The sequence below is a fragment of the Buchnera aphidicola (Aphis gossypii) genome, assembly GCF_013394915.1.
GTDB lineage: Bacteria > Pseudomonadota > Gammaproteobacteria > Enterobacterales > Enterobacteriaceae > Buchnera > Buchnera aphidicola_AZ.
Map to the genome: position 1 here is coordinate 519,043 of NZ_CP056771.1, position 57,671 is coordinate 576,713.

General features: G+C 25.1%; 45 protein-coding genes, 3 tRNA genes, 2 rRNA genes, 1 other RNA gene and 2 pseudogenes (2 of these 53 only partly in view). 29 read left to right on the forward strand and 24 right to left on the reverse strand.

The genetic code is table 11. The annotated features are described in order from the left end of the window. Window positions 1-1,023: the 5' portion of an aspartate-semialdehyde dehydrogenase gene (gene asd / locus HU701_RS02460; protein WP_256868554.1), read on the reverse strand. Its footprint begins 90 nt before the window's first position; only the first 1,023 of its 1,113 coding nucleotides appear in the window; the start codon lies at window positions 1,021-1,023; its stop codon lies beyond the left edge, outside the window. Window positions 1,024-1,326: 303 nt separating this feature from the next. On the opposite strand from asd, the gene HU701_RS02465 reads away from it, so the two are divergent. The 8 genes and pseudogenes from HU701_RS02465 (at window position 1,327) to recD (ending at window position 13,949) form a co-directional block, all read left to right on the forward strand. Beyond that, complete coding sequence (locus tag HU701_RS02465; protein WP_178919353.1) at window positions 1,327-1,914, forward strand: YhgN family NAAT transporter; 588 nt, start codon at window positions 1,327-1,329, stop codon at window positions 1,912-1,914. Between the two features lie 145 nt (window positions 1,915-2,059). After that, window positions 2,060-3,229 carry a phosphoglycerate kinase gene (locus HU701_RS02470; RefSeq protein ID WP_178919354.1) on the forward strand — a complete coding sequence of 390 codons (1,170 nt, stop codon included), beginning with the start codon at window positions 2,060-2,062 and terminating at the stop codon, window positions 3,227-3,229. 46 nt (window positions 3,230-3,275) lie between these two features. After that, complete coding sequence (fbaA, locus tag HU701_RS02475) at window positions 3,276-4,364, forward strand: class II fructose-bisphosphate aldolase (protein ID WP_158346627.1); 1,089 nt, start codon at window positions 3,276-3,278, stop codon at window positions 4,362-4,364. Between the two features lie 150 nt (window positions 4,365-4,514). Then, on the forward strand, window positions 4,515-5,360 hold the full coding sequence (gene mscS, locus HU701_RS02480) for a small-conductance mechanosensitive channel MscS (RefSeq protein WP_158346629.1): 846 nt from the start codon (window positions 4,515-4,517) through the stop codon (window positions 5,358-5,360). A 61-nt stretch (window positions 5,361-5,421) separates the two neighbouring features. Next, a pseudogene (locus HU701_RS03125) lies at window positions 5,422-6,293 on the forward strand (exodeoxyribonuclease V subunit gamma); the annotation flags it as partial. Between the two features lie 1,176 nt (window positions 6,294-7,469). Beyond that, the gene (locus HU701_RS03110) at window positions 7,470-8,657 is read left to right on the forward strand and encodes a hypothetical protein (RefSeq protein ID WP_349237368.1); all 1,188 of its coding nucleotides are present in this window, start codon (window positions 7,470-7,472) and stop codon (window positions 8,655-8,657) included. Continuing rightward, window positions 8,632-12,120 carry an exodeoxyribonuclease V subunit beta gene (gene recB / locus HU701_RS02490; protein ID WP_178919356.1) on the forward strand — a complete coding sequence of 1,163 codons (3,489 nt, stop codon included), beginning with the start codon at window positions 8,632-8,634 and terminating at the stop codon, window positions 12,118-12,120. Before HU701_RS03110 ends, recB begins: the two co-directional genes overlap by 26 nt. A gap of 14 nt (window positions 12,121-12,134) precedes the next feature. After that, the gene (recD, locus tag HU701_RS02495) at window positions 12,135-13,949 is read left to right on the forward strand and encodes an exodeoxyribonuclease V subunit alpha (RefSeq protein WP_178919358.1); all 1,815 of its coding nucleotides are present in this window, start codon (window positions 12,135-12,137) and stop codon (window positions 13,947-13,949) included. Here recD and argA read toward each other — a convergent pair. Continuing rightward, complete coding sequence (argA, locus tag HU701_RS02500; protein ID WP_158346636.1) at window positions 13,946-15,274, reverse strand: amino-acid N-acetyltransferase; 1,329 nt, start codon at window positions 15,272-15,274, stop codon at window positions 13,946-13,948. The two genes, recD and argA, sit on opposite strands and share 4 nt — an antisense overlap. A gap of 214 nt (window positions 15,275-15,488) precedes the next feature. Then, window positions 15,489-15,565, reverse strand: a tRNA-Met gene (locus tag HU701_RS02505). Window positions 15,566-16,305: 740 nt separating this feature from the next. Between HU701_RS02505 and ribH the strand changes: the two genes are divergently transcribed. From ribH to nusB, 4 genes and pseudogenes are all read left to right on the forward strand, one after another. After that, window positions 16,306-16,785 (forward strand): 6,7-dimethyl-8-ribityllumazine synthase, encoded by a 480-nt coding sequence (gene ribH / locus HU701_RS02510; RefSeq protein WP_158346638.1) that lies wholly within the window; start codon window positions 16,306-16,308, stop codon window positions 16,783-16,785. A gap of 3 nt (window positions 16,786-16,788) precedes the next feature. Then, complete coding sequence (gene thiL / locus HU701_RS02515; RefSeq protein ID WP_178919360.1) at window positions 16,789-17,760, forward strand: thiamine-phosphate kinase; 972 nt, start codon at window positions 16,789-16,791, stop codon at window positions 17,758-17,760. Between the two features lie 46 nt (window positions 17,761-17,806). Next, window positions 17,807-18,895: pseudogene (gene ribD, locus HU701_RS03115) on the forward strand (bifunctional diaminohydroxyphosphoribosylaminopyrimidine deaminase/5-amino-6-(5-phosphoribosylamino)uracil reductase RibD). Between the two features lie 15 nt (window positions 18,896-18,910). Beyond that, window positions 18,911-19,333, forward strand: coding sequence for a transcription antitermination factor NusB (gene nusB / locus HU701_RS02530; protein WP_178919364.1), 423 nt, complete (start codon window positions 18,911-18,913; stop codon window positions 19,331-19,333). A gap of 58 nt (window positions 19,334-19,391) precedes the next feature. Here nusB and dxs read toward each other — a convergent pair whose 3' ends face one another. From dxs to HU701_RS02545, 3 genes are all read right to left on the reverse strand, one after another. Then, window positions 19,392-21,152 carry a 1-deoxy-D-xylulose-5-phosphate synthase gene (gene dxs / locus HU701_RS02535; protein WP_178919366.1) on the reverse strand — a complete coding sequence of 587 codons (1,761 nt, stop codon included), beginning with the start codon at window positions 21,150-21,152 and terminating at the stop codon, window positions 19,392-19,394. Between the two features lie 19 nt (window positions 21,153-21,171). Further along, window positions 21,172-22,056, reverse strand: a complete 885-nt coding sequence (locus tag HU701_RS02540; RefSeq protein ID WP_178919368.1) for a polyprenyl synthetase family protein — start codon at window positions 22,054-22,056, stop codon at window positions 21,172-21,174. Window positions 22,057-22,118: 62 nt separating this feature from the next. Further along, window positions 22,119-23,324 carry an MFS transporter gene (locus tag HU701_RS02545; protein WP_256868546.1) on the reverse strand — a complete coding sequence of 402 codons (1,206 nt, stop codon included), beginning with the start codon at window positions 23,322-23,324 and terminating at the stop codon, window positions 22,119-22,121. Between the two features lie 44 nt (window positions 23,325-23,368). On the opposite strand from HU701_RS02545, the gene HU701_RS02550 reads away from it, so the two are divergent. Continuing rightward, window positions 23,369-23,716: a TusE/DsrC/DsvC family sulfur relay protein gene (locus tag HU701_RS02550; protein WP_158346650.1), complete on the forward strand. Its 348-nt coding sequence runs from the start codon at window positions 23,369-23,371 to the stop codon at window positions 23,714-23,716. Window positions 23,717-23,721: 5 nt separating this feature from the next. Here the strand turns inward: HU701_RS02550 and cyoE are convergent, their stop codons facing one another. From cyoE to cyoA, 5 genes are all read right to left on the reverse strand, one after another. After that, window positions 23,722-24,573: a heme o synthase gene (gene cyoE / locus HU701_RS02555; protein WP_158346652.1), complete on the reverse strand. Its 852-nt coding sequence runs from the start codon at window positions 24,571-24,573 to the stop codon at window positions 23,722-23,724. Window positions 24,574-24,602: 29 nt separating this feature from the next. Continuing rightward, on the reverse strand, window positions 24,603-24,974 hold the full coding sequence (cyoD, locus tag HU701_RS02560) for a cytochrome o ubiquinol oxidase subunit IV (protein ID WP_306294809.1): 372 nt from the start codon (window positions 24,972-24,974) through the stop codon (window positions 24,603-24,605). Continuing rightward, window positions 24,929-25,543 carry a cytochrome o ubiquinol oxidase subunit III gene (gene cyoC / locus HU701_RS02565; RefSeq protein ID WP_158346656.1) on the reverse strand — a complete coding sequence of 205 codons (615 nt, stop codon included), beginning with the start codon at window positions 25,541-25,543 and terminating at the stop codon, window positions 24,929-24,931. Before cyoC ends, cyoD begins: the two co-directional genes overlap by 46 nt. Next, window positions 25,540-27,519, reverse strand: coding sequence for a cytochrome o ubiquinol oxidase subunit I (gene cyoB / locus HU701_RS02570; protein WP_158346658.1), 1,980 nt, complete (start codon window positions 27,517-27,519; stop codon window positions 25,540-25,542). Before cyoB ends, cyoC begins: the two co-directional genes overlap by 4 nt. 76 nt (window positions 27,520-27,595) lie before the next feature. Further along, complete coding sequence (gene cyoA / locus HU701_RS02575) at window positions 27,596-28,408, reverse strand: ubiquinol oxidase subunit II (protein ID WP_178919517.1); 813 nt, start codon at window positions 28,406-28,408, stop codon at window positions 27,596-27,598. 256 nt (window positions 28,409-28,664) lie between these two features. On the opposite strand from cyoA, the gene HU701_RS02580 reads away from it, so the two are divergent. The 6 genes from HU701_RS02580 to HU701_RS02605 all read left to right on the forward strand — a co-directional run bounded on the left by HU701_RS02580 (window position 28,665) and on the right by HU701_RS02605 (window position 36,924). Further along, a complete protein-coding gene (locus HU701_RS02580; protein ID WP_178919370.1) occupies window positions 28,665-28,973 on the forward strand; it encodes a BolA family protein in 309 nt (102 codons plus the stop codon). 146 nt (window positions 28,974-29,119) lie between these two features. Further along, window positions 29,120-30,421: a trigger factor gene (gene tig, locus HU701_RS02585; RefSeq protein WP_178919372.1), complete on the forward strand. Its 1,302-nt coding sequence runs from the start codon at window positions 29,120-29,122 to the stop codon at window positions 30,419-30,421. 59 nt (window positions 30,422-30,480) lie between these two features. Further along, on the forward strand, window positions 30,481-31,074 hold the full coding sequence (gene clpP / locus HU701_RS02590) for an ATP-dependent Clp endopeptidase proteolytic subunit ClpP (RefSeq protein WP_158346666.1): 594 nt from the start codon (window positions 30,481-30,483) through the stop codon (window positions 31,072-31,074). Between the two features lie 89 nt (window positions 31,075-31,163). Next, on the forward strand, window positions 31,164-32,444 hold the full coding sequence (clpX, locus tag HU701_RS02595) for an ATP-dependent Clp protease ATP-binding subunit ClpX (RefSeq protein ID WP_178919374.1): 1,281 nt from the start codon (window positions 31,164-31,166) through the stop codon (window positions 32,442-32,444). Between the two features lie 173 nt (window positions 32,445-32,617). Then, complete coding sequence (gene lon / locus HU701_RS02600) at window positions 32,618-34,951, forward strand: endopeptidase La (protein ID WP_178919376.1); 2,334 nt, start codon at window positions 32,618-32,620, stop codon at window positions 34,949-34,951. A gap of 116 nt (window positions 34,952-35,067) precedes the next feature. Beyond that, the gene (locus HU701_RS02605; RefSeq protein WP_178919379.1) at window positions 35,068-36,924 is read left to right on the forward strand and encodes a SurA N-terminal domain-containing protein; all 1,857 of its coding nucleotides are present in this window, start codon (window positions 35,068-35,070) and stop codon (window positions 36,922-36,924) included. Between the two features lie 61 nt (window positions 36,925-36,985). Here HU701_RS02605 and queC read toward each other — a convergent pair whose 3' ends face one another. Next, complete coding sequence (gene queC / locus HU701_RS02610) at window positions 36,986-37,696, reverse strand: 7-cyano-7-deazaguanine synthase QueC (protein WP_178919388.1); 711 nt, start codon at window positions 37,694-37,696, stop codon at window positions 36,986-36,988. Window positions 37,697-37,854: 158 nt separating this feature from the next. On the opposite strand from queC, the gene HU701_RS02615 reads away from it, so the two are divergent. After that, complete coding sequence (locus HU701_RS02615; protein WP_178919391.1) at window positions 37,855-39,594, forward strand: SmdA family multidrug ABC transporter permease/ATP-binding protein; 1,740 nt, start codon at window positions 37,855-37,857, stop codon at window positions 39,592-39,594. A 22-nt stretch (window positions 39,595-39,616) separates the two neighbouring features. Then, window positions 39,617-41,359: a SmdB family multidrug efflux ABC transporter permease/ATP-binding protein gene (locus HU701_RS02620; protein WP_178919393.1), complete on the forward strand. Its 1,743-nt coding sequence runs from the start codon at window positions 39,617-39,619 to the stop codon at window positions 41,357-41,359. A 25-nt stretch (window positions 41,360-41,384) separates the two neighbouring features. Here the strand turns inward: HU701_RS02620 and ffs are convergent. Continuing rightward, an RNA gene (gene ffs / locus HU701_RS02625) (signal recognition particle sRNA small type) lies at window positions 41,385-41,469 on the reverse strand. Between the two features lie 140 nt (window positions 41,470-41,609). Here ffs and dnaX point away from each other — a divergent pair. The 4 genes from dnaX (at window position 41,610) to adk (ending at window position 45,733) form a co-directional block, all read left to right on the forward strand. Further along, window positions 41,610-42,704: a DNA polymerase III subunit gamma/tau gene (gene dnaX / locus HU701_RS02630; protein ID WP_178919395.1), complete on the forward strand. Its 1,095-nt coding sequence runs from the start codon at window positions 41,610-41,612 to the stop codon at window positions 42,702-42,704. Window positions 42,705-42,755: 51 nt separating this feature from the next. After that, window positions 42,756-43,088 carry a YbaB/EbfC family nucleoid-associated protein gene (locus tag HU701_RS02635; RefSeq protein WP_158346681.1) on the forward strand — a complete coding sequence of 111 codons (333 nt, stop codon included), beginning with the start codon at window positions 42,756-42,758 and terminating at the stop codon, window positions 43,086-43,088. 53 nt (window positions 43,089-43,141) lie between these two features. After that, the gene (gene htpG / locus HU701_RS02640) at window positions 43,142-45,016 is read left to right on the forward strand and encodes a molecular chaperone HtpG (RefSeq protein WP_178919397.1); all 1,875 of its coding nucleotides are present in this window, start codon (window positions 43,142-43,144) and stop codon (window positions 45,014-45,016) included. A gap of 63 nt (window positions 45,017-45,079) precedes the next feature. Then, a complete protein-coding gene (gene adk, locus HU701_RS02645; protein ID WP_178919399.1) occupies window positions 45,080-45,733 on the forward strand; it encodes an adenylate kinase in 654 nt (217 codons plus the stop codon). Window positions 45,734-45,741: 8 nt separating this feature from the next. Here the strand turns inward: adk and HU701_RS02650 are convergent. Beyond that, window positions 45,742-45,815, reverse strand: a tRNA-Arg gene (locus HU701_RS02650). A 132-nt stretch (window positions 45,816-45,947) separates the two neighbouring features. On the opposite strand from HU701_RS02650, the gene folD reads away from it, so the two are divergent. Beyond that, window positions 45,948-46,805 (forward strand): bifunctional methylenetetrahydrofolate dehydrogenase/methenyltetrahydrofolate cyclohydrolase FolD, encoded by an 858-nt coding sequence (folD, locus tag HU701_RS02655; protein ID WP_178919401.1) that lies wholly within the window; start codon window positions 45,948-45,950, stop codon window positions 46,803-46,805. Between the two features lie 23 nt (window positions 46,806-46,828). On the opposite strand, the gene cysS is transcribed toward folD, so the two are convergent. After that, window positions 46,829-48,220 carry a cysteine--tRNA ligase gene (gene cysS / locus HU701_RS02660; protein ID WP_178919403.1) on the reverse strand — a complete coding sequence of 464 codons (1,392 nt, stop codon included), beginning with the start codon at window positions 48,218-48,220 and terminating at the stop codon, window positions 46,829-46,831. Window positions 48,221-48,478: 258 nt separating this feature from the next. On the opposite strand from cysS, the gene ybeD reads away from it, so the two are divergent. Next, window positions 48,479-48,742: a DUF493 family protein YbeD gene (gene ybeD, locus HU701_RS02665; protein ID WP_158346691.1), complete on the forward strand. Its 264-nt coding sequence runs from the start codon at window positions 48,479-48,481 to the stop codon at window positions 48,740-48,742. A gap of 121 nt (window positions 48,743-48,863) precedes the next feature. On the opposite strand, the gene cspE is transcribed toward ybeD, so the two are convergent. From cspE to HU701_RS02700, 7 genes are all read right to left on the reverse strand, one after another. Continuing rightward, complete coding sequence (gene cspE / locus HU701_RS02670; protein WP_009874442.1) at window positions 48,864-49,073, reverse strand: transcription antiterminator/RNA stability regulator CspE; 210 nt, start codon at window positions 49,071-49,073, stop codon at window positions 48,864-48,866. Between the two features lie 286 nt (window positions 49,074-49,359). Next, window positions 49,360-49,475 (reverse strand): 5S ribosomal RNA (gene rrf / locus HU701_RS02675). A gap of 111 nt (window positions 49,476-49,586) precedes the next feature. Further along, window positions 49,587-52,500, reverse strand: a 23S ribosomal RNA gene (locus HU701_RS02680). A 151-nt stretch (window positions 52,501-52,651) separates the two neighbouring features. Beyond that, a tRNA-Glu gene (locus tag HU701_RS02685) sits at window positions 52,652-52,723 on the reverse strand. A 129-nt stretch (window positions 52,724-52,852) separates the two neighbouring features. After that, window positions 52,853-53,683: a shikimate dehydrogenase gene (gene aroE, locus HU701_RS02690; protein ID WP_158346693.1), complete on the reverse strand. Its 831-nt coding sequence runs from the start codon at window positions 53,681-53,683 to the stop codon at window positions 52,853-52,855. Beyond that, a complete protein-coding gene (locus HU701_RS02695; RefSeq protein ID WP_248594378.1) occupies window positions 53,676-54,161 on the reverse strand; it encodes a Sua5/YciO/YrdC/YwlC family protein in 486 nt (161 codons plus the stop codon). The genes aroE and HU701_RS02695 overlap by 8 nt, the downstream gene beginning before the upstream one ends. Before the next feature lie 127 nt (window positions 54,162-54,288). Further along, a complete protein-coding gene (locus HU701_RS02700) occupies window positions 54,289-54,762 on the reverse strand; it encodes a DUF494 family protein (protein ID WP_158346887.1) in 474 nt (157 codons plus the stop codon). A 256-nt stretch (window positions 54,763-55,018) separates the two neighbouring features. Between HU701_RS02700 and def the strand changes: the two genes are divergently transcribed. Beyond that, window positions 55,019-55,528 (forward strand): peptide deformylase, encoded by a 510-nt coding sequence (gene def / locus HU701_RS02705; protein WP_158346697.1) that lies wholly within the window; start codon window positions 55,019-55,021, stop codon window positions 55,526-55,528. Window positions 55,529-55,534: 6 nt separating this feature from the next. After that, a complete protein-coding gene (gene fmt / locus HU701_RS02710) occupies window positions 55,535-56,482 on the forward strand; it encodes a methionyl-tRNA formyltransferase (protein ID WP_158346699.1) in 948 nt (315 codons plus the stop codon). A gap of 93 nt (window positions 56,483-56,575) precedes the next feature. On the opposite strand, the gene rplQ is transcribed toward fmt, so the two are convergent. Both rplQ and HU701_RS02720 read right to left on the reverse strand, forming a co-directional pair. Next, window positions 56,576-56,977, reverse strand: coding sequence for a 50S ribosomal protein L17 (gene rplQ, locus HU701_RS02715; RefSeq protein WP_158346701.1), 402 nt, complete (start codon window positions 56,975-56,977; stop codon window positions 56,576-56,578). Between the two features lie 37 nt (window positions 56,978-57,014). Beyond that, window positions 57,015-57,671, reverse strand: partial view of a DNA-directed RNA polymerase subunit alpha gene (locus HU701_RS02720; RefSeq protein WP_158346703.1) — the 3' portion only. It continues 333 nt past the right edge of the window; only the last 657 of its 990 coding nucleotides appear in the window; its start codon lies off the right edge, out of view; the stop codon is at window positions 57,015-57,017.

Here is a 57,671-nt window from a genome sequence, read left to right on the forward strand (position 1 = left end):
TTTCTCTCCTATACTAGATTTTCTTAATCTTCCTACTGGTATATTTAATGTACCAGTCACTGCAGATGGAGTTAATTTAGATATTGTTTCTTGCATATTATTTGGAATTAAATTAACCCATGTATTATGATTAGCAATGATTTCTTCTATATTTTTTAATGAAACATTTTTACTTAATTTCATTAAAATTGATTGACTGTGGCATCTTATTGAACTTATACGAACACATATTCCATCTATTTTTATTATATTCTTAGAATTTAATATTTTATTTGTTTCAAATTGCCCTTTCCACTCTTCTTTACTTTGGCCTGTTCCCATATCGCTATCTATCCATGGTATTAAACTTCCAGCTAAAGGAACAGAAAAATTTTTTAATGGAAAATTATTATCTTGAATTATTTTTGTAACTTTTTTTGTAATTTCTAAAATTGAACAAAAATTATTAGATAAATCTTCAGAGACAGCATTATATAATGAACCCATTTGTTTTAATAATTCAATTACATATTTAGCACCTGCTCCTGAAGCTGCCTGATAAGTAGATACATAAATCCATTCTATTAAGTTTTCTTTGAATAACCCACCTAGAGCTATAAGCATTAAGCTGACAGTACAATTACCACCTACGAAAGTTTTAATACCATGACTTATAGCTTGATTAATCGATTCTAAATTAATGGGATCTAGCACAATAACAGAATCATCTTTCATTCTTAAAGTAGAAGCAGCATCTATCCAATAACCATTCCAGTTATTTTTTCGCAATTTAGAATAAATAGAATCAGTATACGATCCTCCTTGGCATGTCACAATAATATCCATTTCTTCTAATAGATTAAGATTATAAGCATTTTTAAGGTTTTTAAATGTTATGTTATTTATAGTAGGTCCATTTTGACCTATTTGAGAGGTTGAAAAGAAATGAGGAATAATTTTTGAAAAATCATTTTCTTCAATCATTCGATTTAATAAAACTGAACCTACCATACCGCGCCAACCAACAAATCCAACAGATTTTATCATTAATAAACGTACGGAGTTTTTAAAAAACAAAATTTTTATTGAACTATAACAAAAAAATTTTTAGTAAAAACTTTCCGACCTCCGAAAATAAATATAGTTATTGTATAATTTTATAAGGGATAACTATTTACGAAAAGATTAAATCTTATTTGAATTTTAATATACTATAAAATTATATATTTATTAAAAATAATATTGATATATATTAAAATATTTATATAGTGTAGAAAATTTATATTATTTTTATATAGACTATATAGTTAAAAAATTCATATCTAAACAAGGATATAATAAATTAAAATGACCGAAATAATCTCTACAACTATATTATTAATATTAATAATGGATCCCTTAGGCAATCTACCTGTCTTTATGACAATACTAAAAAATTTAAATGCAAAAAGAAGAAGAATAGTAGTTATACGAGAAATGATTATAGCTTTAATTTTCATGCTATTATTTTTATTTATCGGAGAAAAAATACTTAATATTCTTAATTTAAAAACTGAGACAGTATCAATATCTGGTGGTGTCATTTTATTTTTAATTGCTATTAAAATGATTTTTCCTTCTGAAGAAAACAGTGGAATATCTTCTAACGAAGAACCGTTTTTAGTGCCATTAGCAATCCCATTGGTTGCAGGACCATCTTTATTAGCTACATTAATGTTGTTATCTCATCAATATTTACATCACATGTCATATTTAGTAGGATCTTTACTAATAGCATGGTGTTTTACTATTATAATATTATTATTGTCAGGTTTTTTTTTAAAATTATTTGGTTCTAAAGGTGTAAATGCTTTAGAACGATTGATGGGTTTAATACTAATTATGCTTGCAACTCAAATGTTTCTTGATGGAATTAGAACATGGTTTCAAAATTAAATAAATTTTTATTTTAAAAATTAATTTTTTTATTTAAAGATAAAATATTATCTATTTTATACTACCTTTTATTAAAACTAACTAATAACAGGTAGAAGTATATCATTAAAATTTTGATAAAAATTAAATTCAAAAAGAGGTTTTTGTGAAAATACAAAATATAAATGAAATAAATATAACAGAAAAAAGAGTTTTAATAAGATGCGATTTAAACGTTCCTATTCAAAATGGAGTTATTCAATCTGATGCTAGAATATTGGCTTCACTTCCTACAATTGAATTAGCTCTTCAAAAAAAAGCGAAGGTAATTGTTATGTCGCATTTAGGAAGGCCAAAAAGTGAATCTTATGAAAAAAAATATTCGTTATTTCCTGTATTTGAATATATAAAAAAAAAAATAGACTACACTAAAGTATATTTTACGGAAAATTATTCAAAAATTGACTTAATTAATCCAGGAGAACTATTAATTTTAGAAAACGTTCGTTTCAATTCAGGTGAACTTAAAAATGATAAAATTTTATCTAAAAGATATTCTAAATTATGCGATATTTTTGTCATGGATGCTTTTGGCGCAGCACACAGGAAACAAGCTTCAACATACGGTATTGGAAAATTTGCAAAAATTGCATGCGCCGGTCCTCTTTTAATATCTGAAATAAAAATGCTGAAAAAAGCGTTAAAAAACCCAAAACGCCCTATGGTGTCTATAGTAGGAGGATCTAAAGTTTCAACTAAATTTAATGTATTAAATAATTTATGTGATATTTCAGATACTGTGATAGTAGGAGGTGGAATAGCTAACACTTTTTTAGCAATTGATTACGATGTAGGTAAATCATTACACGAACCAGAATTTATATTAATAGCAAAAAAATTACGTGATAACTATAATAATATTATTACGCCAATTGATTCTCGTGTCGGAAAGAATTTTTCTGAAACAGAACAATCTATAATTAAATCACCGTCAAAAATTAAAAAAAACGAAGAAATTATGGATTTTGGTGATAAAACTATAAAAAAAGTTGTTAAAATAATTGAAAAAGCAAAAACAATTATTTGGAATGGGCCGGTAGGAGTATTTGAATTTCCGAACTTTCGTATAGGGACAGAAAAAATCGCTAAAGCGGTCGCAAACAATTCTAACTTTTCAATAGCTGGAGGCGGCGATACACTATCTGTTATTGATATGTTTTGTATCAAAGATAAAATTTCTTATATTTCAACAGGAGGTGGTGCATTTTTAGAATTTATTGAGGGAAAAAAATTACCTGCAATAGATATGTTAGAAAAAAATTTTTCTCAACAATAACCAAATAATATTTTTTAATTTAAAAATTTAAATAATAGGAAATAATTTGAATAATTTAAACTCTATTCAACCTGGTGTTGTAACAGGTGACGAATGTCAAGCGATATTTAGATTGGCTAAAAAAAAACAATTTGCAATACCAGCAGTAAATTGCATAGGCACTGATTCAATTAACGCTGTATTAGAAACAGCTTCTAAAATAAAATCTCCGGTTATTATACAATTTTCTTATGGAGGAGCTTCTTTTATTGCAGGTGGTTCTGAAAAGATATTCAGAAAAAATCAAGAACGAGCTATAAAAGGCGCTATATCAGGAGCTAGACATGTACATTTAGTTGCAAAAAACTATAATATTCCGATTATACTACACACTGATCATTGTCATAAAGAAATATTACCATGGATTGATGGGTTAATTAAAGAAGGCGAAAAACACTATGAAATTTATAAAAGACCTCTTTTTACATCACATATGATTGATCTATCGAAAGAAACACTAGAATATAACATTTCAATTTGTACTTCATATTTAAAAAAAATAAAAAAAATTAATATGATATTAGAAGTTGAATTAGGATGTACAGGTGGAGAAGAAGATGGAATAGACAATAGTAAAATTAATAAAGAGTTGCTTTATACTGAACCTAAAGATGTTAATTACGCATATGAAAAGTTGATTAAGATTAGTAAAAATTTTACTATAGCTGCTGCATTTGGAAATGTACATGGAGTTTATAAAACCGGAAATATTCATTTAAAACCTAGTATTCTCAAAGAATCACAAAAATATATTAGTTTTAAACATAATTTAGAAAAACTACCATTAAATTTAGTATTTCATGGAGGATCAGGATCAAATCTCAAAGAAATTAAACAATCTATTAAATATGGCGTAGTAAAAATGAATATTGACACTGATATACAATGGGCTGCTTGGAAAGGTGTTCTAAACTTTTACAAAAAAAACAAAGATTTTTTGCAAAGTCAAGTAGGAAATATAAAAGACAATAATCAACCAAATAAAAAATATTATGATCCAAGATCTTGGATAAATCAAGCAAAAGAATCCATGTCTATAAGGCTAGAAAAAACATTTCAAGAGCTAAATGCTTCAAATATTTTACAAACACAATAAATAATTTATTTTTAAATACGGGGAATAAATAAAAATATTCTCCGCAAATTATCGACAGGAATTAATATAATAAAATTCTTAAGAAATTAATTTAATATAATTAAGATATTTTAAACTATATATTTATTATCATAAATCAAAGAGGTGACAATGGATGAGCTTAACGTAGTAAGCGATATCAACCATGCAGGTAATTGGTTAATACGAAATCAAGAGCTATTATTTGGATACATAATTAATTTAACATCATCTATTGTTATTTTAATTTCTGGTATGTTTGTAGCAAAAATAATATCAAATGGAGTTAATAAAATTTTAATTACCCGAAATATTGATGCTACTATTGCAGGTTTTCTTTCTGCATTAATGAGATATATTATTATTACATTTACATTGATCGCTGCATTAGGGAGAATAGGTGTTCAAACAACTTCTGTTATTGCTATATTAGGCGCTGCTGGCATGGCTATCGGATTAGCATTACAAGGTTCGCTTTCGAATTTTGCAGCAGGAGTTCTATTAGTTACACTAAGACCTTTGAAGACAGGAGAATATGTAAATTTAGGAAATGTATCAGGAACGGTTTTAAATATTCATATTTTTTATACAACATTACGCACTTTAGATGGAAAAATTGTAGTTGTTCCAAATAATAAAATTATTTCTGGAAATATTATCAATTATTCAAGAGAACCTGCTCGAAGAAATGAGTTCTCTATTAGCGTTGCATACAATACAGATATTGATTTAGTTGTCAAAGTATTGAGAAAAGTTATAGAAAATGAAGATAGAGTGATAAAAGATAGGGATATTATAATTGGTTTAAGTGAGTTAGCACCGTCTTCTTTAAATTTTATTATACGATGCTGGAGTAATACAGATGAATTAAATTCTGTATATTGGGATTTAATGGCTGCATTTAAAAAAGCACTAGATAAAAATAACATTAATATTCCTTACCCACAAATAGATGTTCATCTTTATAAAAAAAAATAAAAAATTTAATTTTTTAATATTTTATTTTTTATAATTTTTTTTAGGAACAAAAGGTTTTTTTATGTTTTTTTTATATAAATTTAATCAATTAAATACATTATTTTTAAAAATATGTAAAGTTATTCAAAAAAATCCAATACCATATATCTTTGAAAAAGAAATTATTATTCATGATAACGAAGTGCTGTTTGAATACCTTAATATGTTCACAGCCAATTATACAGGTATTTCATCAGATTTTAAACTAATACATCCAAAAGTTTTTATTTTCAAGATATTTAAAAAAATTATGCCTGAAAATGAGGTAAAAAATATTTTAAAAAAAACAACTAATATTTGGAAAATAATGAAAATTATTGAAGAAAATAATTTTTTTGAATTTATTAAAAAAAATGATAACACAATCAAAAAGTTTCAATTTTCATCTTTCATACAAGATCTATTCCAAAATTATATTTTATATAGACCCCAATGGATTCAAGAATGGGAAAAAAAAGAAAAAATAGCATCAAAAATTAATTCAAAAAAATCATGGCAAGAAAAATTATGGAACGAAATTAGAAACGATAATAAAAAGTTTAATCAATCTATTGATAACTTTGCAAACCTATTTTATAAATTTAAAAGTTTGATTCAAAAAAAAAAAAAAAAAAAATAACACTTCCAAAACGCATTTTTATTATTTGGTCATTCTCTATCAATCCATCATACATAAAAGTTTTTCATGAAATAAGTATATATACTGATGTATATTTTTTATATTTGACAGCTTATAAAAACAATATAATAAACTATGAAGTTGATTTACACAAAAAATCATGTAATACAGAAACGAAAAATTGTTTTTATAATACATTGGAAGTATTGTGGGGTAAATATGAAAATATTTATTTACTTTTCATAAAAAATTTAAAAAATATTAAAGTTAATAGTTATTTTAAAAAATATTATGTAAATAATTTATTAAATAATATTAAAAACAACATTTTAAATTTCACAACAAACAAAAAAACATTAAAACAAACTTTAGATCCCAAAGATAATTCGATTTCTATAAATACTTGCTATAATAAACAACATGAAATTGAAGTTTTATATGCAATCTTAATAAAAATACTCAATAAAAATCCGAGTATAAAACCTCATGATATTGTTGTTACTTCATTTTCTTTAGAAAACTATAAAAAAAATATTAATTCTGTATTTAAATCACAATATCAAAAAGATAAAATATCTTTTTATATTCATAAAAAAAATTGTAAAAATAAACAAAAAATATTTTATCTATTTAATACAATATTAAATTTATCTCACATTCGCTTTAATAATAAAGAAGTATTAGAATTACTAGACATTCCTATTATATCAAAAAATTTTAATATTTCAGAAGAAGAAATAAAAATTTTACATAACTGGGTTGAAGTCACAAATATCAGATGGGGGATAGACAAAAAACACACAAATGATTTATTTTTTTTAGATATTGATCAAAATACTTGGTTTTATGGTATTGAAAAATTATTGATAAGTTATGCTATAAATGAAAAAGACAAAATGTGGAACAATATTCATTCAATTGTTTCTATTGATTTTGCTAAATCAGAATTGATAGGAAAATTATCTTATTTAATTAACACGTTAAACAAATGGCGTATAAAGCTATCTAAATCAAAAAAAATTAAATGTTGGCGTTCATTATTTCAATCTTTTATAAATGATTTTTTTTATGAAAACATAGAGTTAGATCAAACACTCACAGAAATTAACAAAAAATGGAAAAATATGATTGATAAAATTATATTGTCTGGGTATCAAAAAAAAATATTCATTAATGTTTTAAAAAAAAATTTTTTTCATATTATGCAATCTACAAATAATAAAAAATTTCAATTAGGATCTATAAATTTTTGTCATCCCTCTGTAATATGTTATATACCATTTAAAGTAATATATATTATAGGATTAGGTTCTAAAGAACTACCAAAACCACCAAACTTAGATCATATTAATCTTTTAAAAAAATATCCATTGGTTACTGATATTGATCATAAAAATACATTATATCATTTATTTTTAAAAAATTTTTTAGCTGCTGAGAAATATTTTTATATGAGTTATATTGGCTATTCATTAAACAATGAAACTAAAATATATCCATCAATATTAGTTGAGCAACTTGTAAATTATATAATATTAAATTTTTGTTTCAAAGGAGATGAAAAATTAAAAACAGAAGACAACACAAGGAAAATATTAGACTTTCTCTATAAAAAACATAAAAAAACACATATCTATAATTTAATAAATGTGAAAAAAATAAAAAATGTAAAACAAAATAAAATTCAAAATATTTATCAAACATTCTTTAAAGATACAATTAAATTAGAAAATTTTAAAAAAAACAATGATTTAATTGATTTAAAAAATTTAATATCTTTTTGGAGACATCCAATACGATATTTTTTTAATTATACGTTAAGCACGAACTTTTCTAAAAAAAAGATATTATCAATCACTGAACCTTTTACAATAAATCAATTAGAAAATTTCAAAATAAATAATCTTCTATTGGACGATATGGTAAATAAAAAAGATATAATAAATACATTAAAAAAAATAGAATTATCTGGAATACTACCATATAAAAATTTTGGAAAAATAACTTTAGAAAAAAAATGTCAAGAACTTAAAGAAATAGTAAAAATAATTAATCAGTATAGAACTTTTCCTCAAAAAAAAGAATTTTTTTTTCAAATAAAAAAATATTATATTAAAGGAACATTAAAGGAAATACAAGACACAGGTTTGCTGCGATGGAAAGGAAGTACAATTAATTATCCTGATCGAATATCATTATGGTTAGAACATTTAGTTTACTGTATTTTAGGGGGTGTTGGAGAAAGCAAAATTATAGGATGTGATAAAAAAATATTTTCATTTCGATCTCTATCATATAAAGAAGCGCATCATTATCTTTCAATGTATATCATAGGATATATGAAAGGTATTAATACTCCATTATTATTAACAAAATCAGGTTCAGATTGGCTTGATAAGGTATATGACGTAAAAAATCATTGTATTTGTAAAAATCATCATATTAAAAAAGAAGGATATAAAAAATTATATAAAAGATGGATAGGCAGTTCTTATATTAAAGGAGAAAAAGAAGATATTTATATACAAAAAATTACCTCAAAATTAGATGTAAAAAAAATTTGTCATATCTCTAAAAAATGGTTAATCCCCTTATTAAAATACAAAAAAAACAATGAAAAAAAAATTAGACGCTTTTAATATACCTTTAAATGGTATTAATTTGATTGAAGCTTCTGCAGGAACTGGTAAAACTACTGCAATAGTTATTATGTATTTACGATTATTACTTGGAATAGAAGATAAAAAAAAAATTAAACCATTGTTAATAAAAGAAATATTAATAGTTACTTTTACTAATTCTGCAAAAGATGAAATACATAAAAGAATTAAAAAAAATATCGAAAAATTACATTTATGCTGTATTAATAATAATACTAGTAATTTAATTTTAAAACCATTTTTAAAAAAAATAAAAAACTTAAAAGAAGCTGTATATATTTTAGATCGAGCTAAACGTGATATAAATAATGTAGCTATTTACACTATACATGGATTTTGTAAGGATATTTTGCAATTAAATTTTTTCAATATAAATGAAGAAATAATTGAAAATGAAACATCATTGCATTTACAAGCTACAGAAGACTTTTGGAGAACTCATTTCTATGGATTACCAAAAGATATAATTAAAATAATTTTACAAGATTACAAAAATCCAAAGTCTCTTTTATCTGAATTACAGCCAATATTTAATTTCAACAAAGTGTATTTCAAAAAAAAAATTAATAAAAATCAAAATTTTATTACCTGTCATGCAGAAAATATTGAAATTATAAATATTTTTAAAAAAAAGTGGTTATATTACAATCTAAGTATTATAGATATTATTAAAAAATTAAAAATTAATAAAAAAATATATAATATATCTAATATAACTAGATGGCAAAAAAGTATTACAAAATGGGCACAATCAAAGACTGAAAATTACCAAAGACCAATTACATTAAAATATTTTTCACAAGAAACAATCAAAAAAAACATAAAAAATAATCAAATTCTATGTCATACATTCTTCAAAGATATTGAAGAGATAATACAAAAAAAAATTTCTTTAAAAGATATTATTTTATTTAAAGGTATAAAAACAATAACTAGACTCTTAAAAAAAGAAAAAAAGAAAAAATGTTTATTAGGATTTAATGATTTATTAGATAATTTTTTAAAATATATTAAAGAAAACAAAAAGTTAAAAAAATTAATTATTAAAAAATATCCTGTAGCATTTATTGATGAATTTCAAGATACGAATATTCAGCAGTACCAAATTTTTAATATTTTATATAATATAAAAAACGAAAAAATAGCTTTATTTCTTATAGGAGATCCAAAACAATCAATATATAGTTTTAGAGGAGCAGATATTTTTTCTTATTTAAATGCCAAATCTAAAATTAAAAAACATTATTACCTTGATACTAATTGGAGATCTTCAATAAATATCTGTCAAGGTATAAATGATTTATTTTCACGAAATAATAATTCATTTTTTTATAAAGACATTCCATTCATAAAAATTTTTCCATCATTGCATAATAAAAATATAAAATTTCAAATACGAGGAAAAATTCAAAAAGCTATTAGCTTTTTCTTTAAAAAAAAAGAAAAGATACATGTTGAAGATTATAAAGAATGGGTTGCAAAACAATGTGCAAATGAAATTTGTTATTGGTTGATTTATGCCCGTAAGGGTGAAGCAATATTAATTAATAAAAATCAACAAAAAATTTTGAAAGAAAGCGATATTGTTGTATTAGTAAAGGATAAAAATGAAGCGGATATTATTAAAGATGCATTAGAAAAAGTTAATATTAAATCTATTTATTCTTCTTCTAATAAAAGTATATTTCAAACTAGCGATGCTTATGAATTACTTTTAATACTTCAAACTATTTTACAACCAACTCAAATAGAAATGTTAAAACAATCTATTTTTACACATATTTTTTATAAAATTTTGCTAGAAGGAAAAAAACAAAAAAATACAGAAAAATTATATTTTATAATGAATAAATTAAATAAATATCGTACAATATGGAAAAATATAGGAATTTTTTATGCTATTAAAACTATAATCTTAGATTATCAAAAATACTCTAATAATTTAGATAAATATAAACATTATCAAAAAAATATAAATTTTTTACATATAGCAGAATTATTAGAAGAACAATCAGAATATCTGTATAAAGAGTCGTCTTTACTAAGATGGTTTGAAAAAAAAATATCAGAAAAAAAAAATATATTAGAAAACGAGCACATTCGATACTTTAACCAATCTAAATTAATAAAAATTGTTACAATACATAAGTCCAAAGGATTAGAATATCCTATAGTTTGGATTCCTTTCGCAATAACTTATAAAAAATCGAAATTATACTTATATCATGATAAAAAAAATTTAAAAATGTTTTTTGATTTAGATCAAAACAAAGAAACTGAAAATATAACAGAAGAAGAACGATTATCAGAAGACTTACGTTTGTTATATGTTGCTATGACAAGAACTATTTATCATTGTAGTTTAGGAATAGGAGATATTATTAACAAAAAAAATCAAAAAAAAAACAATAATCATAAAAGCGCTTTAGGATATATCATACAACGTGGAAAATATATGGATTATGATAATTTAATCAAAGAAATTTATTCATTAAGTATGAAATCATATTTTTCAGTTAGTTTTGATACAATGAACGTTAAACTTCCTGATGAAAAAAAAGAGGTTTATTTACTATCTTCACCAAAATGTTTAATAAAAAAAATAGAAAATTGCTTTAAAATTACTAGTTTTACAAAGTTAAAAAAAGAAAATATTTCTATTAAAAAAAGCCAAGAAAATCAAAATACAAACTATATTTTTAATCAGATAAAAATTAATCAAGAAAAAATAACGTTTGAAAATTTTCCAAGAGGGGAGAAAACAGGTAGTCTTATACATTATATATTGAGTAAAATTAATTTTTCAGAAAAATTAAACATAGATTTTTTTTATAAATCTTTAAAAAAATATAAATTCTCTGAAAAATGGGCTTCAATATTAATGTCTTGGATAAACAATATTATTAATATACAATTAAAAAATATCAATTTTAATTTATCTATGTTAAAAAAACACCAACACATAAAAGAGATGCAATTTTTTTTACCTATACAAAAAATATTACATAGCAATAATTTTAACAGGGTAATCCAATCTTATGATTCAATTTCTTCTTTTGCTCCAAAAATTTATTTCAATCCAGTGACTGGAATTTTAAAAGGTTCTATTGATTTAGTATTTTTTTGGAAAGAAAGATATTACATAATAGATTATAAATCTAATTATTTAGGAGATAATAAAAATTCATATTCTTTAGAAAATATAAAAAAAGAAATAATTAAGAATCGATATGATTTACAATATCAAATATATACAGTTGCATTACATCAATATTTAAAGAAAAAAGTAAAAAAATATAAATATGAAAATAATTTTGGTGGAATATTTTATATTTTTTTGAGAGGAATAAACAAAGTAAAGAAAAATAATAGTATTTTTTATGTTATACCAGATTATTTGTTAATTAAAAAATTAATTGATTTATTTTTCGTCAAAAATTAAACAATATTATTTAAATGAAAAAATTATTAAAAAATTTAGCAAAAAAAAAAATTATACGCACAATTGATTTTATTTTTTCACAATTCATATCTAAAAAAAATAATATCATTATGCTTATAGCAGCATGTGTTAGTTTTGAGAGCAATAATGGTTATCTTTTTTTACCAATTGAGTATTTTAAAAAAAATCATTTTTTTTCTATTCAAAATAAAAAAATTATTGAAAAAATATTTTTTATTTTAAATATAAAAAAAGTAAACTGGTCATTAGAATTATCGCAGCATCATGCTTTTAGTAACGGAAAAATTACAACCCCTTTAATATTTATTAAAAACAAAATTTATCTTTATAAAATATGGAAATCTGAAAAAAATATTTTAAAATTTTTATATAAAGAAAATATAGATAATCAATACAATTTAAATAATTTTAAATTTTTAAGAGAATTATTTCCTGAAAAAGTATATAATGCTCAAAAAGTAGCTGTAACATTAAGTTTAATACATCCAGTAACTTTTATTTTAGGAGGACCAGGTACTGGAAAAACCACTACAATAATAAAAATTATTATTGCATTGATAAAATGTTCGAAAAAAAACATTATAATACAATTATCAGCTCCAACAGGAAAAGCTACATCTCGATTAATTGAAATATTAAACAATAGTAAAATATTAAATTTATATTTATCTAAAGAAGAAAAAAAACAGTTTTTATTAAACCCCATTACTGTTCATAAATTGTTGGGAATATCAAAAATATCTAACAAAACTTTTTTCAATGAAAAAAATCCTTTAAACATAGATGTTTTAATTATTGATGAAGCTTCTATGATAGATGTGTTAATGATGAACAACATTTTTTCTTCTATTAAAAAAAATACTAAGGTTATTTTTATTGGAGATCAAAATCAATTATCACCAGTAGGAACAGGTTCTATCTTAAAAAAAATTTATAGTTATGTACATGATGGCTATAGTTTAAAAAATATATCTATTTTAAAAAAAATTAAACAATACAAAAATTTATATTACAAAGAAAACAAAAATGATACTTCTTTAATCAGTGATAAAATATGCATTTTAAGAAAAAATTATAGATTCAAAAAAAATCCAGAAATTTATATGTTAGCAAATGGAATCAATCAAAACAAAAAAGAAATTTGTATTAAACTATTTAATAATTTAATAAAAAATGTTTTTTTTCATGAAATTAATTGTATTAATCAATACAAAGAAATGATAGAAAAAATTATTTCTTTTCATCAAAAGTATTGGGATGGAATAAATAAAAAAAACAAAATAAAAGAAGCTATAAAAACATTTCAAAAATATCAGATATTATGTGTTGTAAAAGATAGTATATATGGAACAAATAGCATAAATGAAATTTTAGAAAAAACAATGTATGAAAAAAAAATTATTAAAAAACATTTTTATATAAATAATGAAATATGGTATATAGGAAAACCTATTATTATAACAAAAAATAACAAATATTTAAATTTATCTAATGGTGAGATAGGAATTACTAATTTAGATTATCAAAATAAATTACAAGTATGCTTTTTAAAGAATAATGATAGTATTCAATATGTTCCAGCTGATTTATTAGAACATTATGAAACTGCTTGGTGCATTACTGTTCATAAATCCCAAGGTTCTGAATTTAATCATATAACACTTATACTTCCAGATAGACAATTAGAAATACTAAGCAAAGAGATTTTATATACAGCAATTACAAGATCTAGAGAAAAATTAAATATTTTTTCAAATAAAAAAATATTTACTACAACAATAGAAAAAGAAAAATTTTCAATATATTAAAATAAATCTATCATCAAAATTTTAGAACAACGTTGATGATTATACATCTTTTTCCTACTTTCAGGAAGCATATCAACATTAACAATAATAAACCCTCTTTCCTGAAACCAATGAATACTATGCGTTGTTAATACAAATATTTTCTTTAGATTGATTTTTTTAGCATTTAATTTAATTGTTTTAAGCAACAAATCACCTCTAGAGGAGTTTCGATACTCAGGATGAACCGCCACACACGCCATTTCCCCTAAGCCTTCTTGAAAAAAAGGATATAACGCAGCGCACGCAATAGTTAGATTATCACGCTCAATAATTGTAAACTTGTCTACTTCTATTTCTAATTGCTCTCTTGATCTACGAACTAAAATCCCCTGTTTTTCTAAAGGTCGAATTAGCTCTAAAATTCCTCTAATATCATGAATATTAGCTTGTCTAATTTTTTCGGCAGATTCCATAACCATCTGTGTTCCAATACCGTCACGAGAAAACAATTCCTGTAATAAAGCCCCATCTTTATGGTAGCTAATTAAATGACTTCTATTCACACCATTCTTACAAGCTTTTATAGATCCTTTTAAAAAACGAACTGTTGAAGAAATATAATCTCCATTTTTTTCCAATGTTTTAATTTTAATGTTTATATCATTGGGTAATAATTCTGAAATAGTTTTACCTTGATCATTAAGAACGCCTTGATTACTACAAAAACCTATCATTTTCTCTGCTTTTAATTTAATACTAACTTGTGTAGCGATATCTTCAGAAGTCAAATTAAAACTTTCTCCTGTAATAGAAACAGCAACAGGTCCAATTAAAACTATAGCGCCATTTTTTAATTGACAATCAATAGCTTTTTTGTCAATTCTTCTAATGCGACCTGTATGAATATAATCTACACCTTCATCAACACCTAAAGGTTGCGCAATAATAAAATTTCCACTTACAACATTAATATTTGCACCTTGTAAGGGAGTATTACTCAAGCCCATTGAAAGACGAGCAGTAATATCAAGTTGCAATCTTCCTGCTGCTTGTTTAACTTGTTCTAAACATAATAAATTAGTAATACGTATATATTTATGATATTTTATTTTTATCTTTTTTTCATTTAAACTTGAATTAATTTGAGGGCATGCTCCATATACTACTATTAATTTAATACCTAGGCTATACAACAAGCCAATGTCATTAATAATACCAGAAAAATTTCCATATTTAATTGCTTCACCACTTAACATAATCACAAATGTTTTTCCGCGATGAGCGTTAATGTAAGGAACACTGTGGCGAAAACCCTGAACTAATTCAGTAGTACGCTCTTTCATGATAATCCTCTTGCTTTTTAACTCGAACATATATATTATTTTTAAATACACTAAGATTTATGTTATTTAAAAAGAGAAAACTAAAATTATAGTAAAAATGAATTAAACGCATTTATAAATAAAATTTTTTAATTATTAAAAATAAAAATTTTATTATCTGAAATGATATAAAGTATTATAAATCTGGAAGATTTTTTAAAGATAGGCTTTATTTTGGTTGCGGGGGATGGATTTGAACCAACGACCTTCGGGTTATGAGCCCGACGAGCTACCAGACTGCTCCACCCCGCTTTAGTAAATAAATAATACATCTTTAATAAAAAAAATGCAACCTTTTTTAAAAAATTTTTATGTTTTTAAATATATCCATATACTAAAAACGAAAAAAATCAAATTATATTTCTATAACTAATTGAAAATATATTCAAAATTCAAAAAATAAAAAATATTTTTTATATAGTGCTTATATTTTTAATTGTGTGTAATACTTATAATTTAAATAAAAATCAATTTAATCAAACAATTAAAAATTTCACTAAAATACAAAAATAAATGTTAAAATAAATTGTTTTATCAATAAGATTTTATCATATAATTATAATAAGTAAAAAATTTTGTTTTAAAAATATTAAAAAATAATTAAAATAATAAATTTAAAATTAAAATATTAAACATAAAAAATTATATAAGTATTTAAATTTTCAGATACTATAAGTTTTCAGACAAATTAGTAGAACGAAAAAATAATTGTATTTTGATATGTTAAAATTATGTGTTTTAAAAAAATTATATTCTATAAGAAAAATTAACATTCAATATTTAAAAATATATTCTAACTTATAGTGTAATTTTTACCAAAAAATCTTATTATTTAATTTTAAAAACACTCAAATTTATTTCTATAATCATTAATTGAAAAAACGATTGATAGCTGAAAAGAATTAGAAAAAATTAAATATATTAAGAAAATTTTTATTTCTACTATAAAACACTTAGATACTAAAAAATCTAAAAAATAACTGAACAAAAAAATGAAAATTATCCAATCAGGAATTACAAGAAAAACAGCATCAATTGCAATAATTATTTCTAGATTCAATCAATTTATCAATAATAATTTATTATTTGGAGCACTAGATACTTTAAAAAGAATCGGTCAAATAAAAGAAGATAACATTTTTAAAATATATGTCCCTGGGGCTTATGAAATACCTTTAATAGCAAAATATATTGCAAAAAATAAGAAATATGATGCTATTATTACAATAGGGGCGATAATAAAAGGTAGTACAGATCATTTTAAATATATTGCAAGCGATGTATATAATAATCTTTCAAAAATTAGTATTAAATATCTTATTCCCATTACACTTGGGATATTAACTACAAATAATTTAGAACAATCTATTGAAAGATCAGGTTTAAAAATGGGAAATAAGGGATCTGAAGCTGCATTAGCAGCGTTAGAAATGATTAATATAATAAAGCAATTAAAAGAAAAAAATGATTAAATCATGAAATATGACGAATTTAAAATTATTTCTAATTTTTTCAATAAGTTTCAAAGAAAAGAAAAAAATCTCATTCAAGGAATCGGAGATGATTGTGCATTAATTAAAATACCAGAAAATAAAATTCTAGCAATTAGCACCGATACTTTAGTAGAAGGCACTCATTTTTTTAAAAATATAGATCCGAAACATTTAGCATATAAAACAATTGCTGTAAATCTGAGTGATCTAGCAGCTATGGGTGCGCTTCCTAAATGGGTCACATTATCTATTACTATGCCCAAAGTAAATTTTAAATGGTTAAAGCGTTTTAGTGACAATTTCTTTAAAATTTTAAATCAATATAAAATTACACTTATAGGTGGGGATACTAATCGTGGATCTTTAAGTGTTACATTAAGTGCTTATGGATTAATTGATGGAAAAAAAACATTACTAAGACAAAATGCCAAAGAAGGAGATTTTATATACGTTACAGGATCTCTTGGTGAAAGTGCAGCTGGTTTTTTTTTACTTCAAAAAAAAAAATATATTATCAATGTAAAAACACGAAACTTTTTAATTCAAAAACATCTTCATCCCACTCCAAGAATTTCTGAAGGTATAATAATAAAAAATTTTGCTAATTCAGCGATAGATATATCAGATGGATTAATCTCGGATTTAGGACACATACTAGAAAAAAGCCGATGCGGAGCTGATATTGAGTTAAATAAATTACCTATTTCTCATAATTTAATAAATAATTTTAAAAAAAATAATTGTTTTGATTGGGCATTATCTTTTGGAGAAGACTATGAATTATGTTTTACAATTTCTGAAAGAAATATTAAAAAATTAAACTTAGCTATTAAACAAAATCTAATTAAATGTAAACATATTGGATATATTACTAAAAGACAAAAAGGTTTTAATTTAACAAAAAATAAAAAAAAATTTGATTTTAAAAAAATAGGTTTTAATCATTTTAATTGAAAATAATTTTTAAAAAATTTAAAAAAATATGAAAAATATATTTTATATGAAAAGAGCAATACAACTTAGTAAATTAGGAGAATTTACAACTACTCCAAATCCAAATGTTGGCTGTGTAATTGTTAATCAAAATTGCATTGTTGGAGAAGGATGGCATAAAAAATATGGAAGCCATCACGCCGAAGTAAATGCATTAAATATGGCAGGAGAAAAAGCAAAAGGAGGAACTGCATACATTACATTAGAACCATGCAACCATTTTGGACAAACCCCTCCTTGCTGCGATGCACTAATTAATTCTGGGATAAAAAATGTAATAATTTCAAATTTAGATCCTAACCCAAAAGTATCCGGAAAAGGAGTTATATATCTTAGGAAAAATAATATTTCTGTAGAAATAGGATTACTGTCGAAAGAATCTAAAAAATATAATCAAGGTTTTTTTAAACGCATGAAAACTGGTTTTCCATGAATTCAAGTTAAATTAGCGATGTCATTAGATGGAAGAATTGCGATGAAAAATGGTGAAAGTAAATGGATTACTTCTAAAGATTCACGTCAAGATGTACAAAGATTTCGGGCAAAAAGCTCAGCAATTTTAAGTAGCAGTAAAACTATTTTACATGATAATGCTCAACTAACTGTCCGAAAAGAAGAATTTAACAAAAAAACATTATTTAAATTTCCTGAAGAAGATTTTAATCATCCAATAAGAGTAATTATAGATAGTAAAAACAGAATGCGAAAATCGCATCCAATAATGAACACAAAGGAAAAAATTTTACTAATAAGATTAAAACCAGATAATGAAATTTGGCCAAAAAACATAGAACAAATTATAATGAAACCATATCAAAACAAGATCAATATTATATCTACATTAAAATTCCTAGGAAATTTAGAAATTAATAATTTATGGGTAGAAGCTGGTGGAAATTTATCTGGTTCTTTATTAAAAATGAAATTAATAGACGAAATTATTATATATATTGCACCTAAAATATTAGGACATGAAGCAAAACCATTATTTTTTTTAAAAAATAATTTAAAATTATTCGAATGCATTAAATTTAATTTTCTAGATTTCAAAAAAATAGGTCAAGATATAAGATTAATATTAAAACCTCAAGAATAAAACCAGGTAAACTTTATGATAAATCGATATTTTAGGAGAAAAGCTCGTGCCTGTGCTTTACAAATGCTGTATTCCTGGGAAATTTCTAAAAACAATATTAAAGATAATATAACAGAATTTTTAAAAGAAAAAAATAAAAGAAATATTGACTTAGAATATTTTTATAATTTAATTTTCGGAATAACTCAAAACTGCGTAAAAATAGATAATTTAATGAAACCGTATTTATCTCGTTCACTCAAAAAATTAGGGCAAATAGAAAAAGCAATCCTTAGAATTTCATTCTATGAACTATATAATAGAAATGATATACCTTATAAAGTCTCTATCAACGAAGGTATTGAGCTAGCTAAATTATTTGGATCAGAAGATAGTCATAAATTTATTAATGGAGTTTTAGATAAGGCTGCATTAAAAATTTTAAAGAAAAAAAAATAATATTTTTAATTTTTAAAATCTTGAGTGAAAAAACATACATTTAAAATATATCTGTATCTTAATATGATGAAACCCAAGAAAAAATTTTTTTTTCAATTCCTTCAGCATCTAATTCATAACTATGTCTAATTTCTTTTAGACTACCTTGCGAAATAAACGCATCTGGTAATCCAATATTTAATACTGGAACTAAAATTTTTTTCAACATGATAAATTCATTAACTGAACTACCTGCCCCACCGGAAACAATTCCTTCTTCAATAGTAACTAAAAATTGACATTGAGAAGATAATTTTATAATCATTTTTTTATCTAATGGTTTAACAAATCGCATATCAACTAAAGTTGCATTTAAATTATTTGCTACTGACATAGCGTATTTTAATAAAGTACCAAAATTTAAAATAGCTATTTTATTACCTAACCTCTTCAAAACAGATTTACCTAGTGGTATCATATGCATTGGCATTAACGGTTCACCGATTCCTTTTCCTTTAGGATACCTTACAACAGTAGGACCTTTTTTATACATATATGCAGTATATAGCATTTGTTTACATTCGTTTTCGTTACTTGGAGTCATAATTACAAGATTAGGGATACATCTTAAATAAGCTAAATCAAATACACCTTGATGTGTTGGTCCATCATTTGCTACTATTCCACCTCTATCAATAGCAAATAGAACAGATAATTTTTGTAATGCAACGTCATGTATAATTTGATCATAAGAACGTTGTAAAAAAGTAGAATATATTGAAACAACTGGATGGTATCCTGCAGCAGCTAAACCAGCCGCAAAAGTAACTGCATGCTGCTCAGCAATAGCAACATCAAAGTATTGATTAGGAAATAAACGAGAAAAATTAGACATACCCGAACCTTCGCACATAGCTGGTGTGATACCTATTAATTTCTTATCAATATGTGCTATTTCACATAACCAAGAGCCAAATACTTCCGAATAAGTTGGAATATTATTAGCAGAGGAAGAAGTTTTTTTTGAAAATGTATGCCACTTAATAGGGTTTAGTTCTGCAGGAAGATAACCTTTTCCTTTTTTTGTAATTATATGAAATAAATAGGTACCTTTCTTATTTTTTATATCTTTTAAAAAATGGATTAAATTAAAAATGTCATGCCCGTCGCAAGGCCCTAAATACTGAAAAGATAAATTTTCAAAAAATGAATTTTTTAATGTATCATTACATTTAACATTTTTTAGGACTTTTAAATGTTTATTTAATGCACCTACATTTTTAGAGATAGACATATTATTATCATTTAATATCACTAGTAAATCAGATTTTATTTCACCTGCATGATTCATAGCTTCGAACGACATACCAGCAGTTATTGCTCCATCACCAATAACACAAATAGTTTTTCTATTTTTTCCTTCTTTTTGAGCTGCAATAGATAAACCTAATCCCGCGCTAATTGAAGTAGAAGAATGACCCATACCAAATGGATCATATTGACTTTCTCTGCGAAAAGGAAATGGATGTAAACCATTTTTTTTTCGAATACTATCCATATTTTTCGCTCTTCCGGTTAAAATTTTATGAGGATAAGATTGATGACCTATGTCCCATAGCAAATTATCAAACGGTGTGTTATACACATAGTGCAAAGCAACTGTAATTTCAACTACACCTAATCCAGATGCACAGTGGCCTTCAGTGAAAAAAATTACATCTAACAAATATTTTCTCAACTCAAAACATAATTGAGGTAGTTTTTTAATTGATAAGCATCGTAAATTTTTAACTGAATTAGCTAGAGACAAAATTGGATATTTTTTAATATCAAAATTCATTATGAACTCATTGTTAAATTTATTTTGAACGTTGAATTATAAAATCCGTTAATAATTCTAATTTATTGATAATAAAAGATTTTTTTTCAAAAATTTTTAAAATAGATAACGCTTCTTGATATAATATTTTTATTTTTTTTTTAGATTTTTCTATTCCAATTAAATTTGGATATGTATTATATATATTTTTATTATTTTTTAATTCTTTAGTATCATTTTTAAAATCAAAAATATCATCTTGAATTTGAAAAGCTAAACCGATACAAATAGAAAAACGATCTAATAACGAAAGAATTTTTTTAGAAAAAAAATTTGAAGATAAATATGGCATTCGAATAGACGATCTAATTAAAAATGCAGTTTTATACAAATTAATTTTATCCAGTTCACAAACGTTTAATTCTTTTGTATCTTTTTCTAAATCTAGTGCTTGTCCGATACACATACCAGTAGACCCAATAGAATAAGATAATTCAGAAATAATTTTTATTCGCTTCTTATTAGAAACACCAGGCATAATATATGTAGATAAAACATTAAATGCTAAACTTTGTAATGCATCTCCGGAAAGTATAGCAAAACTTTCGCCAAATTTGACATGGCAAGAAACGTTTCCTCTTCGAAAAGCATCATTATCAATGGACGGTAAATCATCATGAATTAAAGAATACGAATGAATTAATTCAATAGCTATAGATATCGCATCTAACGTAATGATGTTTACTTTAAACATCTCCCCAAAGATATAAACTAGACATGCACGTAATCTCTTGCCGCCTATTAGAGATGCATATTTCATAGATTTTATAAGAATCGAATTTTGATCAGGTAAAGTATTAAACATATCAAGCAATTGTTTATTTATACGACTTTTATAAAAATCATAAAAATTAAAAAAATTCACATTCAAATACCTATTAGGTCAAAAATTACGTAAAAAATTTTATCAATTATACTATATAAATATTATTTTCTACAAAAACAATTAAAAACAAACCATAAAAAAACTAAAAAAACTTCACATAAAAAAATTTGTGAAATATTTAAAAAAGTATATAACCATCCACTTAAAATACCACCTAAAGATATTCCTAAATATTGACTAGTAGAATAAATACTCATCACACTGCCTTTATACAGATTTCCTTCATGATCGCTGATAGATACTTTTTGACTTAAAAATGAAGGAAGAAATACTTCCAATATATTAAAAGCAATAAAAAATATCTGTAAAGATAATATTAAATATATTAAATGATTATGTAAGAATAAAAAAAATAACGATGATAAAAAAATTAAAAAAACACATATTTCAATAATATTATTTAAATAAGAACAAAACTTGTTATAAAAAATTAAAAAATATAAAACAAAAAAAGAAAAAACTATTGTAATTAAGTAAACAATCCAATGATAATTTAATATAAGACCGGATATCTCTAATTGATGAGGTATAATTAAAAAATGCATTGTTAATAAAAAATGTAAAAAAAGTATACTCAAATAAAACCTACAAAAACTTTTGTTAAATAAATATTTAATGTCTTTAAAAGAAAAAAAATGTATTTTTTTTCGTGATTTATATTTTTGATAATTTTTATTCTGATTAGAAGGTACTACAAAAGAAACAATTAAAATACAAATAATTGAAAATATAGAAGAAAACCAAAAGATAAAAGAAAAATTAAATTTTTTGATAATTAACGAACCAAAAAGAATCGAAATTAAAAAAGAAACAGCAAAACTTACACCTATAGCAGAAATAGATTTAATACGATTCTCTTTTCTTATTAAATCAGATAATAATGCCATAGAAACACCGGAAATAGCTCCAGAACCTTGTATTGCTCTTCCAATTATTAATCCCCAAATAGAATTTGCATTTGCAGCTATAATACTACCAATGAAAAAAATGAAAAGACCGAATATAATTATTTTTTTTCTACTAAATTTATCAGATAGAAAGCCAAATGGAATTTGACATATCATTTGAGCAACAGCATAAATACTAACAGATAATCCAATTAAAAACTTATTTCCACCATTCAAACATAATCCATACTTACTTAATGTTGGAAGAATAGAAAATACACCTAACATGCGCAATAAGAAAATAACACAAAAACTTAATGTGACTTGTAATTCAAAAAAATTCATTTTATAATTTTTCATCTTAAACTCAACATTTTAAAAAAAATTTTATATTATAAAAAATTATGTTATTAATAAAAAGCACTAAAAATCATCTAAATTACGAAACAGTAGAAAAAGATTTAGAAGGATATCTAAAAAATAATCAAGATTGGAATATTTACTTAGCAGAAGAAATTGCAAAAAAAGAAAAAATTAAACTTACAGATAATCATTGGGAAATAATATATTTTATAAGAAAATTTTATTTTCAATATAATATTACACCGTCTATGCGAATGCTAATACATGGAGTTAAAAAGGAATCAGATAAAAAAATTAATAGCATTTATTTATTTAAATTATTTCCTAAAGGTCCCGCAAAACAGGCTAGTAAAATAGCTGGAATACCGAAACCTTCAAAATGCTTATAAAAATATTAAAGTTTAGAATCGACTGCAATCAAAAAATTGAAAAACACTACTACTATAATAGATAAAAAAAATATTTTCCTAGAAAATTTTAAATTATTTTTTTCTTTTATATTTAGATAAGATATATATAACCAATAAAAATTTAAAATAGAAACTAGACAAAGAAAAAAATAACTTAAATAACCTAAAAAAGTTAACATAAAATTAGATATGGTAAAGCACATTATATAGTAAAAAATATGTTTTTTTGTTTTTAAAACACCTCTTTCTATAGAAAAAAGACGCAAATTTGCATGTTTATAATCTTCTATATAAATAATAGAAATAGCATAAAAATGAGACATTTGCCAAAATATAAATATAAAAAATAAAAAAACAGAGAATAAATCAATAGAATTATTAACAGCAGTGTAGCCAACTAAAGATGGAATAGATCCAGAAAAACTTCCAATAAAAGTAGAATATATTGATGTTCTTTTTAAGAACGTATAAATAAAAACATAAATAATAAATCCAATTATTGATAAAAACATTGATAAAAAATTTACTAAAGCACCTAATATAAAAATACCTAGTATACCTATAAAAATTCCAAAAATATAAGCTGATATAGGTTGAATTAATTTTTTCACCAAAGCTCTATTTTTTGTCCTGAACATTTTAGAATCTATTTTTATATCAATCAAATTGTTAAAAACACAACTAGATGCAATAATTAAAGATACCCCTAAAATAGTAGATAAAAATAAAAAAAAATTAAAAGAAAAACGTGATGAAAACAAAAAACTACCTATAATTAAAACTATATTACCCAAAATGATACGAGGTTTTGTAATCTCTAAATAATGTTTAAGCATATGAGAATAAGTATATTATAAAATGATCTTTACACCATAGTATGGTGCTGTAAATTAAACATAATCCAAATAGATCCAGAAATAACAATAAACATAATAATCAGAACAAATAACAAAGATATTAAATACCAATAATTTTTTGAAGTGTTATTTAAATGTAAAAAGTATACAAAATGTACGATAATCTGAAAAAAAGCACACAATAAAATAATTAATCGGTTAATTTCATAAGAAAAAATATGATTTTTCTCAATAAAAAATGGAATTATAGTTAAAAATATAGACAATAAAAAACCAAATATATAAGATTGTACTTTTTCGTTAAAATAACACTTTAACTCAAAATATTTACGCATTAAATTACCCCATTTAAATAAATAAAAGTAAAAATACAAACCCATATGATATCTAAAAAATGCCAAAATAAACTGAAACACAATATTCGAATTTTAATAGTATCAGTTAAACCTAACTTAGAAATCTGATAAACAATTGATAATATTAAAATCAAACCAAATAAAATATGAATACCATGCATACCTAAAATCGTGAAAAAAATAGAAAAAAAAGCATGTCTGTTTGGCGTATAATTTTCTATAAATAAATTACGAAACTCATTTATTTCCATAAAAAGAAAAATTCCACCTAAAAAAAAAGTAATTATCAAGTAAAAATAAATTATTTTGATATTTTTTTTATTTTGCTTTATAGTCAACATAGCACATGTTAATGAACTTATTAATAAGATGCACGTTTCAACAAAAACAGAAGATAAATTAAAGATTCTATGATTAAAAAAATTTTCAGGTAAATTTTCAAAAATAATTGCATATACAGCAAATAAAACAGCAAACATAATGCAATCACTCATTAAATATATCCATAATCCAAACAATTTATTACTTTTTAAAGTATATTCTTGTTTATTAAATAAAGAACATGATATTTGATTTTGTATTTTTTTTATCATTTTAAACCTACTTTATTGGTACTTGAAGGTAATTGATTTTCTATTTTTTTAATTTCTTCTATAGAAACTATATACTCGTTATCTTCGCTGATGCTTTTTATAATTAAACTTAAAATCATAACAAAAAAGGATAATAGACATAACCAAGAAATATGCCAAACAGCGGAAAAACCAAATATTAAAGATAAAAATCCAATAAAAAAACCTAATTTTGTATTCTTCGGCATATGAATTTCATGATAATTAACATTTTTTATAATTTTATTTTGTTTTTTTGTTTCCCAAAAATCATCTTTGTTTTTAACATGAGGGATAATAGCAAAATTATAAAAAGGCGCAGGAGAAGAAGTAGACCATTCTAAAGTTCTACCATCCCATGGATCACCACTAATATCTAAATTATAATGACGATTTTTTATTGAAATAAAAAATTGTACTATTTGACAAATTATACCTATACCAATAAGCAAGGCCCCAATAGCTGCAATACATAATAATAAATGAAATTCTGAATCAATGTTTTGACTTAAACGACGAGTCATACCCATAAAACCTAAAAAATATAAAGGCATAAAAGCTGTAAAAAAACCTATAATCCAAAACCAAAACGCACGTTTTCCCCAGGTTTCATTTAGAACAAAACCAAATAATTTCGGAAACCAATAATTAATGCCAGCAAAACAACCAAAAACAACACCACCAATGATTACATTGTGAAAATGAGCCACTAAAAATACACTATTATGTAAGATAAAATCAGCTGGGGGTATAGATAACAATACGCCAGTCATTCCACCAATAGAAAAAGTTAATAAAAATCCGATCGTCCATAGCATGGATGAATGCATATAAACACGACCTTGATACATAGTGAACAACCAATTAAAAATTTTTACTCCAGTAGGAATGGCTATAATCATAGTAGTAATTCCAAAGAAAGCATTTACGTTTGAACCTGCTCCCATAGTAAAGAAGTGATGCAACCAAACAATAAAGGATAAAATAGTAATAGCTAAAGTAGCCCATACCAAAGAAACATACCCAAATAAACGCTTTTTCGAAAAAGTAGCCACTACTTCCGAAAATATACCAAATACTGGAAGAACTAAAATATAGACTTCTGGATGTCCCCAAATCCATATTAAATTCACATACATCATAGCATTTCCACCAAGATCGTTAGTAAAAAAATGAAAATTAAAGTAACGATCTAACGTTAACAATAAAAGAGTTACAGTTAATACAGGAAAAGATATTATAATTAATATATTTGTACACAAAGAAGTCCAAGTAAACACAGGCATTTTAAAAAAATTCATCCCAGGTGCTCTCATTTTTAGAATAGTTACTAAAAAATTAATTCCTGTTAAAGTCGTTCCAATTCCAGAAATTTGAAGACTCCAAATCCAATAATCTACTCCAACTCCAGGACTATACTTAATACCAGATAACGGTGGATAAGCTAACCATCCAGTTTGCGCAAATTCACCTACACCTAAAGAAATAGTTAATAAAACAGCACTACTTACATTTAACCAAAAACTCAAACTATTCAAAAAAGGAAAAGCTATATCACGAGCCCCAATTTGCAATGGAACTACTAAATTCATTAATCCGATAACAAGAGGCATAGCCACAAAAAAAATCATTATAACACCATGTGCTGTAAATATTTGATCATAATGATGTGCAGGCAAAAAACTATGATTTCCTGAAGACGAAATAACTTGTTGAGTACGCATTAATATTGCATCTATAAATCCTCTAAATAACATAACAAAAGCTAATATTCCATACATAATAGCTATTTTTTTATGATCAACAGTGGTGAACCATTCAAACCATAAATATTTCCATTTTTTGTAATAAGTAATACCTGCCATCAAAGACAATCCAATTAATATAATAAAAGCATAAGTCACCATTATAATAGGTTCATTATATGGGATTGCGTTTAATGTGAGTTTCCCAAACATATTTTACTTCCCCTGAAATCATAAAAGAATTATGTTTATATTTATATTTATATTTATTAAAAATTTATTTCAAAAACTAATAAAACATTTTGTCAAATAGCGTCTTATTAACGTTAGAAAAATACTCTACATAATGATTTTCATTAGGAAAAGACACTTTTTTAAACATTTTTATAGTATTTAATTTTTTTGGTGAGTTTTTTATTTTATTAATCCAACTTAAAAAAATTTTTTTATTTGGTAATGATATTACGGTAAATTTCATATTAGAAAAACCTTTACCACTATAATTTGAAGATATACCTTTATATTTTCCTGAATCGTTAGAAATTAAATTTAATTTTGTTACCATTCCAGGCATAGCATATATTTGACTGCCAAGAGAGGGAATAAAAAAAGAATTCATAACAGAATTAGAGGTTATATTAAAAATAACTGGTGTATTTACAGGAAATGCTATTTCATTAATACTTGCTATATTGTAATCTGGATAAATAAACAACCATCTCCAATCTAATGCAATAACATTTATCTTTATAGGCTTATGTTTAGATACTATAGATTTTTTAGGATCCAATATATAGCAATAATTCCATGTTAAATATGCTAAAAAAGAAATTATTAAAACAGGTATAATCCAAACTATTGTTTCTATTGTTTTAGATTCAGAACAATCTGGTTTGTATACTTGATTTGAATTAGAAGCTCGATATTTCACTGAAAAGTATATTGTCATCAAAAATACAGGAACAACAACAAACAACATCATTATAAATGATATTAAAATTAATGAATGTTCTTGTTGAGCAATTTTTCCGTGTGAAGTTAATAGCATATTATTACAACCATTTAGCATAAAAATAATGGAAATTAACAATAGCATCTTCAATTTATTAAAACTTGCATATATCATTTTAGAAAACCTCAAATTTAATATTTCAAAAAACTATTAATTTTTGAAATAATTGAATTATTTATCAAAAATTGATAAAATTTAAAATAAAAAATATGTTTTTATAAAGAATTTTATTATTTAAATAAAATTAATTATTTAAAAATTATTTTAAAATAATTTTATAAAATCTCATATAAAAAAATTGTTATAACTATTTTGTATTAATCAATCAGGATATAAAATTAATTTTATGTGTTTAGAAAAAATAAAAAATTATTTAATATTAAAAATGAATGTAAGCAAGATTGAAATTTATAATGATAGCAAGTTTCATAAACACAACAAAAATATTCTTACACATCTAAAAATAATTATTGTTAGCGATGACTTTAACAAAGAAAAAAAGATTAATAGACATCGTTTTATATTTGAAAAATTAAACGAAATATATAAAAAAAATATATATTCAATTACATTGTATACTTATACTTTACATGAATGGAAATTGAAAAAAAATCAAGAAAATAGCTCTTTACCATGCTTTCGAAAAATGCAATGAAAATTATAATTAATATAAAAATCATTTTATTTTTTAGATAAATTCTAAAAAGTTTAATTTTTACAAAAAATATAAATAAAAATCAAAAACTTTATACAATATCTAAAATCAACTAATAAATAATAGTTTAAGTGTAAGGTAATAAGATGAAATTTCTTCTAGAAAAAACGAAAGATGCAGGTCATCGTGTTACAATAAATATCCCCAAAATAATAATAGACAATGCTGTTTTTCAAGAATTTTCTAAAATAAATCAAAATACTAAAGTTAATGGTTTTAGAAAAGGAAAGGTTCCTATTAAAATAATAGAGCAAAAATATGGAAACAACGTTTATTATGATGTATTTAATAAATTAATGCAAAAATTTTTTTTTGAATTTTTAAACAAAGAAAAAGTGAATATTATTGGCTATCCTAAATATTATATAAGCCAGAAAGAAGATAAAAATAAAAATTTTAATTACTCTGTCACTTATGAAGTTTACCCTAAAGTAAAAATAAAAAAAATAAGTTCGCTTCAAGTAGAAAAAATTATTGTCAATCTCACTGATGAAGACATAAGAAATTATATAGAAAAAAAAACAATCATTTGGCGTGAAGTTAATAGAGCTATTAAAATTAATGATCGAGTAACAATTAGTTATTCAACTTATGAGAATAATAGAAAAATAGATCAATTTAATGATCAAAAAATTCAGTTTGTTGTTTTTAGAAATAATTTGTTAAATGAACTAAATAATATAATAATTCATCATTATGTTAATGATATTATTTTTTTAAAAATATTTTTTTCTCCATTACATCCAGAAAATAAACTTAAAAATAGAGATATAACATTCAAAATTAAGATAACAAAAATTGAAGAAGAAGAAATAAAAATAGATAAAAATATTCAAAATGCTAAATTTTTTAAATTAAATTTTCAATCTATAAAAAATAAGATAATTCAAGATATAAATCAATTCACTCAAAATCATCTGAAAAATCAAATTATATATAAAATAATAAAAAATAATCCTATTGAAATACCTCCTATTCTATTACAAGAAGAAACAAAAAATTTACATAAAAAAATTTTAGAAGAATATAAAATTAAAACAGGAAATATTTTAGATAAAAAATATCATATTAATCTTGAATTGCAAGCTAAGAGAAGATTATCTGCTAAATTAATTCTGGAAAAAATTATTAATGATAATAAAATTTTAGTTGATGAAAATAAAATAGAATTAAAAATAAAGAAAATATCTGAAAAATATAAAAAACCATTGGAAATTATTAGCCTGTATAATAAAAATAAAATATTAAAAAAAGCAATACAAGATTTAGAATTAGAAAAAGAAGCTATAAAATTTTTAAAAGAAAAAATTAAAATTATAGAAAAAAAATATGCTTTTAATGAATTTATAAATTACAACTTAAATTGTTCAGAAGAATTATACTTTTAAAAAATGCTTAAATTATAAAAAATTTAATATTTTAATTTTTATCAAGAGAAAACTAAAAAATGTCTAATTCAATATTAATTCCGATGGTAGTTGAGCAGCATTCAAGAGGAGAGCGTTCATATGATATATATTCAAGATTATTAAAAGAACGTATAATTTTTATGAGTGGTAATATAGAAGATAATATGGCAAATACTATCGTAGCTCAGATGCTTTTTTTAGAGGCTGAAAATCCAGAAAAGGATATATTCTTGTATATTAACTCGCCAGGCGGGATTATTACTTCAGGAATGTCTATTTATGACACTATGCAATTTATTAATCCAGATGTAAGAACTATTTGCATCGGACAGGCATCTTCAATGGCTGCTTTTTTACTCGCATCCGGTACTAAGGGAAAAAGATCTTCTTTGCTCAACTCTAGAATCATGATTCATCAACCATTAGGTGGATTTCAAGGACAAGCATCAGATATTGCTATTCATGCAAAAGAAATAATAAGAATGAAAAAAAAATTAAATCAATTATTTTCTTTTCATACCGGTCAACCTATTAAGAAAATAAATAAAGATACAGAAAGAGATTGCTTTTTATCAGCTTATGAATCTATGCAATATGGATTAATTGACTTAGTCTTAACTAAACGAAAATAAAAATTTTTTATAAAATGTTCTTTTTATTAAAAAAATAAAATAGAATCTATTTACTCAAAAATCAACAAATACCAAAAGAGGTTCAAAATATGACAGATAAGAGTAAAGATGATTCTAATAAATTACTTCATTGCTCTTTTTGTGGGAAAAATCAAAAAGAAGTCGAAAAACTTATTGCTGGACCATCAGTATGTATATGTAATGAATGTATAAAATTATGTAGTAATATTGTTGAAGAAACAAAAATTTTAAAAGATGTTCAAAACAATAATTTAAAAAATTTGCCTACACCACATGAAATTAAAAAACATCTTGATGATTATGTAATAGGGCAGGATCATACAAAAAAAGTTTTATCTGTTGCTGTTTATAATCATTATCAACGTATCAGAAATATAAATCAAAACGAAGAAAAAACTGAACTCGGTAAAAGTAATATTTTATTAATTGGTCCCACTGGGAGTGGTAAAACGCTATTAGCTGAAACACTAGCAAAATTGCTGAATGTACCTTTTAGTATTGCTGATGCTACAACCTTAACTGAAGCAGGGTATGTAGGAGAAGATGTTGAAAATATAATACAAAAACTACTACAAAAATGTAAATATAATGTAAAAAAAGCAGAGTTAGGTATTATATATATAGATGAAATCGACAAAATTTCAAGAAAATCTGACAATCCTTCGATCACAAGAGATGTTTCAGGAGAAGGGGTTCAACAAGCTTTACTAAAGATTATAGAAGGAACTTTAGCATCTATTCCACCACAAGGTGGCCGTAAACACCCTCAACAAGAATTTTTACAAGTCAATACTTCAAATATTTTATTTATATGCGCAGGAGCATTTTCAGGATTGTCTAGTATTATTGAAAAAAGAATCGATATAAACAGCGACATTGGATTTAATGCAAAAATTAATAACAAAAATCAAAAAAATTCAGAAAAAGAGTTGTTAAAACAAGTAGAACCAAAAGACTTAATGAAATTTGGATTAATTCCTGAATTTATTGGGCGTTTACCTATTATCACAATAGTTAACGAATTAACAGAAAATGCGCTTATTGCAATATTATGCAAACCTAAAAATGCCCTAATTAAACAATATCAAACATTATTTAATTTAGAAAAAGTAAAATTAGAATTTGATCAAGAATCAATCAAAGCTATCGCAAAAAAAGCAATATTAAAAAAAACAGGCGCAAGAGGCTTAAGATCTATTATTGAAAAAGTTTTATTAAACATCATGTATGAATTACCATCAATGCAAAACGTAGAAAAAATAATTATAACCGAGTCAGTAATACATTCAAAATCATTACCTAAAATAATATATGAAAAAAATAAATCAAAAAAAGCATCTGGTGAATAAATAATAAAAATCTTAATAAAGTTTAATTCTAGCTTTATTTACTTTTAAAAATCTATATATTAAATATAAACCGATTATTAATTAAATCGATTATAAATATAACTGTATATTTTTATATCTTTCAGTTTTCAAATTTAAAAACATCAGCGGAAATTCAACTAAGAGAGAGCTCTATGAATTCTGAGCGTTCTGAACGCATTAAAATTCCCGTTTTACCATTAAGAGATGTAATTGTATATCCTCATATGGTTATTCCATTATTTGTAGGTCGAAAAAAATCAATTAAATGTATCGAAACATCTATGAATAATGATAAAAAAATTATGTTAATTGCACAAAAAGAAGCATCAAAAGATGATCCAAAAATACATGATTTATTCCATGTAGGAACTATTAGTTCAATTTTACAAATGTTAAAACTTCCAGATGGTACGGTAAAAGTATTAGTTGAAGGCTTGCAACGTGCTTATATCAAAAATTTAATTGACACAGGAGAACATTATATTGCCGAAGTAGAATTAATTAATATTTCTAATACATTAAACAAAGAACAAAAAGTATTAATTAAAACAACAATTGATCAATTTGAATCTTACATTAAACTTAATAAAAAAATTCCATCAGAAATATTAAACACTCTTAATAATATAACAAATTCAGAAAAATTAGCAGATACAATTGCAGCACATATGCCATTAAAAATAAACGATAAACAGTCAGTTCTTGAAATAAAAAATATAAATAAAAGATTAGAATTTTTAATGACTATAATGGAATCAGAAATTGATTTATTACAAGTAGAAAAAAGAATTAGAAATCGCGTTAAAAGACAAATGGAAAAAAGCCAAAGAGAATACTATTTAAATGAGCAAATAAAAGCCATCCAAAAAGAACTTGGTGACATGGATGAAATTCCAGATGAAAATAAAATTTTAAAACAAAAAATTAAATCTTTAAAAATGCCTAAAGAGGCTAAAGAAAAAACAGAATCAGAATTACAAAAACTCAAAATGATGTCACCAATGTCTGCAGAGGCAACTGTAGTCAGAAGTTATATTGATTGGATGATACAAATACCATGGAACACAAAAACAAAAATAAAAAAAGACATTAAACAAGCTAAAAAAATTCTTGATATTGATCATTTTGGACTTGAAAAAGTAAAAGAAAGAATATTAGAATATTTAGCTGTACAAAGTAGAACAAACAAAGTTAAAGGACCTATTTTGTGTTTAATTGGTCCTCCTGGTGTGGGAAAAACATCATTAGGTCAATCTATTGCAAGGTCTACAGGTAGAAAATATGTCAGAATGGCGTTAGGTGGAATAAGAGATGAAGCGGAAATAAGAGGTCACCGTCGCACATATATAGGATCTATGCCTGGAAAATTAATGCAAAAAATGATTAAAGCAAAAGTAAAAAACCCATTATTTTTACTTGATGAAATCGATAAAATGTCTTGTGATGTTAGAGTAGATCCAGCTTCTGCATTGTTAGAAGTACTTGATCCAGAACAAAATATTAATTTTAACGATCACTATTTAGAAGTAGATTATGATCTTTCTGATGTAATGTTTGTAGCAACTTCGAATTCCATGAATATACCTACCCCGCTACTTGATAGAATGGAAATTATTCGACTATCTGGTTATACAGAAAATGAAAAATTAAATATAGCAAAATCTTATTTATATCCTAAACAAATTGAAAGAAATGCTTTAAAAAAAGATGAACTAACTATTACTGATTGCGCTATAATGTGTATTATTCAATACTATACAAGAGAAGCTGGAGTTCGTAGTTTAGAGCGTGAAATATCCAAAATATGCAGAAAAGTAGTAAAACAATTGATTTTAAATAAATCTGTAAAACACATTGAAATAAATAAAAAAAATATAAATAAATTTTTAGGAATAAAACGATTTGACTATGGAAAAACAAACCATATAAATCAAATTGGACAAGTAGTTGGATTAGCATGGACAGAAGTTGGCGGAGAATTGTTAACAATTGAAACAGCATGTGTTTCTGGAAAAGGAAAACTTACCTACACTGGTTCTTTAGGTGAAGTTATGCAAGAATCAATTCAAGCTGCGTTAACAGTAGTACGATCACAAGCTCAAAAATTAGGAATTAAAAAAGATTTTTATGAAAAACATGATATTCATGTACATGTACCGGAAGGGGCAACTCCTAAAGATGGTCCAAGTGCAGGCATTGCAATGTGCACTGCCATAGTGTCTTCTTTAACAAAAAACCCTGTTAAATCTAATATTGCAATGACCGGAGAAATTACTTTACAAGGAAAGGTATTAACTATCGGAGGATTAAAAGAAAAACTATTAGCAGCGCATCGCGGAGGCATAAAGGCTGTTTTAATACCATATGAAAATCAACGTCATTTAGAAGAAATACCAGAAAATATTATTGATGGATTAAAAATACATCCAGTAAAACATATTAAAGAAGTTTTAACATTAGCTTTAGAAAAAACACCTTATATATAACTATAAAACATGTTTATATTATATAAAAAATAAATTTGGCTGGCAAAAATTGTCAGCCTTTATAATAAATGAAATATCACAAAAAATTTTAATATAATATTTAGGATCATTGTATAATGATAAATTTTTTTAAAATACGATCAAAGCGCATTATAATTCAATGTATTTTAGGAATAACTGCTTTGTCAATAATATTTGGGACTTTAAATAATTATATTCATAAAGACACAACAAAATATATTGCGGAAGTTAATCAAGAAAAAATTAGTTTCGAAACAATTAAAAATATATTTAATATTGAACTCAATAAACACAAAAAAATACTAAAAAATCTCAATCTAGTTGATAAAAAAATACTTAGAAAAAAAATATATAATTACGTACTATCTCAATTAATAAATAATATTTTATTAGAACAATATGTAAAAAAAATTGAGTTTAATTTAACTAACGATGAAATTAAAAAAGTAATATTCAATTCTGATATATTTCAAGAAAACAATAAATTTAATAATACTAAATATTTGAACTATTTAAGATCACTCAACTTAACAAATAATGAATATATAGAATTGATTAAAAAAAAGTTAAATACAATTAATTTAATTAATACTATCGCAGAGACAGATTTTATATTAGATAATGAAAAAAAACACATACTAAACTTATTGTCTCAAAAAAGAATCATTAAAAAAGCTATTTTTAAAATTCATTCTATACAAAATCAACATGTAAATAATATAGAAATTTTAAATTATTTTAAAAAGAATAAAAATAAATTTTATAATCCAGAAAAATTTAAAATTAGCTATATTCATATAGAGCCAAATAAATTAAATATAAAATGTAATAATAAAGAAATTCAAAACTGGTATAAAAAAAATTTAAAAAAGTATACAACACAAGAAAAAAGAAATTACAGTATTATTCAAGTAAAAACTGAAAAAGAAGCTTTATTGATATTATCACGATTAAAAACAGGAGAAAGTTTTGAAAAAATAGCTAAAGAAAGTTCAATAGAACCAATCTCTTCTAAAAAAGGAGGAAACATTGGGTGGATAACAATTAATTCAATCCCCGAAGAAATAAAAAAATCGAATTTAAATCAAAAAAATCAAATTTCTAATATCATTAAGTTTAATAATGAATTTTTAATTATTAAGTTAAATAAAATTCTAGGTAAAAAAACAAAAAAAATCTCTGAAGTATTCGATATAATTACATCTGAAATAAAACAAAAAAAAGCTTTATTTATTTATTATAATCTAAAAAATAAAATCTTATTTTTATCTCAAAAATATAAAGGTAGATTTGATTTGATCGAAAAAAAATCTAATATTAAATCAATAGAAACACCTTGGTTTGATAAATATTCAGTTCCAAAAATATTACAAAATTCTACATTAAAAAAAATAATTTTTAAACAAGGATTACTAGATAGAGAAAAAAAAATGAGATCACATTCAGGATTAATTGAGTTAAAAAATAATCAATTATTTTTATTAACAATAAAGAATTTTAAAGAAAAAAAATTAAAAAACTTTCAAGAGATCAAAAAAAATATTATAGAAATTTTAAAATACTCTAAAGCAGTCAAGGAAACAAAAGAACAAATAAAACAAATTTTATTTAATTTAAATCATGGAAATAAAGAAATTTTAAGAAAAAAAAATATAGTTTTTAACGACTCAGAAATATTTTCTAGATATGACAATCATCCAATTACACATAAAATTTTTTCAATACCATATAAAAACAACGAAAAAAAAATTTATATTATGTACCAAGATAAAAATAAAAATTTTGTAATCGCATTTATATCAAAAGTTTACAATGAAAAATTTTCAAGTAATGAAGAAGCGATCGTTGTAAAATATTTAGAAAAAAATAATATAGAAAAAATATTTAATTGTATTGTTAAAAACCTTCACAAAAAATCTAAAATTACATATAACCAAATAAAAAATATATAAATGTATATCAAAAGATAAAGTGTTTTTAAATTCGACATGCTAAATATATTTAAAAATATAATTAATCATAAAAATTAAATTTTTCTTTTAATTGTGTCATATAGTATTCAGGATTAGATTTCCATTTATCAAATCCTTCACGACGAATAACACAGGCTTGACATTGACCACATCCGTTACCGATTAAACCTTGGTAACAAGTCACTGTATGACGAAGAACAAATTCACTTAAATTCCAATAATCTGATAAAGACCATATTTCTGCTTTATTTAAATTCATCAAAGGAACTTTAAAATTAATTTGACAATCCATTCCAATTTGAACAACACGATTCATGGTTTTAATAAATTCATTTCTACAATCCGGATAACCGGAAAAATCAATAGTATTGACACCTAAAACAACAGAATCAATTTTATTATTAAAAGCATATATAGAAGATAAAGTTAAAAATAAAATATTTCGACCTGGAACAAAAGTGCTGGGTAATAAAGAATTTAATTGATGATTATTAAAAATAGAAATATTTTTATCAATTAAGCTACTTTTCGAAAGATTTTTCAAGAATTTAATATCTACAAATATATGTTTTTTCACCTTAAAATATTTTGATATAAAACGAGAAGAATTAATTTCAGATTTATGTATTTGATCGTAATCAAAAGTAATACAATAAATTTCTTTATATAAATGAGCGTAATGTATTAAACATGTTGTTGAATCTTGTCCACCACTGAAAACTATTAGTATTTTTTTCGTATTTTTATTCATATTTCATTTTTATATATTATTTAGAGACATTATAATGAATATTATATATTAAGAATAAAAAAAAATATTTTTAATTTATTAGTTTTAAAAATAAAATCAATTAAACATATATAACATTAAAATATATATTTTTAATATTTACATGCTAGGATTATATTGTGAGATTGTTTAAACAATTAAAATGGTATTTTATACAAGAATGGAAACGCTATTTAGGATCTATTATTTTATTGATAACAATAGCATTATTACAATTGATACCCCCTAAGATAATTGGAATTTTAACAGATTTAATTATCAAAGAAAAAATAAGTAGTATAAAAACAATACCTTGGATTTTAACAATTTTTTTTATTGCTATTACTATCTATATATTAAGATATTTATGGAGAATTCTTTTATTTGGAGCATCTTATAATCTTGCAACAGAACTAAGAGTCAAACTTTACTCGCATCTGAGTAATCAAAGTCAAATATTTTTTTTAAAAAATCGAACTGGAGATTTAATTGCTAGAGCTACAAACGATGTAGATCGTGTTGTATTTGCAGCAGGAGAAGGTGTCTTGACTCTCATAGACTCATCTATTATGGGTTTATCTGTATTAATTATTATGATTACTCAAATTAGCTTGTTGTTAACAACAGTTTCTCTTATACCCATGCCTATTATGGCAATTTTAATTAAAAAATATGGAAGAGAGTTACATGATAAATTTAGAAAATCACAACATTTATTTTCTTTATTAAATAATCAAACACAGGAGATATTAACTAGTATTCGAATGATCCGATCATTTGGGTTAGAAAAAAACCAATTAAAAAAATTTAATAAAATTGTTAATGAAACTGGAAAAAAAAATATGCAAGTAGCAGAAATAGATGCACGTTTTGATCCAGTTATTTACTTATCAGTAGCGTTTTCTAATGTACTAGCTATTACCGTAGGTGGATATTTAGTATGGCATCACACAATAACTATAGGTCAATTAACAAGTTTTATTATGTACTTAGGATTAATGATTTGGCCAATGCTAGCGCTAGCATGGATGTTTAATATTGTTGAAAGAGGTAGTGCAGCATGGGAAAGAATTTATTTAATTATTAATAAAAAACTATATATTGAAGATGGTAAACAAACCACATCTAATATTTCAAAGATAATACATGTTCATATCAATTCTTTCTTTTATCCGAAAAGTAATATCCCATCTTTAAAAAAAATTCATTTTACTCTTTTACCGGGGAAAACTTTAGGTATTTGCGGACCAACTGGCTCCGGAAAAAGCACTTTATTAAAACTAATTCAAAGACAATTTAAAATTACTGAAGGAGAAATAACTTATGATTCAGTGCCATTATTAAAATTAAAAATTGATTATTGGCGCAGCAAAATTTCTGTTGTTAATCAAGCTGCATTTTTATTTTCAGATAATATATATAATAATATTGCTTTAGGAAAACCTAATGCTTCTAAAAATGAAATTGAAACAGCAGCAAAATTGGCAGACATACATAAAGATATTATATGCTTACCTAAGGGATATCAAACAGAAGTTGGAGAGCGAGGCGTGATGTTATCTGGTGGTCAAAAACAGCGTATTTCTATAGCCCGAGCATTATTGTTAAATACAGAAATATTAATTTTAGATGATGCTTTGTCTGCAGTAGATGGAAATACTGAAAATAATATTTTAAATAACTTAAAAAAATGGAAAAAAACTGGACGTTCAATAATAATAGTGGCACATCGTTTATCTGGGCTAATTAACTCGGATGAAATTATTGTTATTAAAAAAGGTGTAATTATTCAAAAAGGAACTCATAAAAAATTAATAAAAGAAAAAAATTGGTATCAATCTGTATACAAGCAACAAAACAAAAAAATTGAGGATAATTAAGAATAGATGAGAAATTTATAATATGAATCATTTTATAGAATTTTGGCCAATTTTAAAACGTTTAATAGAATATACAATACCGTGGAAAAAAAAAATTATATTAGCGTTTTTTTTGCTTATAAGTGGTTCAACTGCAGAAGTTTTAGGACCAATTTTAATTAGTTATTTTATTAATAATATTTTATCTAAACATGAATTTCATTTCCAATTAACACTTGTGATTTTAATTTCATTTGTAATGCTGCAGATATTAGCGGTTTTTTTTAATTATTTTCAAAGCATTTATTTTAATAAAATCGCTGTAAGAGTAATTAATAAATTACGAAATGATGTTATGAACTCAGCTATAAAACAACCTATTTTTGAATTTGATGTTCAACCGGTTGGTCAAATAATCTCTAAAGTTACTAATGATACCGAGGTGATTAAGGAATTATATGATACTGTTATACCTACTTTATCTCGAAGCATAACATTGATTATAATTATATTGTTTGCAATGTTTAGCCTTGAGTGGCACATGGCGATAATTGCAACTTTTATTATACCGTTAGTAATAATTGTTATGTCAATTTATCAACATTATAGCACTCCATTACTTAGAAACGTTAGGTATTATTTAGCTGATATTAATAACAAATTTAATGAAATAATTAATGGAATGAATGTTATTCAACAATTTAGACAAGAACATAGATTTGCAAAAAATATTAAAAATAGTAGTCAATTACATTATTCAGCGCGTATGAAAATATTAAAATTAGATGGTTTTCTACTACGACCATTGCTAAGTTTAATATCATCTTTAGTGTTGTGTAGTTTTATTTTTTCGTTTAGCTGTTTAACGCATAAAATACCTGAAATAGGTATATTATATGCTTTTATTACATATTTAGGACGTCTTAATGAACCCTTAATTTCAATAACTATTCAGCAATCTATATTGCAACAAGCAATTGTAGCTGGAGAAAGAATATTTTCTCTTATAGATTCAAAAAAACAAGAATATGGAAAAAACAAAAAAAAAATAAAAACTGGAAAAATTAATATTAAAAATCTTACATTTAGTTATATAAAAAATCAAAAAAATATACTTAATAACATTAATATAGATATTCCATCCAAAAGTTTTGTTGCATTCGTGGGTCATACAGGTAGTGGGAAAAGTACTTTAGCTAATTTGCTAATGGGGCATTATCCTATTTACAATGGGCAAATATATCTTGATGAATATCCTATTAGTTCTATAAGTCACGATATTTTAAGAGAAACTATATTAATAGTTCAACAAGATCCAATAATTCTCGCAGATACTTTTTTTTCTAACATTACATTAGGAAAAAAAATATCAGAAGATGAAATATGGAAAATATTAAAAATTGTTAATCTTTTTTCTTTAGTAAAATCTATGCCTAAAGGCTTGTATTCTATTTTAGGAGAAGAAGGTAATACTTTATCTGCAGGGCAAAAACAGTTGCTATCTATTGCTAGAATACTTGCAAAAAATCCTAAAATACTTATATTGGACGAAGCAACTGCTAATATTGATTCTGAAACAGAAAAATTAATTCAAAAAACTTTAACTTCTATAAAACAAAAAACTACATTAATTGTTATAGCACACAGACTATCTACAATAGTTGATGCAGATTTCATTGTGGTTCTAGATAAAGGAAAAATTGTAGAATTAGGGACTCATAAAAAATTACTAGAAATAAAAGGTTATTATTCAAAAATGTATAATTTTCAACTATGTAAATACTAAAATATCTTATTTAGAAGATCCTGTTAGTTGTAACTAAACACCTGTATGTATTGATTTAGCTGCTTCTTTCCAGATCTGACTCATTTTTCAACTTAACAACGTTTAGGTCTAACAGAATCTTCTTTGATTATAGTATTAATATAAAAAATTGAATTTCACATTTTACACACTAAAAATATAATTTACAACTAATATTTAAAAAATTTTAATTTTAAAATAAAATTAATATTATTAATGATCTTTAAAAAATATGAACTATCAAATAATAGCAAGAAAATATCGCCCTCAATCCTTTAAAGATATTATTGGTCAAAAAAATATCATAACCGCAATATGTAATTCTATTTTTATGAAAAAGATACATCATGCATGGTTACTATCGGGAACTAGAGGCGTAGGAAAAACGACTATTGGTCGATTGTTAGCTAAAAGTTTAAATTGTCAAAAAGACATCAGCTCTATACCCTGTAGGGTATGTACTAATTGCAAAGAAATAGAAACAGGAACTTCGATAGATTTTATTGAAATAGACGCTGCTTCAAGAACAAAAATAGAGGAAATGAGAGAAATATTAGATAATATTTATTATTGTCCAAGCAAGAGTAGATTTAAAATATATTTAATTGATGAAGTACATATGCTTTCTAGACATAGCTTTAATGCGCTTTTAAAAACTTTAGAAGAACCACCTAAACATGTTAAATTTATTTTAGCAACAACAGATATAGAAAAAATACCTAAAACTATTGCCTCGCGTTGCTTATGCTTTAAATTAAATATACTATCTGAAGAAGATATTTTAAATTATTTAAAATTTGTTTTAAAAAATGAAAATGTTAATTTTGATATAGATGCTTTGAAAATTATATCTGAACATTCTAAAGGTAGTATGAGAGATGGATTAAATTTATTAGAACATGCTATTAGCTTTAGCAAAAGTAACATTAATTTGAATAAAATTAATATAATGTTAGGTATTCCAAGTAAAAAAAACATTTATTTATTAACTCAATATTTATTAGAAAAAGATTATAAAAAAATAATGTTTTTATTAAATAAAATGGATAAGATAAATATAGAATGGGAAAATATTCTAATAGAAATATTACGTTTATTATATCATATTGCCATGAAAAAAATATATTCATCAGAATGGAATGATAACATTTATAAAAATTATCTACACGATATTCAAGAGATAGTACGTAATGGGAAGAAAAAAGATATTCAAATATGTTATAAAACTTTATTAGATGGAAGAAAAAAGCTAATTTTTTCACCTAATCATAAAATAGGTGTAACAATGACTTTGCTTCAAGCAATCACGGAAATGAAAAATAAGTAACAATTTTATTTTTATTTAAATATTTATAAAAATTTCAAAAGCGAGAAAAATATGTTCAGTAAAGGTGGATTAGGTAATTTAATGAAACAAGCTCAACAAATGCAAGAAAAAATGGCACAAGTACAAGAAGAAATATCTAAAATAGAAGTAACAGGAGAAGCGGGAGCAGGATTAGTAAAAGTAACTATTAATGGGTCACATAACTGCAAACGTGTAGAAATAGATTCAAGCTTATTAAAAGATGACGATAAAGATATGATAGAAGATTTAGCAGCTGCTGCATTTAATGACGCAACTAGAAGAATTTCTGAAGTTCAAAAGAAAAAAATGTCTGATATATCTACGGGAATGCAACTTCCACCCGGATTTAATATGCCAATATAAAGTTCAAAAATTTTAAAAATATTTTATATTTCAAATTAATTAAGGATCACATTATGAATATAATAAAAAAGGAAACATATAGTTTTCAATCTGAAGTAAAAGAGCTATTACATTTGATGATTCATTCTTTATATTCAAATAAAGAAATTTTTTTAAGAGAATTAATATCTAATGCGTCAGATGCAATAGATAAACTACGATTTGAATCTATATCATCACCAGAATTATTTAATGAAACACCAAAAATTCAAATTTCTATTAATAAATCACAAAGAACGCTCATAATTAATGATAATGGAATTGGAATGACACGTAAGGACATAATTGAAAATCTAGGAACAATTGCAAAATCAGGAACAAAGACATTTTTAAAATCTTTGAAAAGCAAAAAAAATAATATAGAAAATGAATTAATAGGTCAATTTGGAGTGGGTTTTTACTCGTCTTTTATAGTTTCAGATAAAGTATTAGTAAGAACAAAATTTGCTGGAAATAAATCTAATGATGGAATATTATGGGAATCTTCAGGAGAAGGAGAATATAATATTGAAAATATTACAAAAAAAACACAAGGAACAGAAATTACATTATTCTTAAAACAAGAAGAAGATGAATTTTTAGAAACATGGAAAATTAAAAATATTGTTAATAAGTATTCTGATCACATTACTGTACCAGTAGAAATACAAATATATGATGAAAAAAATAAAACATATCTTTGGGAGCAAATCAATAAAGCGCAAGCACTATGGACAAAAAATAAATCCGCAATCAGTAAAAAAGAATATCAAGAATTTTATAAATATTTAACTCATGACCAAAACAATCCTATTACTTGGAGCCATAATCACGTAGAAGGTAATCATGAATATATTAGTTTATTATATATTCCAGAAAAAGCGGCTTGGGATATTTGGAACCGAGAAAACAAGCATGGTTTAAAACTATATGTAAAACGTGTTTATATTATGGACAATTCTCAAGAATTCTTACCAAATTATCTAAGATTTATTAGAGGAATAATAGATTCAAATAGTTTACCTTTAAATATTTCTAGGGAAATATTACAAAATAATTCTATTACTCAAAATTTAAAAAAAGCATTAACAAAAAGATCATTAAAAATGCTAGATAAATTATCTAAAAATGATCATGAAAAATATCAATCTTTTTGGAAAGAATTTGGTCTAGTTTTAAAAGAAGGTCCTGCAGAAGATAATGAAAACTTGAACTTAATAGCTAATCTTTTACGATTTACATCAACTAAAAATAATAGTTCAGAACAAAAAATATCATTAAAACAATATATATCTAATATGATTGAAAAACAAGAAAAAATATATTATATCACCGCTGATAGTTATATATCCGCTAAAAATAGTCCTCATCTTGAATTATTCAACAAAAAAAATATTGATGTTTTACTATTATCAGATAGAATTGACGAGTGGATGATGAATTATCTTGTTGAATTTGAAGGTAGAAAATTTCAATCTATTAGCAAAGAAGACACTTCATTAAACAAATTTATAAAAGATAAACCAATAGAAAAAGAAGAAACATCAAAAGAAACAGTTAACTTTTTAAATAAAGTGAAAAAAGTACTAGGTGATAAAGTAAAATCTGTTAGATTAACAAATAGATTAACAGATACTCCATGTATTGTGTTAAGCGATTCAAATGAAATGAGCACACAAATGGCTAAACTTTTTACTGCTGCAGGACAATCTGTTCCAGAGTTAAAATATATATTTGAGATTAATCTAAAGCATGAATTGATTAAGAAAATATGCAAAATTAGTGATAGTAAAATATTTGAAGAATGGATAAAACTATTATTAGATCAATCTTTATTAGCTGAAAAGGGTAATTTAGATAACCCTCATGAATTTATTTCTAGAATGAACAAATTATTTATAAAATTATAAAAATACGATTACTACTTTTTTTATAGTAGTAATCTAAATATTAAAACTATTTTAAAAGCGACTATGCATATTATTTTATTAGGTGCTCCAGGTACTGGAAAAGGCACTCAATCTAAACTAATTTCAAAAAAATATAAAATTCCACAAATATCTACAGGAGATATATTACGCGAACATATTGAATCAAAAAATAAAATTGGTAAAAAAATATATAATATTTTAAAAAAAGGTGAATTAGTTTCAGATAATATTGTTTGCGATCTTGTCTATGAAAAAATAAAAGAAGCAAATTATGTTAAAGGTTTTTTGTTAGATGGGTTTCCTAGGACAATACAACAAGCAAAATACATATCAAACTTAAATATCAAGATACATTTTGTATTTGAATTTATTGTTCCAGATGAATTAATATTAAAAAGAATATCAGGTAGAAGAACACATATACAATCAGGAAGAACTTATCATATCTATTTTAATCCTCCAAAAGAAGAAGGAAAAGATGATATTACAAAAGAAAAACTTGTTATTAGAGAAGATGATAAAATTGAAAGTATTAAAAATAGGCTTGAAAATTATAAAAAAAATAATAAAAAATTAACTGAATATTATTTAGAAGAAAAAAAATTAAAAAAATTAAAATTTTTTCAACTTGATGGAACAAAAAAACCTAATATTATTTACAAAGAAATAGAAAAAATAATAGAAAGTAAAAACTAATTAATTTTTGCGTTCTACAGGATTCGAACCTGTGACCTACGGCTTAGAAGGCCGTTGCTCTATCCATCTGAGCTAAGAACGCATTAAAATATAATATAAAATTTAACATTAAAATAATATATATGCAACTAAATTAACATTATGTTTTAAAAAATATGTTTATTCTAAAAAAATTTTTTAATTATATAAATCAATTAATCGAGTTATTAAAAAAATGTCAGCAACAATTATAGATGGTAATAAAATAGCAAAAATTTTAGAAATAAAAATTTTAAAAAAAATAAAAAAAAGACAAAAATATGGGAAAAGGATCCCAGGTTTAGCAATGATTTTAATAGGAAATAATTCAGCTTCTCAAATTTATGTAAATAAAAAAATATTAGCCTGTAAAAACGTTGGATTAATTTCTAAATATTGGAATTTTCCGAATACTGTTAACGAAGATAAAATATTAAATCTTATTGATCAATTAAATAATGATATAAATATAGATGGTATTTTAATTCAATTACCTATTCCTAAGAAGATAAATCATTTTAAAATTTTCACAAGTATCAGACCAGATAAAGACGTAGATGGATTTCATCCATATAATACAGGATTATTATGTCAGAGAAATCCAACTTTAAGAGCTTGCACACCTAAAGGAATAATTACAATGTTAAATCATATGAATATTAAAACACATGGACTTAATGCAGTTGTAGTAGGAGCATCTAATATAGTAGGAAGACCTATGAGTATGGAGTTATTATTAGCAGGATGTACAACAACTATTACTCATAGATTTACTCAGAATTTAAAAAATCATGTAAGTAAAGCTGATTTATTAGTTGTTGCTGTTGGAAAACCAAAATTTTTACAAGGGGATTGGATAAAGAAAAATTCTATCGTGGTTGATGTAGGAATCAATCGATTACCAAATGGTGTTGTAGTTGGTGATGTTGATTTTAAATCAGCACGTTTAAAGGCATCTTATATAACCCCAGTTCCAGGCGGGGTAGGTCCAATGACTGTTGCAACATTACTTCAAAATACGTTAGAAGCTTGTGAAAAGTATCATGACATTTAAATAACAATAAAAAACAGAACTGATTATTGCTTGTACCTCCAGAATGTTTTATCATGAGCATCCTCTAAAATTACATTTAATTTATGTATTTCCTTTCGTAATTGATCAGCTTTTTTCCAAAATTTTAATTTTCTAAAAATATTTCTTTGTTTAATTAAGATTTCAATTTTTCTTATTTTTTCTTCGCTTAGAAAAGATTTCTTTTGTAAAAAATTCACAGGTTTTTCTGATAAAAAATTTAAAGTCATAGCTAATTTTTTCAACCTAAAAGCAAGTAAATTAGCTTTATATAAGTCATGATTTTTAAAATAGTTAATTTCTTTAGCTAATTTTATTAAAATAAAAAATGCTTTTGGAGTATTAAAATCATCATTAATTGCATCATAAAATAATAATTCTAAATTTATACTTTCCGTAGAATTAGGAATAGGATTTGTATTATACAATGCATTATACAAATATCGTAATGACAATTCAGCTGTTTTTAAATTTTTTTCAGAATAATAGATGGGATGACGATAATGTGTAGATAAGAAAAAATAACGTAACACTTCAGGTTGGTATTCAAGTAACATATCTTTTAAGAAATAAGCATTACCTAAAGATTTAGACATTTTTTGATTGTGTATCACGACCATACCAGAATGCATCCAAAAATTAATTTTAAATTTATCATTAAAACATCTTGTTTGAGACATTTCATTTTCATGATGGGGAAATAAAAGATCTGATCCCCCCCCATGAATATCGATATGACTTTTAAAAATAACATTTGTTATAGCTGTGCATTCAATATGCCATCCAGGCCTACCTTTCCCCCAAGGGGATTCCCAGAAAAATTTATCTTTTTCTTTAGACTTTTTCCACAGTACAAAATCTAATGGATTTTTTTTAATTCTACTTGAAGTTGAATATTTGTTCGAAATTAAATCTTTTAAAGACTGACGAGATAAAGATCCATATGATTTGTCATTATCTATCGAAAAAACAACATCACCTTCACTATTTATATATGCATTATGATTTTTAATTAATTTTTTAATAATTTGAATCACATCATGAATATGATCTGTAACTCGTGGTTCTGCATCAGGAAAGTCAATTCCTAAACGCAAAAAATCTTGTTTCATTAAATAAATCATTTCATTTGAAAAATCTTTAATATCAACATTTTTTTTTAAAGATTTCAAAATAATTTTATCATCAATATCTGTAATGTTTCTAACATATTTTACTTTAAAACCTAAAAATTTTAAATAACGTACTATCATATCGAAAACAATAAAAGTACGTGCATGACCAATGTGACAAAAATCATAAACAGTAATTCCGCATACATATAAATTAATTTTTTTATTTTCAATAGGTGTAAATATTTCTTTTTTTCTAGTTAATGTATTAAAAATTTTTAACATAATCTTCCTATAAAAAATTTAAAAAAATAATATAAAATATATTATTTTCTATATTGTCAATATGATAAACTAATTATATTATTTATAATTTTAATTATAATTAAAATTTTCATATGTTTTAATTAAATTTTAAAATAACCAAAATCATTACAAAATATATTTAATTTTTAAAATAATTATATATTCTTTATAAAATATTTTATGGAATTTACTCTAAAATTAGAAGCGTTTTATAAAAAATAAAACCAGGATTAATTAATGAAGACAAAATTACGAGAAATGTTAAAATTCCCTTGTTTTTTTACTTATAAGATCATTGGTTTAGCACAGCCTGAACTTATTGATCAAATAATAAAAGTCATTCAAATTCAGATTCCTGGAGATTATACGCCTCAAGTTAAATCAAGTAACAGGGGAAATTATATTTCTATTTCAATTACTATATGTGCTAAAAATTTTAAACAAATTGAAAGATTGTATCATGATATTAGCAGGATAAACATGGTTAGAATGGTTTTGTAAAAAAATATAAAATCATAAAATATATTTTTATATAGTACAGCTCGATAAAGAGCCGTACTAAAAAATATATGTAATTGCTATCTATATTTTATTTAATATTTAAAAAAATTATAGATCCCTATTACAAACTAATAACATTAGCAGCAGATGGTCCTTTTGCTCCTTCAGTAATTTCAAACTCAACACTTTGACCTTCTGCTAAAGTTTTAAATCCATTACTTTGTATAGCTGAAAAATGAACAAATACATCTTTACTTCCATCTTCCGGAGTAATAAAACCAAAACCTTTAGACTCATTAAACCACTTAACATTACCTTTAATCTTGGACATCTATATTACCTTCACATAAAAATATACTAAATTAAAAAACGAACTAAAATAATTATAAATGATTTTTATCATAAAAAGATAAAAAATCAAAAATAATAGAAAATTTTTAATAGATTAACATGTAAATCTATTGTTAGCTAGAAAGTAATGTATTAAAAAAGAATTTTTATATTTATTTTAAAAAATTTATTTTTATAAAATATTAAATATTTTATAATTACTAATTTTAAAAAAATCTTTTTTTACATATAAAAAAACCCGAAAAAGTTTTTTCGGGTTTTTTTATGTCTGGAATTTACCTACTCTCACACGGGGAGTCCCCGTAATACCATCGGCGAAGTAGCGTTTCACTTCTGAGTTCGGAATGGATTCAGGTGGTACCACTACACTATTTTTACCAGACATGTTATTTTTATAATGCTATTATAATATATATATATATTAATACAACAATAAATTCAGTAAAACAAGCTTTAATTCAACTTATTTAATTAAAAACACCTCTGGTGTTGTAAGGTTAAGCCTCTCGGGTCATTAGTACTAGTTAGCTCAACATATCACTATGCTTACACATCTAGCCTATCAACGTCGTAGTCTTCAACGTCCCTTCAGTAAACATTTTTGTGTTTCAGGGAAGATTAATCTTGAGGCAAGTTTCGTGCTTATATGCGTTCAGCACTTATCTTTTCCGCATGTAGCTACCGGGCAATGCCATTGGCATGACAACCCGAACACCAGTGATGCGTCCACTTCGGTCCTCTCGTACTAGAAGCAGCCCCTCTCAATCTTCCAACGCCCACGGCAGATAGGGACCGAACTGTCTCACGACGTTCTAAACCCAGCTCGCGTACCACTTTAAATGGCGAACAGCCATACCCTTGGGACCTGCTTCAGCCCCAGGATGTGATGAGCCGACATCGAGGTGCCAAACACCGCCGTCGATATGAACTCTTGGGCGGTATCAGCCTGTTATCCCCGGAGTACCTTTTATCTGTTGAGCGATGGCCCTTCCATGCAGAACCACCGGATCACTAAGACCTGCTTTCGCACCTGCTCGCATTATCATGCTCACAGTCAAACTGGCTTATGCCTTTGCACTAAACTCACGATGTCTGACCGTGATTAGCCAATCTTCGTACTCCTCCGTTACTCTTTGGGAGGAGACCGCCCCAGTCAAACTACCTACCAGACACTGTCTCTACACCGGATAACGGCGCTAGGTTAGAATACCAAATTTTAAAGGGTGGTATTTCAAGATTGGCTCCATTAAAACTAGCGTTTTAACTTCTTAGCCTCCCACCTATCCTACACATTAAAATTCAGAATTCAGTGTCAAGCTATAGTAAAGGTTCACGGGGTCTTTCCGTCTTGCCGCGGGTATACTGCATCTTCACAGCAATTTCAATTTCACTGAGTCCCAGGTGGAGACAGCCTGGCCATCATTACGCCATTCGTGCAGGTCGGAACTTACCCGACAAGGAATTTCGCTACCTTAGGACCGTTATAGTTACGGCCGCCGTTTACCGGGGCTTCAGTTCAGAGCTTCAAGTTTCCTTTAACTCCTTCGATTAACCTTCCGGCACCGGGCAGGCGTCACACCGTATACTTCCACTTTCGTGTTTGCACAGTGCTGTGTTTTTAATAAACAGTTGCAGCCAGCTGGTATCTTCGACTAACTTTAGCTAAAGGAGAAAATCCTTTCACTTAAATTAGCGTGCCTTCTCCCGAAGTTACGGCACTATTTTGCCTAGTTCCTTCACCTGGGTTCTCTCAAGCGCCTTAGTATTCTCTACCTAACCACCTGTGTCGGTTTTGGGTACGATTTAGCTTTATCTGAAGCTTAGAGGCTTTTCTTGGAAGCGTGGTGTTAGTTACTTCGTCACCTTGATGACTCGTCATCGTGCCTCAGATTAAAGATAACCGGATTTTCCTAATTATCATACCTACACACTTAAACCAGGATAACCGTCACCTGGATAACCTAACCTTCTTCGTCCCCCCCTCGCAATAAAACTAAGCACAGGAATATTAACCTGTTATCCATCGACTACGCTTTACAGCCTCGCCTTAGGGGTCGGCTTACCCTGCCCCGATTAACGTTGGACAGGAAACCTTGGTTTTTCGGCGAGCAGGTTTTTCACCTGCTTTATCGTTACTCATGTCAGCATTCGCACTTCTGATACCTCCAATATACTTTACAATATATCTTCGATGGCTTACAGAACGCTCCCCTACCCAGTAAAAAAATAAATTTTTACTGCCGCAGCTTCGGTGCATAGTTTGAGCCCCGTTACATCTTCCGCGCAGGCCGACTTGACCAGTGAGCTATTACGCTTTCTTTAAATGATGGCTGCTTCTAAGCCAACATCCTGGCTGTTTATGCCTTCCCACATCGTTTCCCACTTAACTATGACTTTGGGACCTTAGCTGGCGGTCTGGGTTGTTTCCCTTTCCACAACGAACGTTAGCACCCGCTGTGTGTCTCCCGTGATAACATTCTACGGTATTCGGAGTTTGCATCGGATTGGTAGGCCGGGATGGCCCCCTAACCGAAACAGTGCTCTACCCCCGTAGATGAGTTCACGAGGCGCTACCTAAATAGCTTTCGGGGAGAACCAGCTATCTCCCGGTTTGATTGGCCTTTCACCCCTAGCCATAGGTCATCCGCTGATTTTTCAACATCAGTCGGTTCGGTCCTCCAGTTGGTTTTACCCAACCTTCAACCTGCCCGTGGCTAGATCACCGGGTTTCGGGTCTGTATCCTGAAACTTAACGCCTATTTAGGACTCGGTTTCCCTTCGGCTCCCCTAATCGGTTAACCTTGCTACAGAATACAAGTCGCTGACCCATTATACAAAAGGTACGCAGTCACACTTCATATTTCCAAATGCTTCCACTGCTTGTACGTGTACGGTTTCAGGTTCTATTTCACTCCCCTAGCCGGGGTTCTTTTCGCCTTTCCCTTACGGTACTAGTTCACTATCGGTCAGTCAGGAGTATTTAGCCTTGGAGGATGGTCCCCCCGTATTCAAACAGGATTTCTCGTGTCCCGCTCTACTTTTCGAACTCACAAAACATTTTATTTCGTATACTGGGCTATCACCATGTATCGCTGAATTTTCCAAAATCATTCTACTATAAAATATTTTGATTATAGTTCTGGGCTTTTCCCCTTTCGCTCGCCACTACTAAGGGAATCTCAGTTGATTTCTTTTCCTCAAGGTACTTAGATGTTTCAGTTCCCTTGGTTTGCTTTATTAATCTATTTGATTCAATTAATAATGATACAAATGTATCGGGTTTCCCCATTCGGACATCGACGGTTATAACGCTTCATATCAGCTTACCGACGCTTTTCGCAGATTAGCACGTCCTTCTTCGCCTCTGACTGCCAAGGCATTCACCATACACGCTTATTTGCTTAACCTTACAACCCACAGGTGTTTTTTTAAATAAAATATATGCTTGTTTTCCGAATTTTTAAAGAGCTTTATTTATGTATGTCTTAATACTTATAGAAGAATAACATAATAATTTAAATTAGTATATAATTAATTTTAAAAAAATTATTTTTATTTCGTCCCCTAGGGGATTTGAACCCCTGTTGCCGCCGTGAAAGGGCGATGTCCTAACCTCTAGACGAAGGGGACTTTTAAATAAAAATTATGACTTTAATAAGTATTATAATAATACAGATCGAAAAAAAAGAGTCAAGTATTTTCTTTAATATTAAATAAATATATAAAAATTTTATTTAAATATTTTAATGAATTTTCATATTAAAACGATTTTTGATTTAATAGATTGATAATATAATCTATCTTTGGAAAGATTCCATGCCATTCTAGAAAAGAATGAGCTGCTTGAAAAACTAACATTCCTATTCCATCTGAAACATACTTAGCATTGATCTTTTTACACCAATTAAGAAAAGATGTTTTATCTGATCCATAATTCATATCATAAAAAAAAGTTTTAGAAGAAAATAAATTCAATGGAATAAAAATATTTTCATATTGAATGTTTCTAGATAATCCATTAATAACTAAATCAAAATATTTTTTTTTAAAACTATTTGTTTTGAATATTTTAATATTTCCATATTTCTTAAATTGATTTACTAAATTTAAAGCATTCAAATCTGTTCTATTTAAAATATAAACTGAACATCCCATTGACAAAATTGATAAAAGAACGCCTTGAACTGCTCCACCTGCTCCTAATATTAAAACAGAAAAATTTTTTTTTATGAATTTTAATCTCTTCAAATCCGAAAGCAATCCAATACCATCAGTATTATCTCCTAAAACGTATTGATTATCTACTTTTTTTAATGTATTAACAGATTTAGCAATTTGAGCTCTTTCACTTAATTTATCAGAAAAAAAATATGCTTCCTTTTTAAAAGGAGAAGTCACGTTTGCACCACTAATATTATTTTTAAAAAAATCAGAAACTAACAAAGAAAATCGATCTAACGGAACATTAATAGCTTCATAAATATGTAAAATCCCAGTTTGTTTCGAAAAAAAATCATGAATTTCTGGAGATCTACTATGATTAACAGGATTTCCAAATAAAGCATAATTAAAATTTTTATTTTTAGGCATAACGAACTAATTTTCCATTCATAATATTGATTATTTTAGAAGCATTTTTCTCATTTCCTATATTACCGTTTAGAAATGGAAAATTTTTACCAAAAATTTTTAAAACACTTTCTCTAGTAAAACATGGAGACATATTAGAAAAATTAGCACTTGTTGATATTAATGGCTTTCCAAAAACAGTACATAATTTCACTATACTTTTATGATTACTAATACGAACAGCCACAGTTTTATGTTTACCAGTTATCCAATAAGGAGTTGAAGAATTTGATGGTAATAAAAGTGTAAAATGTCCTGGCCAGTAATTAAACATATTTTTTTTTTGTTTGATTGATATTTGATTTTCGTCAATATATTTTTTTATTTGACTATAATAAGCAGCTACCAATATCAAACCTTTTTTTATATTTCTTTTTTTTAAATTTAATAAGTTTTTAACTGCTTTTTCATTATCAGGATCACATCCTAATCCAAACATAGATTCTGTAGGATACGCAATTATTTTCTTGCAATACAATTTTTGTATACAATATATTAATGAATTGAGATGAAAACTCTTACTCATTGAATAATTCTCATATAAAAAACATCATGTATTTATAAACTTAATGTGTTATTTTCGTGGTAAAATTAAATAATAAATTTTCAAGTTTTCTATACACTATCTCGCATCCTGGAGAATTGAATAAAACGATTAAAATAATCCATTTTAAATCTTCTAAATTTAACTCGTTAATTTCTAAATCCATAATCTTTTCAATAATCATTTCACGTGTTTCTAAAGTTAATATTTCTAATTGCTCTAGAAATAGTATAAAACCACGACAATCAGAATTCAACTTAAATAATTCTTTTTGATTGTAAACTCGTGTTGAAATTTGATCAGAAGTCAAGCTAATAGATGAAAAATTATTTTTTTTGCAAGAAGATAAATTTTTTAACCATCGTAATGCATTACAAATATCTTTTTTTCGGAAACCTATATCTGATAAATCTTTTATTAAACTGTCATAATCAATAGATATTTTTGATTCATTATGTACACAGGTTTCAAATAAATATATTAATATTTCAAACATCATATCCTCAATTAAATATTAAAAAAAATTGAATATTTAATAACGCTTTACATATTAATTTTGTTAATATTTTAAATATTTAACATAATTAAACTTTATAATTTATTAAAAATTATTAAATTAATTTAATAAAAACTAAATGTTATCTAAATAAAACTTGAAAAGTTTTTAAAAGTATCAAAAGTTAACTTTTAAATATATTAAAAGAGTTTATACTATAAAATTAAACAATTTTAAAAATAATATAAATAAATATATGTCTGTTTTAAAAATATTACAATATCCTAACCCAAAATTAAGATTCATTGCAAAGCCAGTTAGTATAATTACAAAAGAAATAAAAAAATTAACTTGCAATATGTTAGATACTATGTATGAAAAAGAAGGCATTGGTTTAGCAGCAACACAAGTTAATGTACCATTGCAGATTGTAGTGATTAGTAAAGAAAATTTTAAGAAAGATGATTTAATACTTATTAATCCTAAAATTATTGAAAAAAAAGGAAATATTAGTATTCAAGAAGGATGTTTATCTATTCCAGAATACCGTGATTTTGTACCACGTTCAGATTATATAAAAGTAAAAGCGATAAATTTACTTGGAAAAACAATAGAAATAGAAGCGAAATCAATATTATCTATTTGTATACAACATGAAATTGATCATTTACAAGGAATACTATTTATAGATTATTTGTCATTATTGAAAAGAGAAAGAATTAAAAAAAAATTTAAAAAAAAAATAAAATATCTTGAAAGGATATAAATCAACTTGAAAACACTAAAAATTGTTTTTGCTGGAACATCAAATTTTTCTGAAAAATATTTATCTGCTTTAATAAACTTTCAATGCAATATTAAAGCCGTGATTACTAAACCAGATCGTCCACATGGAAGAGGACACAAAATAATTTTTTCCCCTGTAAAACAAACGGCAATGAAAAAAAACATTCCTATTCTTCAACCATTAAATCTAGGCGATGAAAATTTTCAAAAAATATTATCAAGTTTTTGCGCGGAAATTATGATAGTAGTTTCATATGGAAAAATAATACCTCAAAAAATATTATCTATATTTCCTAAAGGATGCATTAATGTTCATGCTTCGCTATTACCTAGATGGAGAGGAGCATCACCTATTCAATCAGCAATTTTATCTGGAGATAAAAAAACTGGAATAAGTATCATTAAAATGAACAATAAAATTGATGCTGGAAATATAATAATGTTAAAGGAATGTCTAATATCCTCTAAAGAAACATCAGCAACATTATCTTTAAAGTTAATTAAAATTGGTATTAAAATATTAATGAAAGCTTTATATAAAATAAATAATAATATCTTCAAAGAAACTCAACAAAATGAAAAATATGCAACTTTTTCAAAAAAAATTGTTAAAACAGATGCATTATTAAATTGGAATAAAAGCGCCGATTTTTTAGAGAGATTAATACGTGCTTTCAATCCTTGGCCAATATGTTATTTTTTTATGGATCAAATACCTATCAAAGTTTGGCAAGCAAAAACAACAGAAAATACTTGTCGTAATTATTCAATAGGAGAAATTATTTCTATTGATAAAAATGGAGTACAAGTAAATACAAAAGATAAAATATTAAATATTGAAAAAATACAACTACCTGGTAAAAATATTTTAAGCATAAAAGATATAATAATTTCAAAAAAAAGTTATTTTAAATGCGGAAAAATATTATCATAAATATTTTTAGCTGATTTTTAAAATAAAAACGAGCAAACGGTCGACTTCCGTTTGCTTAAACATATAACATAATAATATTTATTTAATTTAAAATTAATTTTTAATGTTTTTAATGCTATTGTCTTTTATGTTTTTTTTAACACGATCTACAAGTTCGATATAAGCCATAGGAGCTTTATCGCCAGATCGAAATCCACATTTTAAAATGCGAGTATAGCCACCACATCGATTTAAAAAAATAGGGCCTAAAATTTTAAATAATTTAGCGACTACTTCATTATTTCTAATTCTTGAAAAAACTAATCTTCTACGAGCGACATTGTCTATTTTTGACAAAGTAATCATAGGCTCGACGACACGACGCAGTTCTTTTGCTTTTGCCAAAGTAGTTTTTATAATTTCATTAGTCAATAATGAACATGCCATATTTTTAAATATGGCACTACGATGACTGCTATTGCAATTTAACTGACGGCCGATTTTTCGATGTCTCATAATTTTATACCTTTATAAACATAGTATTAATAAGAAATTATTCTTCTAAAGCGTTCAATGGAGGCCATTTTTCTAATTTCATTCCAAGCGATAAATTACGTGAAGCTAATATATCTTTAATTTCAGTTAACGATTTTTTTCCTAAGTTAGGTGTTTTTAAAAGTTCAACTTCAGTTTTTTGAACTAAATCGCCTATATAATGTATAGATTCTGCTTTAAGACAATTAGCTGATCGTACGGTTAATTCTAAGTCATCTACAGGACGCAATAAAATAGGTTCAAATTCAGGTTTTTCTTCTTTTACTTCTGGTTCTTTAACATCTCTCAAATCAACAAAAGCTTCTAATTGTTCTGACAAAATAGTTGCAGCACGTCTTATAGCTTCTTCAGGATCAATTGTCCCATTTGTTTTCATTTCGATAATTAGTTTATCCAAATCTGTTCTTTGTTCAACTCGTGCAGCTTCAACATTGTAAACAATTCGATTTATAGGACTATAACATGCATCTACCAACAAGCAACCAATAGGTCTTGATTCGTCTTCTACATGTACTCGAGATGAAGCTGGAATATAACCTCTTCCACGTTGTACCTTTATTCTCATCTGAATAGAGGAATTATTATCCGTTAAATGACAAATTACATGATTAGGTTTTATAATTTCAACATCATTATCATGTATAATATCTGAAGC

Excerpts from the sequence above, each read along its gene's own strand:
- HU701_RS02465 (WP_178919353.1), top strand. The coding sequence starts at position 1,327 with ATGACCGAAATAATCTCTACAACTATATTATTAATATTAATAATGGAT.
- mscS (WP_158346629.1), top strand. The coding sequence starts at position 4,515 with ATGGATGAGCTTAACGTAGTAAGCGATATCAACCATGCAGGTAATTGG.
- HU701_RS03110 (WP_349237368.1), top strand. The coding sequence starts at position 7,470 with ATGAGTTATATTGGCTATTCATTAAACAATGAAACTAAAATATATCCA.
- recB (WP_178919356.1), top strand. The coding sequence starts at position 8,632 with ATGAAAAAAAAATTAGACGCTTTTAATATACCTTTAAATGGTATTAAT.
- recD (WP_178919358.1), top strand. The coding sequence starts at position 12,135 with ATGAAAAAATTATTAAAAAATTTAGCAAAAAAAAAAATTATACGCACA.
- argA (WP_158346636.1), bottom strand. The coding sequence starts at position 15,274 with ATGAAAGAGCGTACTACTGAATTAGTTCAGGGTTTTCGCCACAGTGTT.
- ribH (WP_158346638.1), top strand. The coding sequence starts at position 16,306 with ATGAAAATTATCCAATCAGGAATTACAAGAAAAACAGCATCAATTGCA.
- thiL (WP_178919360.1), top strand. The coding sequence starts at position 16,789 with ATGAAATATGACGAATTTAAAATTATTTCTAATTTTTTCAATAAGTTT.
- nusB (WP_178919364.1), top strand. The coding sequence starts at position 18,911 with ATGATAAATCGATATTTTAGGAGAAAAGCTCGTGCCTGTGCTTTACAA.
- dxs (WP_178919366.1), bottom strand. The coding sequence starts at position 21,152 with ATGAATTTTGATATTAAAAAATATCCAATTTTGTCTCTAGCTAATTCA.
- HU701_RS02545 (WP_256868546.1), bottom strand. The coding sequence starts at position 23,324 with ATGAAAAATTATAAAATGAATTTTTTTGAATTACAAGTCACATTAAGT.
- HU701_RS02550 (WP_158346650.1), top strand. The coding sequence starts at position 23,369 with ATGTTATTAATAAAAAGCACTAAAAATCATCTAAATTACGAAACAGTA.
- cyoE (WP_158346652.1), bottom strand. The coding sequence starts at position 24,573 with ATGCTTAAACATTATTTAGAGATTACAAAACCTCGTATCATTTTGGGT.
- cyoD (WP_306294809.1), bottom strand. The coding sequence starts at position 24,974 with ATGGGTTTGTATTTTTACTTTTATTTATTTAAATGGGGTAATTTAATG.
- cyoC (WP_158346656.1), bottom strand. The coding sequence starts at position 25,543 with ATGATAAAAAAAATACAAAATCAAATATCATGTTCTTTATTTAATAAA.
- cyoB (WP_158346658.1), bottom strand. The coding sequence starts at position 27,519 with ATGTTTGGGAAACTCACATTAAACGCAATCCCATATAATGAACCTATT.
- HU701_RS02580 (WP_178919370.1), top strand. The coding sequence starts at position 28,665 with ATGTGTTTAGAAAAAATAAAAAATTATTTAATATTAAAAATGAATGTA.
- tig (WP_178919372.1), top strand. The coding sequence starts at position 29,120 with ATGAAATTTCTTCTAGAAAAAACGAAAGATGCAGGTCATCGTGTTACA.
- clpP (WP_158346666.1), top strand. The coding sequence starts at position 30,481 with ATGTCTAATTCAATATTAATTCCGATGGTAGTTGAGCAGCATTCAAGA.
- clpX (WP_178919374.1), top strand. The coding sequence starts at position 31,164 with ATGACAGATAAGAGTAAAGATGATTCTAATAAATTACTTCATTGCTCT.
- lon (WP_178919376.1), top strand. The coding sequence starts at position 32,618 with ATGAATTCTGAGCGTTCTGAACGCATTAAAATTCCCGTTTTACCATTA.
- HU701_RS02605 (WP_178919379.1), top strand. The coding sequence starts at position 35,068 with ATGATAAATTTTTTTAAAATACGATCAAAGCGCATTATAATTCAATGT.
- queC (WP_178919388.1), bottom strand. The coding sequence starts at position 37,696 with ATGAATAAAAATACGAAAAAAATACTAATAGTTTTCAGTGGTGGACAA.
- HU701_RS02620 (WP_178919393.1), top strand. The coding sequence starts at position 39,617 with ATGAATCATTTTATAGAATTTTGGCCAATTTTAAAACGTTTAATAGAA.
- dnaX (WP_178919395.1), top strand. The coding sequence starts at position 41,610 with ATGAACTATCAAATAATAGCAAGAAAATATCGCCCTCAATCCTTTAAA.
- HU701_RS02635 (WP_158346681.1), top strand. The coding sequence starts at position 42,756 with ATGTTCAGTAAAGGTGGATTAGGTAATTTAATGAAACAAGCTCAACAA.
- htpG (WP_178919397.1), top strand. The coding sequence starts at position 43,142 with ATGAATATAATAAAAAAGGAAACATATAGTTTTCAATCTGAAGTAAAA.
- adk (WP_178919399.1), top strand. The coding sequence starts at position 45,080 with ATGCATATTATTTTATTAGGTGCTCCAGGTACTGGAAAAGGCACTCAA.
- folD (WP_178919401.1), top strand. The coding sequence starts at position 45,948 with ATGTCAGCAACAATTATAGATGGTAATAAAATAGCAAAAATTTTAGAA.
- cysS (WP_178919403.1), bottom strand. The coding sequence starts at position 48,220 with ATGTTAAAAATTTTTAATACATTAACTAGAAAAAAAGAAATATTTACA.
- ybeD (WP_158346691.1), top strand. The coding sequence starts at position 48,479 with ATGAAGACAAAATTACGAGAAATGTTAAAATTCCCTTGTTTTTTTACT.
- cspE (WP_009874442.1), bottom strand. The coding sequence starts at position 49,073 with ATGTCCAAGATTAAAGGTAATGTTAAGTGGTTTAATGAGTCTAAAGGT.
- aroE (WP_158346693.1), bottom strand. The coding sequence starts at position 53,683 with ATGCCTAAAAATAAAAATTTTAATTATGCTTTATTTGGAAATCCTGTT.
- HU701_RS02695 (WP_248594378.1), bottom strand. The coding sequence starts at position 54,161 with ATGTTTGGATTAGGATGTGATCCTGATAATGAAAAAGCAGTTAAAAAC.
- HU701_RS02700 (WP_158346887.1), bottom strand. The coding sequence starts at position 54,762 with ATGTTTGAAATATTAATATATTTATTTGAAACCTGTGTACATAATGAA.
- def (WP_158346697.1), top strand. The coding sequence starts at position 55,019 with ATGTCTGTTTTAAAAATATTACAATATCCTAACCCAAAATTAAGATTC.
- rplQ (WP_158346701.1), bottom strand. The coding sequence starts at position 56,977 with ATGAGACATCGAAAAATCGGCCGTCAGTTAAATTGCAATAGCAGTCAT.